The organism is Paraburkholderia unamae (genome assembly GCF_003268775.1).
Taxonomy (GTDB): domain Bacteria; phylum Pseudomonadota; class Gammaproteobacteria; order Burkholderiales; family Burkholderiaceae; genus Paraburkholderia; species Paraburkholderia unamae.
This window is the reverse complement of sequence record NZ_QLSU01000005.1, coordinates 57,672-114,535: the sequence shown is the minus strand read 5'-3', so window position 1 is coordinate 114,535 and position 56,864 is coordinate 57,672. Positions and strand designations below refer to the sequence as shown.

Sequence of the window (56,864 nt, the reverse complement as noted above, 5' to 3'; positions counted from 1 at the left end):
ATCGGTTACCTGTTCGATCGCTTCACGGCGCTGATGGACAAGGCAAAGGCCTAAGCGCAGCGAGCCGGCAGGAATGAGCAGAGCAGGGTGCGCAGCGAGCCGAAGCCGAACACGGCCCACGCGCGCACCCGGGCGGCAAGCAGGTCGCCGCCAGACGTAAAAGACACAGGAATATTTAGCGAGAGCGTTATGCCCAAGCGGACAGACATCAAGAGCATTCTTATCATCGGCGCGGGTCCGATCATCATCGGCCAGGCCTGCGAGTTCGACTACTCGGGCGCACAGGCTTGCAAGGCGCTGCGTGAAGAAGGCTACAAGGTCATCCTCGTCAACAGCAATCCGGCGACGATCATGACCGACCCGAACACGGCCGACGTGACCTACATCGAGCCGATCACGTGGGAAGTGGTGGAGCGCATCATCGAGAAGGAGCGCCCGGACGCGATCCTGCCGACGATGGGCGGCCAGACCGCGCTGAACTGCGCGCTCGACCTGCACCACCACGGCGTGCTGACGAAGTACAACGTCGAGTTGATCGGCGCATCGCCGGAAGCGATCGACAAGGCCGAAGACCGCCAGAAGTTCAAGGACGCGATGACCAAGATCGGTCTCGGTTCGGCGAAGTCGGGCGTCGCGCACTCGATGGAAGAAGCGCTCAAGGTGCAAGTCGAGATCGCCGAAGCCACCGGCACGGGCGGCTACCCGGTCGTGATCCGTCCGTCGTTCACGCTGGGCGGCTCGGGCGGCGGCATCGCGTACAACCGCGAAGAATTCGAAGAGATCTGCAAGCGCGGTCTCGATCTGTCGCCTACGCGCGAACTGCTGATCGAAGAGTCGCTGCTTGGCTGGAAGGAATACGAGATGGAAGTGGTCCGCGACAAGGCGGATAACTGCATCATCGTGTGCTCGATCGAAAACCTGGACCCGATGGGCATCCACACGGGCGACTCGATCACGGTCGCGCCGGCGCAAACGCTCACCGACAAGGAATACCAGATCCTGCGCGACGCCTCGCTGGCGGTGCTGCGCGAAATCGGCGTGGACACGGGCGGTTCGAACGTGCAGTTCTCGATCGACCCGCGCACGGGCCGCATGATCGTGATCGAAATGAACCCGCGCGTGTCGCGCTCGTCGGCGCTGGCGTCGAAGGCCACGGGCTTCCCGATCGCCAAGGTCGCGGCCAAGCTGGCCGTCGGTTACACGCTGGACGAACTGAAGAACGAAATCACGGGCGGTCAGACGCCGGCTTCGTTCGAGCCGACCATCGACTACGTCGTCACGAAGATCCCGCGTTTCGCGTTCGAGAAGTTCCGCGAAGCCGACCCGCGCCTCACCACGCAGATGAAGTCGGTCGGCGAAGTGATGGCCATCGGCCGCACGTTCCAGGAGTCGTTCCAGAAGGCGCTGCGCGGTCTGGAAGTCGGCGTGGACGGTCTGGACGAAAAGACCACGAGCCGCGACGAGATCATCCGCGAGATCGGCGAAGCCGGTCCGGACCGTATCTGGTACGTGGGCGACGCGTTCCGCGTGGGCATGACGCGCGAAGAGATTTTCGAGGAAACCGCAATCGACCCGTGGTTCCTCGCGCAAATCGAAGAAATCATCAAGAAGGAAGAGGCGGCCCGCGGCCGCACGCTCGAAAGCCTCTCGAAGGACGAGCTGCGCTTCCTGAAGCAAAGCGGCTTCTCGGATCGCCGTCTCGCCAGGCTGCTCGGCGCGAATGCCGCCGACGTGCGCCGCCGCCGTATCGAGCTGAACGTGCGCCCGGTCTACAAGCGCGTGGACACCTGCGCGGCCGAGTTCGCCACGAAGACCGCCTACATGTACTCGACCTATGAGGACGAGTGCGAGGCCAACCCGACGAACAACAAGAAGATCATGGTGCTGGGCGGCGGCCCGAACCGGATCGGCCAGGGTATCGAGTTCGACTACTGCTGCGTGCACGCCGCGCTCGCGATGCGCGAAGACGGCTACGAAACGATCATGGTCAACTGCAACCCGGAAACGGTTTCGACCGACTACGACACGTCCGACCGTCTGTACTTCGAGTCGCTCACGCTCGAAGACGTGCTCGAAATCGTCGACCTCGAAAAGCCGGTTGGCGTGATCGTGCAGTACGGCGGCCAGACGCCGCTGAAGCTCGCGCTCGACCTCGAGGCGAATGGCGTGCCCATCGTCGGCACGTCGCCCGACATGATCGACGCCGCTGAAGACCGCGAGCGTTTCCAGAAGCTGCTGCAAGACCTCGGTCTGCGCCAGCCGCCTAACCGCACTGCACGCGCAGAAGACGAAGCGCTCAAGCTCGCCGACGAAATCGGTTACCCGCTCGTCGTGCGTCCGTCGTACGTGCTGGGAGGCCGCGCCATGGAAATCGTCCACGAGCCGCGCGACCTCGAACGCTACATGCGCGAGGCTGTGAAGGTGTCGAACGATTCGCCGGTGCTGCTCGACCGCTTCCTGAACGACGCGATCGAATGCGACGTCGACTGCATCTCCGACGGCACGGACGTGTTCATCGGCGGCGTGATGGAGCACATCGAGCAGGCTGGCGTGCACTCGGGCGACTCGGCGTGCTCGCTGCCGCCGTACTCGCTCTCGCAGGAAACGGTTGCCGAACTCAAGCGCCAGACCGGCGCGATGGCCAAGGCCCTGAACGTGGTCGGCCTGATGAACGTGCAGTTCGCGATCCAGCAGGTGCCGCAGGATGACGGTTCGAAGAAGGACATCATCTACGTGCTGGAAGTGAACCCGCGCGCGTCGCGCACCGTGCCGTACGTTTCGAAGGCGACCAGCCTGCCGCTCGCGAAGATCGCGGCGCGCGCGATGGTCGGCCAGAAGCTGGCGCAGCAGGGCGTGACGAAGGAAGTCGTGCCGCCGTACTTCAGCGTGAAGGAAGCGGTGTTCCCGTTCGTGAAGTTCCCGGCCGTCGACCCGGTGCTTGGACCTGAAATGCGTTCCACGGGCGAAGTGATGGGCGTGGGCAAGACCTTCGGTGAAGCGCTTTTCAAGTCGCAGCTGGCCGCGGGTTCGCGCTTGCCGGAATCGGGCACGGTCTTCATCACCGTGATGGATGCGGACAAGCCGAAGGCCGTCGAAGTCGCGCGCATGCTGCACGAACTCGGCTACGGCCTCGTCGCGACGCGCGGCACGGCTGCCGCCATCGAGGCGGCCGGCGTGCCGGTGAAGGTCGTGAACAAGGTGAAGGACGGCCGTCCGCACATCGTCGACATGATCAAGAATGGCGAGATTTCGCTCGTGTTCACGACCGTCGACGAAACGCGTGCCGCGATCGCCGATTCGCGCTCGATTCGCATGAGCGCGCAGGCCAACAAGGTCACGTACTACACGACGATGTCGGGTGCGCGTGCCGCCGTCGAGGGTCTGCGCTATCTGAAGAACCTGGAAGTCTATGATTTACAAGGCCTCCACGCTCGCCTAAACTAAGGCTTCAATTGTCTGTCTAACGTCCAACGAGGCAGGCTAATAAAGCTGAATGTGCCGCGGTTAAGCGGCGTCCCAACAGGGTTTTCAGGCTGCGCCAGACCGCGCAGCCGCCCTCGTGGGATGCACTTAACCGCGGAATTTTTTTTATGGCCGCAACGCGGCGCGCATCGCGCGCGTGGCGCGGCCTTCTTGAGGCCCTGATGGCCCGTACGAGTTGTTTATGAGCACGATTCCCCTGACCAGGCGCGGCGCAGATCAATTGCGCGGAGAGTTGCAGCACCTGAAATCCGTCGAGCGTCCGGCGGTCATCAATTCGATCGCGGAAGCGCGCGCGCAAGGCGATCTGTCGGAAAACGCGGAATACGACGCCGCGAAGGAAAAGCAGGGCTTCATCGAAGGCCGCATCGCCGAGATCGAGTCGAAGCTGGCGGCCGCGCAGATCATCGATCCGGCCACGCTCGAAGCGGACGGCCGGATCGTGTTCGGCTCGACTATCGATCTCGAAGACCTCGAGTCGGGCAAGACGGTGACCTACCAGATCGTCGGCGACGACGAAGCCGATCTCGAGCACGGGCTCATTTCGGTCAGCTCGCCGATCGCGCGCGCGCTGATCGGCAAGTCCGAAGGCGATGTCGCTGAAGTGCAAGCGCCCAGCGGCGTGCGCGAGTACGAGGTCATCGAGGTTCGCTACGTCTGAGGGGCGCGCTGCCGTGAGTACGACAGGTTACGCAAGTTCCGCGACCCCGGTTTCGCTCGTTCCGCACCGGCTCTTCGGGTGGCTGGCCATGCTGTGGGTCGGCAGCCAGTTGACCATCGGCTATATGGTCGCGCCGGTGCTGTTCGCGTCGCTCGACAGGGTGGTGGCGGGCGGAATCGCCGCCCAGCTGTTTCGTCTCGAAGGCATTGTCGGCGTGGTGTGCGGCGTGCTGCTGCTCGGGCTTTCCAACCTGCTCACGCGGCGTGGCGCGGCAGGCTATCGCCGCCTGCGCTGGGTGCTGGCGATCATGCTGCTGTGCGTGCTGATCGGCTATTTCGCGCTGCAACCGTTCATGAATGCGCTGCGCGTGCAGGCCATGAGCGCGGGCATGGATGTCGCCAGTTCGCCGTATGCAAGCCGCTTTGGATTGCTGCACGGCGTGTCCAGCCTTTTCTATCTGGTGCAGAGCCTGCTTGGCGCATGGCTCGTCTGGCTGTTGCCTTCGGCGCGTGCCGCCGGTCTGGTGCAGCGTGCGGAGTCCGCGCCACGCTGACAGCGCGCCGGCCAAAAAAAGCGCGGCTCGGTGGCCGCGCTTCCTTGTTACTTGGCGTTCTGGTGCGTGCGCTTGGAGCTGGTCTGACGCTTCTTCGCGCGCTTGATGTTGCCGCCTTGCGTGACGCGCTCGTTGCCCTTGACGGTGACCTTCTGCGATTTGGGCTTGCGCATGGGATTGTCGCTCGCCTTGACGACCTTCACGACGCGCGGCGACGCACCGCGCTTGCCGGCTTCACGGGCGCTTGGCACGTCGGCAGCGGGGCGCGACACGGTGCCGCGTGCGCCGGCTCGGGCGGTGGAGGTTTTCGCCTTGGCTTCTTCGGGCTTCCAGAGCACGAGCAACTTGCCGATGTGCTGGATGGGCGCGGCGTTCAGGCGGTCGCAGATCTCTTCGTAGATCGCGATGCGCTCTTCGCGCTCGTCGCCAAACACGCGCACCTTGATAAGCTGGTGAGCGTCAAGGTGAACCTTGATTTCCTTGAGGACGGCGTCGGTCAATCCCTCGGCGCCGATGAGCACGACCGGTTTGAGCGCGTGAGCCTGGGAGCGCAGCTCGGAGCGCTGTTCGGCGGAAAGAGAGAGGGCGGGCATGGGAAGTGGCAGACTCGACTAAAATGACGGCGCCGCGCGGGTCGACAGGCATGAACCAGGCCTGGGCAGACGTGAACGCGGTCCGCAGGTAGCGGGCCGCCAGCGGGCAAAGCGCGTCGGAACAACGGAAAACCGTGGAGAACGGCAGGGCGCGGGCACTTACGCCGCCGGAGAAACACACATCCGGTCTGGCGAGCCGCGACGGCCGCACGAATTAAACGCGTATTATCCGCTAAAAGCGCGGAATCACGCAGCAAGAGTTCATCTTTAATGGCAAAAAATCGCTTCAACCACTCGTGGCTGCACGACCACATCAACGACCCTTACGTGAAAATGGCGCAGCGGGAGGGTTACCGCGCCCGCGCCGCGTACAAGCTCAAGGAAATCGACGAGCAGGACAAGCTGATCCGTCCCGGCATGGTGATCGTGGACCTCGGCGCCGCGCCCGGCAGCTGGAGCCAGTACGCGCGCAACAAGCTCGCGCAGAGCACGAAACGCGACGACCAGCGCCAGGGCGGCATCGACGGCACGATCATCGCGCTCGATATCCTGCCGATGGAGCCGATCTCCGACGTGCAGTTCCTGCAAGGCGACTTCCGCGAGGACGACGTGCTCGCGCAACTGGAAGAATTGGTGGGCGGCCGCCCGGTCGATCTTGTAATTTCAGATATGGCGCCCAATCTCTCGGGGGTCGCGTTGGCTGACGCGGCGCGCATCGAGCACGTGTGCGATCTCGCGCTCGAGTTCTCGGAGAATCATCTGAAACCCGATGGGGCCCTTTTAGTCAAATGCTTCCACGGCAGTGGTTACAGCCAGATCGTCGAGAAGTTCAAGCAACAGTTCAAGGTCGTGGCCGCGCGAAAACCGAAAGCTTCGCGCGACAAATCGGCTGAAACGTTTATATTGGGTAAACATCTGAAGCGTTCCCGCTAATTGGGGCATGATTAATGCTCCAAGGTGCGGGCTGACGGTCAAGCAGATGCAAAAGGGCGCAAAACGCGGTCCGGACAAGGCGCTGAGGCTATTCCTGCGGTAGCGAAACGTTATGGCAGGGGTCCTTGTACTGGATTAGAATGCTTTGATGGTGCAGCAAGGCAAATGTAGGCGCCCGTCTATGAGTGAAGGAGTGGTGCTTTGAACAACAACATGTTTTCGAAGGCAGCGGTGTGGCTGGTTATCGCACTGGTGCTGTTTACCGTGTTCAAGCAGTTCGACAAGCCCCGTGTCCAGGAAGGCGTTTCCTATTCGCAGTTCATGGACGACGCGAAGAACGGCAAGGTCAAGACTGTCGTGGTGCAGGGGCGCAACCTCACGGTCACTCCGGCTGATGGCCAGAAATACCAGATCGTCTCCCCGGGCGACATCTGGATGGTCGGCGACCTGATGAAATACGGCGTGCAGGTGAGCGGCAAGGCTGACGAAGAGCCGAACGCGCTGGTTTCCGCGCTGTACTACCTCGGGCCAACCATCCTGATCATCGTGTTCTGGTTCTACATGATGAGGCAGATGCAGGGGGGCGGCAAAGGCGGGGCGTTCTCGTTCGGTAAATCGCGCGCGCGCCTGATCGACGAGAACAACAACGCCGTCAACTTCTCCGACGTCGCGGGCTGCGACGAAGCCAAGGAAGAAGTGTCGGAACTCGTCGACTTCCTGCGCGATCCGCAAAAATTCCAGAAGCTGGGCGGGCGCATCCCGCGCGGCGTGCTGCTGGTCGGCCCTCCGGGTACCGGTAAGACGCTGCTGGCGCGTGCCATTGCCGGCGAAGCGAAGGTGCCGTTCTTCAGCATTTCGGGTTCGGATTTCGTGGAAATGTTCGTCGGCGTGGGCGCGGCCCGCGTGCGCGACATGTTCGAACAGGCGAAGAAGCATGCGCCGTGTATCGTGTTCATCGACGAAATCGACGCGGTCGGCCGTCATCGCGGCGCCGGCATGGGCGGCGGTAACGACGAACGCGAACAAACGTTGAACCAGATGCTGGTCGAGATGGACGGCTTCGAGGCGAACTCGGGCGTTATCGTGATCGCGGCAACCAACCGTTCCGACGTGCTCGACAAGGCGCTGCTGCGTCCGGGCCGTTTCGACCGCCAGGTCTACGTGGGCCTGCCGGACATTCGCGGCCGCGAGCAGATCATGAAGGTGCACCTGCGCAAGGTGCCGATCGCCAACGACGTGGATGCAGCGGTCATCGCGCGCGGCACGCCGGGCTTCTCGGGCGCCGATCTCGCGAACCTCGTGAACGAAGCCGCGCTGTTCGCGGCGCGCCGCGGCAAGCGTATCGTCGAGATGCAGGACTTCGAAGACGCGAAGGACAAGATCTTCATGGGGCCGGAGCGCAAGTCGGCGGTCATCCGTGAAGAGGCGAAGCGCGCCACGGCTTACCACGAGTCCGGCCACGCCGTGATCGCGAAGCTGTTGCCGAAGGCCGATCCGGTGCACAAGGTCACGATCATTCCGCGCGGTCGCGCGCTGGGCGTCACGTGGCAGTTGCCCGAGCATGACAACGAAACGTATTCGAAGGACTATCTGCTGGATCGTCTGGCCATTCTGTTCGGTGGCCGCGTGGCGGAAGAGTTGTTCATGAACCTGATCAGCACGGGTGCCTCGGACGACTTCAACAAGGCGACGCAAACCGCACGCGCCATGGTCACGCGCTTTGGCATGACCGACGCGCTCGGACCGATGGTCTACGCCGACGACGACAACGACGGCGGCGCATTCGGCAAGGGCTTCACGCGCGTGATTTCGGAAGCGACGCAGCAGAAGGTCGACGCGGAAATCCGCCGCGTGCTCGACGAGCAGTACAACCTCGCCAAGCGCCTGCTCGATGAGAACCGCGACAAGGTCGAAGCCATGACCGCCGCGCTCATGGAGTGGGAAACGATCGACGCCGATCAGATCAACGACATCATGGCCGGCCGTCCGCCGCGCTCGCCGAAGAGCACGCCGTCCGCGGGCGACGCGCCTTCATCGGGCGGGAGCACGGGCACTGAGGTCAAGCCCGGTAGCGCCACCGCACCGGCGTGATCCGAATCGAGTAAAGTTGCGGGCCGGTGTGAAGTTCACATCGGCCCGTTTTGCATTTCTGGCGCGCGGCTGGCCGCCGGATGGCCGGTCCGCCGCAGCGCCGCATCTCGTTACACATCTGACGTTTCTTGACGTGCCCAATATCACTTCGCAGGGTAATCTCCCACCTGAACCGCTTGCGTGCGGCCGTTTCACGCTGACGTTCGAGCGTCCGCTCGTCATGGGCATCCTCAACGCCACACCCGATTCGTTTTCCGACGGCGGCAGCTACCTCGCGTTCGGCGACGCGCTGCGCCGCGCCGAGCAGATGATGCTCGACGGCGTGGACATCATCGACATCGGCGGCGAATCGACACGGCCGGGCGCGCCGCCCGTGCCGCTCGACGAAGAACTCGAACGCGTGATTCCGCTCATCGAGAAGCTCAAGGGCGCGAACGTGCCGCTTTCGATCGACACGTACAAGCCCGAAGTCATGCGCGCGGCGCTCGCCGCGGGCGCGGATCTGATCAACGACATCTGGGGCTTCCGGATGCCTGGCGCGATCGAGGCCGTGCGCGGCAGCGATTGCGGTCTGTGTGTGATGCACATGCTCGGCGAGCCGCAAACGATGCAGGTGGGCGAACCCGACTACGTGGACGTTGTGCGCGAGGTGCGCGAGTTTCTCGCGCAGCGGTGTGCGGAACTCGAAGCGGCGGGTGTGGCGAAGCGTCGCATCAGCGTGGATCCGGGCTTCGGCTTCGGCAAGTCGGTGGTCGAGCACAACTACGCGCTGCTCGCGCATCTGCCTGAAACCGCGCCGGCCGTGGCGCCCGGTGTCGCGCCGTATCCGATCCTTGCCGGCATGTCGCGCAAGTCGATGCTCGGCGCACTGGTGAACCGGCCCGCGCCCGAGCGCGTCGCCGCGAGTGTGGCGGCGGCGGTGTGCGCGGCGCAGCGGGGCGCGGCGATCATCCGCGTGCACGATGTCGCGCCTACCGTGGACGCACTGAAGGTCTGGGGCGCGATGCGCGACGCCATGACCGGCGGCGCGACGGCGCCGCGCGCCTGAGCCACGCAGCGCGGGCCAGGCCAAAGACAGGACAAAGGCAGCACCAAACCGAGGGATAGAGAGATGGGACGTCGTTATTTCGGAACTGATGGGGTGCGCGGCAAGGTCGGCGAGGCGCCGATTACGCCCGATTTCGTGTTGCGGCTGGGCTATGCCGCGGGCAAGGTGCTCGCGGGCTCGGCAGCGGCCTCGGGCCCCCGGCCGTCGGTGCTGATCGGCAAGGACACGCGTATTTCGGGCTACATGCTTGAGGCCTCGCTGGAAGCGGGACTGTCGGCGGCAGGCATCGACGTGATGCTGGCCGGGCCGATGACGACGCCCGGCATCGCCTACCTCACGCGCGCGCTGCGGCTCGCCGCGGGCGTCGTGATCAGCGCGTCGCACAACCCGTACTACGACAACGGCATCAAGTTCTTCTCCGCCGACGGCAACAAGCTGCCCGACGAGGTGGAGACGCAGATCGAGGAGCAACTCGAGCAGCCGCTCGCGTGCGCGCCGTCCGAGCAGCTTGGGCGCGCGCGCCGCCTGCACGACGCGGGCGGGCGCTACATCGAGTTCTGCAAGAGCACGTTTCCGCAGGCGTTCAACCTGCGCGGCCTGAAGCTCGTGATCGACTGCGCCAACGGCGCGGGCTACGACATCGCGCCGCACGTGTTCCACGAACTGGGCGCCGACGTCATTCCGATCGGCGTGTCGCCCAACGGCTTCAACATCAACGACGGCGTGGGCGCGACCGCGCCGGACGCACTCGTGCGCGCGGTGCGCGCGAATCACGCCGATCTCGGCATCGCGCTCGACGGCGACGCCGACCGCCTCCAGGTCGTGGACGCACATGGCCGCCTCTACAACGGCGACGAGTTGCTCTACGTGCTCGTGAAGGACCGCATCGCGACCGACGGCAAGGTGGAAGGGGCAGTCGGCACGCTCATGACCAATCTCGCGGTCGAGCAGGCGCTTGAGGGCCTCGGCGTGCAGTTCGTGCGCGCGAACGTGGGCGACCGCTACGTGCTGGAGCAATTGCGCGAGCGCGGCTGGCAGCTCGGCGCTGAAGGTTCGGGCCACATTCTCTCGCTCGATCGTCACACGACCGGCGACGGCATCGTCTCGGCGCTGCTCGTGCTCGCGGCGATGAAGCGCAGCGGGCAGACGCTCGGCGCTTTGCTCGACGGCGTGCAGCTATTCCCGCAGAAGCTCATCAACGTGCGCATCGCGCAGGGCGCCGACTGGAAGGGCAACGCCGCGATCCAGCAGTCGATCGCATCCGCCGAGGCGGAGCTCAAGGGGCGTGGCCGCGTGCTGATCCGCGCCTCGGGTACGGAGCCTGTCCTGCGCGTGATGGTCGAGGCGCGCGAAGAGCGCGACGCCGTTCACTACGCCGAAGCGATCGCCGGGGTGGTCAAGCGCTCGATCGCATGACGACCCGCGTGATGACCCGCCGGGTCACCACGCTCGAAACAAACCGATGCGCACGACGCCGCGACCCGGCGTCGTGCGCATCTTTTTTTGCGTTTTTTTCGTCATCGCGACGGAATCAGGCAAACGTTTAAAACATCGCGTAGCGGTTTCCAAACCGCTGTCGAGGGTTTCCTCGAATCTTTCCGCGTCGGACCCCTCAGAGGCCGCCAAAACCGCGCCAGATGGCCTTTGCGCCTGCGCAGGGCCTTGCAGGCGAGGCCGCCGCCGCGCGCCGCATCCCTCCCGATGCGCATATCCACGTGCCTTTCAGGCAGTAATCGCAGTGTCACGTTGGCTTCATGAATCGTCACGGTACTGTCACAAAGAGCCCCTAAGCTTCGCGGTGTCGTTCATCCGCTCACACACCTGGAGGTCTCATGAAATTGATGCAAACCGCGCTCGCTGGCGTTGCTGGCGCGCTCTTCGCGATCGCAGCCCACGCTGCTGACATCACTGGCGCGGGCAGCACCTTCGCAGCACCGATCTACACGAAATGGGCAGACGCCTATCAGAAGTCGGGTGGCGGCAAGGTCAACTACCAGGGCATCGGCTCGTCGGGCGGCATCAAGCAGATTCAAGCCAAGACCGTCGACTTCGCAGGTTCGGACGCTCCCCTGAAGGACGACGATCTGGCCAAGGAAGGTCTGTTCCAGTTCCCGACGGTGGTCGGCGGCGTTGTGCCGGCGATCAACGTGCCGGGCGTCAAGGCCGGCGAAATCACGCTGTCGGGCCCGGTGCTCGGCGACATCTACCTCGGCAAGATCAAGAAGTGGAATGATCCGGCCATCGTCGCACTGAACCCGAAGGTCAAGCTGCCTGACCTCGACATCGCCGTGGTTCGCCGCGCCGACGGTTCGGGCACCAGCTTCATCTGGACGAACTACCTCTCGAAGGTCAACCCCGAGTGGAAGACCAAGGTCGGCGAAGGCACGACCGTGGCATGGCCGACGGGCACGGGCGGCAAGGGCAACGACGGCGTCGCAGCCTTCGTGCAGCGTCTGCCGGGCGCAATCGGCTACGTCGAGTGGGCCTACGCCAAGCAAAATCACATGGTCTACACTGCCATGAAGAACGAGTCGGGCGCGGTTGTTCAGCCGGATACCGAAACGTTCAAGGCAGCGGCCGCCGGCGCGGACTGGAAGAAGTCGTTCTACCAGATCCTCACGAACGAGCCGGGCAAGGACGCATGGCCGGTCGTCGGCGCGACCTTCGTGCTGCTGCACACGGCACAGGACAAGCCGGACCAGGGCAAGGAAACGCTCAAGTTCTTCGACTGGGCCTTCAAGAATGGCACGCCGGCTGCTGACAGCCTCGACTACATCTCGCTGCCGCAATCGGTCGTGAGCGAAATCAAGGCGCAGTGGAAGGAGAAGGTCAAGGACGCGAGCGGCAAGCCGATCGCCGAATAAGCCAGCGCTCAGGCAACGGTGAACAGGGCCGCCGCGTGACGCGCGCGGCCCTCTCGCTTGTAGCTCGCCTGAAACTGTGCTGCTCAGATGTGCCGCCCGCTCTACGGCTTAACGGCCGGAAAGCGGGCGATCTGTAGTCCCACTGCTGCCTTAACGTCGTGAGCCCCGTGCTCGCGGCAACTGGAACCCAGGTCACCATGTCCGACGTCCCGCTCGTGTCGAACCCGCCCGGCAATGCCGCGCAGCAAAAAGCGCCCAGCCCGGCAGGGGACATCATTTTTGGCGGCCTCGCGCGCCTCGCCGCCATCATCACGTTGCTGCTGCTCGGCGGCATCATCGTGTCGCTGCTCGTCGCCTCGTTGCCGACGATCCAGAAGTTCGGTTTCGCATTCCTCTGGACTGCTGACTGGGATCCCCCCAGCGAGCAGTTCGGCGCGCTCGTGCCCATTTACGGCACGATCGCCACGTCGCTCATTGCGCTCATCATCGCCGTGCCTGTGAGCTTCGGCATCGCACTCTTTCTCACCGAGCTGTCACCCGCGTGGTTGCGCCGGCCGCTCGGCATCGCCATCGAACTGCTCGCCGCGATTCCGTCGATCGTCTACGGCATGTGGGGTCTGCTCGTGTTCGCGCCGATCTTCGCGCAGTGGTTCGAAAAGCCGCTCGGCTCGCTGCTCGGCGGCATGCCGATCATCGGCGCGCTGTTCCAGGGTGCGCCCATCGGCATCGGCATGCTGTGCGCCGGCGTGATTCTCGCCATCATGATCATTCCGTACATCGCCTCCGTCATGCGCGACGTGTTCGAAGTCACGCCCGTGCTGCTCAAGGAGTCGGCCTACGGCATCGGCTGCACCACGTGGGAAGTGATGTGGAAGATCGTGCTGCCGTTCACCAAGACCGGCGTGATCGGCGGCGTGATGCTCGGCCTTGGCCGCGCGCTCGGTGAAACGATGGCCGTCACGTTCGTGATCGGCAATACGAACCTGCTCGACAACGTGTCGCTCTTTTCGCCCGGCAACAGCATCACCTCGGCGCTCGCCAACGAGTTCGCCGAAGCGAGCCCCGGCCTGCACACGGCCGCGCTGATGGAACTGGGCCTGATCCTCTTCGTGATCACGTTCATCGTGCTGTCGATCTCGAAGCTCATGTTGCTGCGCCTTGAAAAAGCGGAGGGTGCGCGATGAGCGAGCCGATGATGAAAATTCCGGGGGCGATTTACGGCCCCGAACTGGATCGCATGCGCGACAAGCTGCAACGCCGTCGCCGTTTGACCAACGCGATCGCGCTCACGCTTTCGCTCGCGGCGATGGGGTTCGGCCTGCTGTGGCTCGTGTGGATTCTCTACACGACGATTTCGCTCGGCATCGGCGGCCTGACGATCGATCTGTTCACGCAGTCCACGCCGCCGCCGAACACCGATGGCGGCGGGCTGGCCAACGCCATTGTCGGCAGCTTGCTGCTCGTTGTGATCGCAACCTTCGTCGGCACGCCGATCGGTGTTCTCGCGGGCATCTATCTCGCTGAGTATGGCCAGAAGGGGTGGCTCGCGAGCGTCACGCGCTTCATCAACGACATTCTGCTGTCGGCGCCGTCGATCGTCGTGGGTCTGTTCGTCTACGCGCTCGTCGTGGCGAAGATGGGCCACTTCAGCGGCTGGGCCGGCGCGATCGCGCTGGCGCTGTTGCAGATTCCGATCGTGATCCGCACGACCGAGAACATGCTCAAGCTCGTGCCGAACAATCTGCGTGAAGCAGCCTTCGCGCTCGGCACGCCGAAGTGGAAGATGGTGCTGTCGATCACGCTGAAGGCGTCGATCGCGGGCATCGTGACGGGCGTGCTGCTCGCCATCGCCCGTATTGCCGGCGAAACCGCGCCACTGCTCTTCACCGCGCTGTCCAACCAGTTCTTCAGCGCGAACATGAATCAACCGATCGCGAACCTGCCGGTCACGATCTTCAAGTTTGCGATGAGCCCGTTTGCGCAATGGCAGTCGCTTGCGTGGGCCGGTGTTTTCCTGATCACGCTGGGTGTGCTGGGTCTGAATATCCTTGCACGCACGGTCTTTTCGAATAAGTAAGGGCGGAGTTCCCGATGAACATGGCAGAGAGTCACCTCAACACCGCTGCGCACGGCAATGCGCCCTCCGCTGGGTTTCAGCCTGCGGACCCCGCCCAGAACGCGCGCCCGCAGGCGCTCGGCAAGCCGAAGATCGAAGTGAATGATCTGAACTTCTTCTACGGCAAGTATCACGCGCTGAAGAACATCAACTTGCAGATTCCCGATGGCAAGGTGACCGCGTTCATCGGCCCGTCGGGCTGCGGCAAGTCCACGCTGCTGCGCACCTTCAACAAGATGTATGCGCTTTACCCGGAGCAGCGCGCCGAGGGCGAGATCCTCATGGACGGCGAGAACCTGCTCACCACGAAGCGCGACATTTCGCTGCTGCGTGCGCGCATCGGCATGGTGTTCCAGAAGCCGACCCCGTTCCCGATGTCGATTTACGACAACATCGCGTTCGGCGTGAAGATGTTCGAAACGCTCTCGCGTCCGGAAATGGACGACCGCGTGGAATGGGCGCTCACCAAGGCGGCGCTCTGGAACGAAGTGAAGGACAAGCTCGGCCAGAGCGGCTACGGCCTCTCGGGCGGCCAGCAGCAGCGTCTGTGTATCGCGCGCGGCATCGCGATCCGTCCCGAAGTGCTGCTGCTCGACGAGCCGTGCTCGGCGCTCGACCCCATTTCGACGGGCCGCATCGAAGAGCTGATCGCGGAACTCAAGAGCGACTACACGGTGGTGATCGTCACCCATAACATGCAACAGGCCGCGCGCTGCTCGGACTACACTGCGTACATGTATCTCGGCGAGCTGATCGAGTTCGGCGACACCGAGAAGATCTTCATCAAGCCGGTCCGCAAGGAAACGGAAGACTACATCACCGGCCGTTTCGGCTGACCGCAGCAGGGAGGAAAACATGTCCGACAAACACCTGTCCAGCCAGTTCGACGCCGATTTGAACCTCATTTCGTCGAAGGTGCTCGAAATGGGCGGCCTCGTCGAATCGCAGATCATCACGGCGATGCAGGCATTGAACGAGTTCGACGGCGAAGCCGCCGAGCGCGTGATCGTCGCCGAAGACCGCCTCAACACGATGGAAGTCGAGATCGACGAGGAGTGCAGCAACATCATCGCGCGCCGCCAGCCGGCCGCGCGCGACCTGCGCCTCGTGCTCGCCATTTCGAAGACCATCACGAACCTCGAGCGCGCCGGCGACGAAGCCGAAAAGATCGCCAAGCGCACCAAGCGCCTGATGGAAGACGGCGCCTCGCGCACCGTCAACATCGCCGAGATCAAGGTTTCGGGCGAGATGGCCGTGTCGATCCTGCGCCGTGCGCTCGACGCGTTCGCGCGCCTCGATACCGTGGCTGCCGCGCAGATCGTGCGCGACGACAAGGCGATCGACGAGGAATTCCGCGCCTTCGTGCGCAAGCTCGTGAGCTACATGATGGAAGATCCGCGCACGATCTCCGTGGGCCTCGACTATCTGTTCATCGCCAAGGCGATCGAGCGGATCGGCGACCACGCGAAGAACATCGCGGAGTTCATCATCTACATCGTGAAGGGTACGGACGTGCGCCACAAGTCGCGCGACGCGCTCGAACGCGAAGCACTCAGCTAATAAATAACTCAACAGGTAACAAGGTCAAGAGGTGCCGATGCCTAGCAGCATTCTCGTCATCGAAGACGAGCCCGCCATTTCCGAGCTGATTTCGGTGAACTTGCAGCACGCAGGTCATTGCCCGATCCGCGCCTACAACGCGGAGCAGGCGCAAAACCTGATCAGCGACGTGCTGCCCGATCTCATCCTGCTCGACTGGATGTTGCCGGGCAAGTCGGGCGTCACGTTCGCGCGCGACCTGCGCAACAACGAGCGCACGAAGCATATTCCGATCATCATGCTGACCGCGCGCGGCGACGAGCAGGACAAGGTGCTTGGCCTCGAGATTGGCGCCGACGACTACGTGACGAAGCCGTTCTCGCCCAAGGAACTGATGGCGCGCATCAAGGCGGTCCTGCGCCGCCGCGCGCCGCAGCTCACCGAGGACGTCGTGGCGATCAACGGCCTGAAGCTCGATCCGGCCACGCACCGCGTAGCGGCCGCCGCCGAAGGCTCGGAGATCAAGCTCGACCTCGGCCCGACTGAGTTTCGCCTGCTGCACTTCTTCATGACGCACCCCGAACGCGTGCACAGCCGCACGCAGTTGCTCGACCAGGTGTGGGGCGATCACGTGTTCGTGGAAGAGCGCACCGTGGACGTGCATATCAAGCGTCTGCGCGCCGCGCTCAAGCCGGCGGGGTGCGATGCTATGATCGAAACGGTGCGCGGCAGCGGCTACCGTCTCGCGAAGAGCGCCTGAGCGCAGGTTTCACGGTAGCGCCGCAGGGTGATTGACCGGGCGGCGCCGCTGCTTCGCCGTCGCCGTTATTCGCGTGATGGCAACACGATGTTGCGTGCCCGCATCCGACTGTACTTTTCTTCGATCGCTGGAACATGAACATCATCTGGGCGCGCTCCCTCGTATCGATCGTGCTGCTCGCGCTCGTCTGCGCCGGTATTGGCGCGGTCCTCGGCGTCAAGGTCGCGCTGGGCGTGGCCGTGTTCGCGCTGCTCGCGCAAATGCTTTTCAGCACCTTCCACAAGCAGCGCCTCTGGCGTTTGCTCGACGCGCCGGTCTACGGCGAAGTGCCGAGCGCTCCCGGCGTCTGGGGCGAAATCTATTACCGTCTGCACAAGCTCGCCAAGCGCTGGCACGCCCAGGTGCGCCAGGTCGAGCAGCAGCACTCCCGTTTCATCCAGGCGATCCAGGCGTCGCCCAACGGCGTCGCGATGCTCGACGACCATGACCAGATCGAGTGGTGCAACGCGATCTCCGAGATTCATTTCGGTCTCGACGCGAAGCGCGACCTGCGCCAGCACATCACGCATCTCGTGCGTCAGCCCGACTTCGTGCGCTACCTCAATTCGCACGATTACCAGGAAATGCTCATCATGCGCGGCATGGGGGCGAAGCGTCAGAACGTGCTCTCGGTGCAGGTGTTTCCGTACGGCGAGAATCGCAAGCTCGTGCTTTCGCAGGACATCACCGAACTGGAGCGCACCGACGCCATGCGGCGCGACTTCGTGGCCAACGTCTCGCATGAACTGAAAACGCCGATCACGGTGCTTTCGGGGTTCCTCGAAACGATGCGCGAGTTGCCGCTTTCCGAGGCCGAGCGCATCCGCTACCTGGAGCTGATGGAGCAGCAGGCTTCGCGCATGCGCCACATCGTCACGGACCTGCTCGTGCTCGCCAAGCTCGAAGGCGAGGGGCGCCAGCCCGGCGACCAGATGGTCGACATGCGCGCGGTGCTCGGGCACGTGCGCGAGGACGCCGAAAGCCTTTCGGGCGGCCATCACCGCGTCACGACCGACTTCGACGACGGGCTGAGCGTGACGGGTTCCGAAACCGAGATCATGAGCGCGCTCGGCAACCTCGCGACCAATGCGGTGCGCTACACGCCGGACGGCGGCACGGTGCACCTGTCCTGGCGCGTGGAGCATGGTAATGCGGTGTTCGCGGTGACCGACTCGGGCCTGGGCATTCCGGCCGCCGACATCCCGCGTCTGACCGAGCGTTTTTACCGCGTGGATCGCAGCCGCTCGCGCGACACGGGCGGCACGGGCCTCGGCCTCGCGATCGTGAAGCACGTATTGCAGCGCCACGACGCGGCGCTCGAAGTGAAGAGCGAGGAAGGGCGGGGCAGCACGTTCACGGTGCGCTTTCCCGTCGCCCGCACGACGAGAAGGCAGCCGGCGCCGGTGTGAGCGTTCGGCGCAGCCAATAAAAAAAGCCGCTTCGTATGAAGCGGCTTTTTTGTGTCCGGCGTTTTCGGGCCTGTTTCCAGGCCCGTTTTTACGTCATCACGGGCAGAACTTCGCCAGCAGACTCAACTGCGCATTGCGCACGGCCTTGCCCGCGCGGCGGCGGCGATAGTGGCCGTCGCTCTGCATGAGCCATGCCGCCTGGTTGTCGCCGAGGAAGGTCGAAAGCCCTTCGGCGATCACGCGGCGCTTGAGGCGGCGGTCGTGAATCGGGAACGCCACTTCGACGCGGCGGAACAGGTTGCGGTCCATCCAGTCGGCGCTCGACAGATAGACGTCTTCCTTGCCGCCCGCATAGAAGTAGTAGATGCGATGATGTTCGAGGAAACGCCCGACGATCGAGCGCACCGTGATGTTCTCGGAGAGCCCCGGCACGCCCGGTTGCAGCGAGCACACGCCGCGAATGATGAGGTCGATCTTTACACCCGCCTGCGACGCTTCGTACAACTCATCGATCACTGTCGGTTCGAGCAGCGCGTTCATCTTCGCGACGATGCGCGCCTTCTTGCCCGCGCGCGCGGCCTCGGCCTCGGCGCGGATCGACTCGACGAGCTTGGGGTGCAGCGTGAAAGGCGACTGCCACAGATCGTGCAACTGCAACTCGCCGCCGATGCCCGTCAACTGCTGGAACACGTGGTGGACGTCCTCGCACATCTTCGGCTCCGAGGTCATGAGGCCGAAGTCGGTGTAGAGGCGCGCCGTGCGAGGATGGTAGTTGCCGGTGCCCAGGTGCACGTAGCGGCGCAGCACCATGCGGCCGTTCACGGGCACGCGGCGCACGATCAGCATCATCTTGGCGTGGCACTTGTGGCCCACCACGCCGTACACCACGTGCGCGCCCACGGCTTCGAGCTGCGAGGCCCAGTTGATGTTGGTCTCTTCGTCGAAGCGCGCGAGCAGCTCCACGACCACCGTGACTTCCTTGCCGTTGCGCGCGGCCTGCATGAGCGCGTCCATGAGCGGCGAGTCGGTGCCGGTGCGGTAGATCGTCTGCTTGATCGCCACCACGTTCGGATCGTTCGCGGCCTGCAACAGCAGTTCGAGCACGGGCTGGAAGCTCTCGTACGGATGATGCAGGAGCACGTCGTCCTGATCGATCACGTCGAACATGTTGCTGTTCGCGGCGATGCGCCGCGGAATGGCGGGCACATGTGGCACGAACTTGAGGTCGGGGCGATCGACCATCTCGGGCAACTGCATGAGACGCACGAGATTCACGGGGCCATCGACGAAATAGCAGTCCTTTTCATTGAGGCCGCTTTCGTCGAGCAGGCGCCGCACCAGATGCGCGGGCGTTTCCGCCGACACTTCGAGGCGCACCGCGTTGCCCAGGTGGCGCGCGGGCAGTTCGCCCTGGAGCGCCACGCGCAGGTTGGTGATTTCGTCTTCGTCGACGAAGAGTTCGCTGTTGCGCGTGATGCGGAACTGATTGCAACTGCGCACCACGAGGCTCGGGAACAACTCGCCCACGAAACGCTGGAGCAGCGAGCCGAGCAGCACGAAACCGTGCTGGAAGCCCGACAATTCCTGCGGCATGCGCACGAGGCGGGGCAGCGCGCGCGGCGCCTGTACGATGCCCATGACGGCCTGGCGCCCGAACGCGTCCTTGCCTTCGAGTTCGACCACGAAGTTCAGGCTCTTGTTGAGCACGCGCGGGAACGGGTGCGCGGGGTCGAGCCCGATGGGCGTGAGCACGGGCAGCAGTTCGTCGAGGAAGTAGTTGCGCGCCCAGGCGGTCTGCGCTTCGTTCCAGGCATCGGTGCCGTGGAAGTAGATGCCTTCCTGTTCGAGCGCGGGCAGCACGGTGTCGTGCAGCATGCGGTACTGACGATGCACGAGACGCTGCGCGCGCTCGACCACGAGGTCGTACACGTGTTGCAGCGACATGCCGTCGGGAGAGAGCGCACCGGGGTTGTCGCGCATCTGCTCCTGAAGGCCGGCCATGCGGACTTCGAAGAATTCGTCGAGGTTGCTGCTGGTGATGCAGATGAAGCGCAGGCGCTCCAGCAAAGGAACAGCGGGATCGGACGCCTGTGCTAGCACGCGCTCATTGAATCCCAGAATGCCCAGTTCGCGATTAAGTAAGGGATAGCGGATGGACATTGGTAGTGAAAACGGAATGTCAGGGAATGATTCGAACGGACGCTCGGAAATTCTCACAGTAATATGACTTTATTGTGACATTCGGTGTGTCATAAATTTTACGCTGCATTTTCACGAAATCGACAAGTCGCGTTGCGAACATGCACGCTGGGTAAAAGTACCCATGGTCATGGCGAATGCGAGGAGCGACATCGTGAAGTCGGCTACGCTTAAAATGACGCATTTGGACAGTGCGGCTGCGGCGCAGCAAGCCCGTATGGCCGCACGGTCGTCTTTGTATGCACGCATGGAGCCTGCCCCCTCGATGGTCACCAATCCCCAACTGCTTGCCGCCGTCGATCTCGGTTCGAACAGTTTTCGTCTGATCGTAGGCCGCGTCGAAGAAACCGACGCCGGCAGCCAGATCTACCCGGTGGATGCGCTGCGCGAACCGGTGCGGCTCGCGGCCGGCCTCTCGAAAGACAAGTTGCTCGATCGCGCCTCGCAGGTGCGCGGCTGGGACGCGCTCAAGCGCTTCGGCGAGCGGCTGCGCGATTTCCACCCCGACCACGTGCGGGCGGTCGCGACCAATACGCTGCGCGTGGCCAAGAACGCGCGCGAATTCCTCACCGAGGCCGAAGCCGCGCTCGGCTTTCCGATCGAAGTGATCGCGGGCCGCGAAGAAGCGCGCCTCATTTACGCGGGCGCCGCGCACTCGGTGCCGGCGAGCGCCGGCAAGCGCTTCGTGGTGGACATCGGCGGCGGCTCGACCGAGTTCATCATCGGCGCGCACTACACGCCGATCCGCATGGAAAGCCTTTATATCGGCTGCGTGAGCCATAGCCGGCAGTTCTTCCCCTCGGGCAACGTCGACGAGTACACCATGCGTCAGGCCGAACTCGCGGCCACGCGCGAAATCCAGATCATTTCGTCCGACTACCGCAAGACCGGCTGGGACCAGGCGATCGGCTCCTCCGGCACGGCGCGCGCGCTCGCCGAACTCGTGGAGGCGAACGGCTTCAACGATACGGGCGTGACGCACGGCATTTCGCGCGGCGGCCTCGAGCGCCTCAAGCGCGCACTCATCAAGGCGGAGAACGTGAACCGCCTGAAGCTCGTCGCGCTCAAGCCCGACCGCGTGCCGGTGCTGGCGGGCGGCCTCTCGATCATGATCGCGGTGTTCGACGAGCTCGGCATTGACTACGTGGACACCACCGACGGCGCGCTGCGCCTGGGCGTGCTCTACGACCTGCTGGGCCGCTCGCAGCACGAAGACATGCGTACGGTCACGGTGGAAGGTTTCATGCGCCGTTACGGCGTGGATCGCGCGCAGGCGGGCCGTATCGGCGAGCTGGCGGTGAAGTTCTACGACCAGTTCGAGGAGCCAGACGAGGAGCGCCGCGAAGAAAACCGCATGTTCCTCGCGTGGGCGGCCTCGCTGCACGAGATCGGGCTCTCGATCTCGCACAGCGCGTACCACAAGCATTCGGCCTACATCGCCAGCAACGCCGACATGCCCGGCTTCTCGCGCACCGACCAGGCGCGCCTCGCCGCGCTGGTGCTCGGCCACGTGGGCAAGCTCGGCAAGCTCTCGCAAACGCGCGACGTGGAATGGCCGCTGCTGTTCTGCCTGCGCCTCGCCGCGCTGCTGTGCCGCCGGCGTGCCGACGTGGGCCTGCCGCACATCACGGTGGAGCAGGAGGGCAATGGTTATGAGGTGCTGCTGCCGAACGCCTGGGTCCAGAACAATCCGCTGACCGATTACAACCTGGTCCAGGAAGCGGCGGAGTGGGGCAAGGTCGGCATTCCGTATCGCGTGGTTTATACGGAAGAGTAAGCGCGGCGGGGCGCGCCATGCGTGCCCCGCCAGGAAAGAAAGCCCGGCTCGACCTGTGCGGTTCAGAGCCGGGCTTTTTTTGTCCGCCGGGCGGCGGACGAGACTTCAGCGGATTTCAGCAGACGTCAGCGTGCGCCGCTCTCGCCGAGGAAGTGACGCGCATAACGCTCGTTGATCTCCGAGAGACGGAAGAGCGTGAGGAAGTCGGCGGTATTGAAATCGGGGTCCCAGGCGGGCGCGCCGCAGATCTTCGCGCCAAGGCGCAGATAGCCCTTGATGAGCGGCGGCGGCGTGACGACGGCGCCGGTGCGCAGTTCGTCGACGGGCAGCGGGGTGTGCGGGAACGCGCGATATTCGGGCGCGGTCAGCGCATTCGCGCCGAGCGAGCAATACAGGTTTGCCGCATAGTGGCCGCCGTCGGCCATGGCGACGCTCGCGCAGCCGAGCATCGTTTCGTAGCCGTTGTGCGTCATGTAGCCGCCCAGACCGCCCCACAGCGACATGATGACCGAGCCGCTGCGATAGTCGGGGTGCACGCACGAGCGGCCCACCTCGACCATTTTCGGGCGCAGATGCGCGAGACGCGAGACGTCGAATTCGCTTTCGGCGTAGAGGCGGCCGATACGCGCGGCCTGGTGCGGCGGCAGCACGCGATAGGTGCCGACGACCTTGAGCGTGTCGAGGTCACGCACGAGCAGATGGTCGCAATAGGCGTCGAAGGCATCGACGTCGAGACCGGCGGGGCCGCTCAGGTGTGCGCCCATTTCCTCGGCGAACACACGGTAGCGCAGGCGCTGCGCCTCGCGCAGTTCCTCGTCGCTGCGAGCCCAGGCCACTTGCAGGCGATGCTGCGGGGTGACCGTCTCTTCGGCGCGCGGCAGACGCCGATTCGACTCGAACAGCGTCGAGGCGAACGGCAGGGTGGGCGTCGGCAGATCTCGCATGGGGCGTCCTGGTCGAAAGGTAAGGGAACTTTTTCGGCCAATGTAGTAAGACCCGGTTACGGTTACATGGCAACGCAATGACGATTCAATGACGTCATGTAAGGCGGGCGGTCGCGCCGGGCCGCATGCGGGCGGTCCGGCAGAGGGCGGCGGGGGGGCTCAGGCGAGGTTAGACGGGGTTAGACGAGGTGATAGGGGTTAGACGAGCTCGGGCGTGATGGCAGCGTGCAGGACGGCCTGATCGCCGCCGTTGCGCTCGCGGCTGGCGAGCCAGAGCACGCCTGCCTTCTTCACGGCCCAGCCGCGCGGGTCGGCGCCGCCCGAGAGCAGGTGCGCCGCCACTTCTCCGAGCGTGGGCTGGTGGCCGACCACGACGACCGTGGACGCAAGGCCTTCGGGCCAGCCGACGGCGCTCAGCACCTGGTCGACGCTCGCGTCCGGTGCGAGTTCGCGCACGACCCGGTACTGGTCGGTGAGCGCCTCGGCGGTCTGGATGGTGCGCGCGGCGGGGCTGGCGAGGATCAGCGTGTCGTCGGGCAGGCGCGCGCGCAGCCAGCGGGCGACGTTCTGCGCCTGCTTGCGGCCGCGCGTGGTGAGCTGGCGGGCGAGGTCGCTCGCCGCCACGTCTTCGGCTTCGGCGTGGCGCCAGAGAATGAGATGCATGGCGTCTCCTATGTCACGGGAATGGGTGCGCGCGCGGCCGGCTGCGTGCCGCGCGGCCTTTTTTGCCATGTTGCCCGCCATGGATACCTGCGGCAAGGTATGGGAAACACGGGATCGGGATCGATTTGCGTAATCTGGATTTGACGGGGGAGGCGCAGAACCGATACAATCTCTGATTCGTCGGAGCGTAGCGCAGCCTGGTAGCGCATCTGATTTGGGATCAGAGGGTCGTAGGTTCGAATCCTATCGCTCCGACCACGGAATCAAGGGGTTACACGCCATTGGCCTGTAACCCCTTTTCTTTTTCGCCTGCTTTGCTTGACCCCCAACATTGACCACCGGATAGCGTGCCGCCACTGGGCTTACGACAGATTGCGGGCCGTCACTGCGTGGAGCCGTCGGTGCGGGCCGTCGAGCTTATAAAATACGGATCGGCCACGATTCCCGTGGCGATCGCACCCTGGCAGCCATGTTACGTTTATCCGAAGTCAAACTCCCTCTCGACCACTCCGAAAGCGATCTTGATGCCGCGGTTCGCGAGCGCCTCGCGGACCTCGGCGTAGCGGCGGACGGACTCGTCCGTTACACCGTCTTCCGCCGTGCGCACGATGCGCGCAAGCGTTCGGACATCAAGCTGACCTATATCGTCGACGTCGAAGTCAAGGACGAGGCAGCCGTGCTCAAGCGGATCGCAGGCAAGCCGCATTGCGGGGTGACGCCTGACATGACGTACCGCTTCGTCGCGAAGGCGCCCGAGCACGCGACGCACCCGCGTCCGGTGGTGATCGGCATGGGGCCGTGCGGTCTGTTCGCGGGGCTGATCCTCGCGCAGATGGGGTTCCGCCCCATCATCCTCGAACGCGGCAAAGCCGTGCGCGAGCGCACCAAGGACACCTTTGGGCTGTGGCGCAAGTCCGTGCTCAACCCGGAATCCAACGTCCAGTTCGGCGAGGGCGGGGCCGGGACGTTCTCGGACGGCAAGCTGTACAGCCAGATCAAGGATCCGCACCACTATGGCCGCAAGGTGCTCGAGGAATTCGTCAAGGCGGGCGCACCGGAAGACATCCTGTATCTGAGCCGGCCGCACATCGGCACGTTCCGCCTCGTCAGCATGGTGGAAAAAATGCGTGCCACCATTCACGAACTGGGCGGCGAAGTGCGCTTCGAAACCCGGGTCGAAGACATCGAAATCGATCAGGGCAAGGTGCGCTCGCTCACGCTCTCGAACGGTGAAACGCTGCGCTGCGACCACGTCGTTCTGGCGGTCGGCCATAGCGCCCGCGACACTTTCCAGATGCTGCACGATCGCGGCGTGTTCATGGAAGCCAAGCCGTTTTCGCTGGGCTTTCGCATCGAACATCCGCAGGGACTGATCGACCGCAGCCGCTTCGGCAAGTTTGCGGGCCACAAGGAACTCGGCGCGGCCGACTACAAGGTGGTCCATCACGCCAATAACGGACGGGCGGTCTACAGCTTCTGCATGTGCCCGGGCGGCACGGTGGTCGCCGCGACCTCCGAACCCGGCCGCGTGGTCACCAATGGCATGAGCCAGTATTCGCGTGCCGAGCGCAACGCGAATGCGGGCATCGTGGTCGGCATCACGCCGGATGACTATCCGGGCGGTCCGCTGGCGGGCATCGCATTCCAGCGCAAGTGGGAAGAGCGGGCGTTCGAACTCGGCGGCGGCAATTACCAGGCACCGGGTCAACTGGTCGGTGATTTCATTGCCGGCCGGCCGTCGACATCGCTGGGCTCCGTGGTGCCGTCGTACAAGCCGGGCGTGCACCCCACCGATCTCAGCACGGCGCTGCCCGACTACGTGATCGAAGCCATCCGTGAAGCCCTTCCCCAGATCGACAAGAAGATCGCGGGCTTCGCGATGCACGATGCGGTGCTCACGGGTGTCGAGACGCGCACGTCGTCACCGCTGCGCATTCGTCGCAAGGACGATTACCAGAGCGTGAACGTCGAAGGCCTGTATCCGGCCGGCGAAGGCGCCGGGTATGCCGGCGGCATCTATTCGGCGGCCATCGACGGCATCGAAGTGGCGCAGGCGGTGGCGCTCAATCTAACGTCGGCGCACGTGTCCTGATCCTGGACAGGCGGGAAACGGCGGGCGAGATACGTCGGCGCACCCTCAGCGTGTGCGCGACTCGCCCGTCTGCGTGATCTGCAATGGATCGCAAAATGACCCTTCCCCCATTTCCCGCCTTCCTCTAATCCCATAAAATACTGTATAAATATACAGGTGGAGGCGAATCGACCTCCTTCCTGCCGATGCCCCATTTGCTTGCCGGGCAGGGCGGAGCGTTCCCATCAACCAGGCCACGACATGGCAGCAGCCCTCCAGATCACTGCGCAGCTCGCCGCGCACTTGCCCCCCCGGCTGCAAAGCCGCGTGTGGCAGGGCGACCAGCTTGCCCACGCCAGCGAGCGCGCGGTGCCGAGCGGCCACGCGCCGCTCGACGCCCAGCTTCCCGGCGCCGGCTGGCCCGCGGGCAGCCTGACCGAGCTGCTCGTGGAGCAGGGCGGCGTGGGCGAGATGCGGCTTGTCGCGCCGGCGCTGCGCGCGCTCACCGCGCAAGCCGGGCGGCACGTGCTGCTCGTCGCGCCGCCGTGGCGTCCGTACGCCTGCGCGCTCAAGGCGTGGGGGCTCGCGCTCGAACGTGTGATCTGGGTGCGCGCGGCCGAGGACGAAGCCGCCTGGGTGGCCGAGCAGGCGCTCAAGCAGGAGGGCATCGGCGCCGTGCTGCTCTGGCAGGCGAAGGCGCGCGCCGACGCGTTGCGCCGCTTGCAGGTTGCCGCCCAGGATTCGCAGGCGCTCGCGTTTCTCGTGCGGCCGCTCGCCGCTCGCAACCAGTCGTCGCCGGCGCCGCTGCGCATGACCTGCTCGCCGGTGCCGCCGCCCGCCGACGCGACGCTGAACCGGCGGCAATGGATGCAGCTCGCCGCGCTCTCCGTCGATATCTTCAAGCGCCGCGGGCCGCCGCCCGCTCAACCACTTGTCATTACATTGCCGTTGCAGGACGCGGTGCTGCCCCAGCCGGATGCAGCTTCGCTCGCCATGCCGTGGCCCGGGGTCAATCATGCTGTGGATCGCCGTCACCTTGCCGCTGTTGCCGCTGGAGGCCGTCAGACCGCTGATGCCGCCGGCGGCATCAACGTCGTTCCCATCGGCTCCGTTTGAGGCCGATGCAGAGGCCAATGCTGAGGTTGATGCGGGCGATGTCGATGGCCGCGCCGCGCCGCGCTGCTACGCGCTCGCCGACCACACGCGCATCCTGATCGCCGATCTCGACGCGCTGCGCTCGGGCGTCGAGCCCGGCAGCACGCGCTCGCATGCGCTCGCCCTCGCGCCGGGGCTCGTGCTGCTCGAACCCGACGCGGCGCACGAGACCCGTGCGTTCGAGTCGCTTGCCCTCGCGCTGCTCGCCTATACGCCCAAGGTTTCGCTCGCGCAGTCGCATACGCTGCTGCTCGAAGTCGGCTCGGGCTTGCGTCTTTTCGGCGGCGTGCGCGCGCTGCTCGCCAGGGTCGCGACGACGGTGGCCGGTTGCGGACACGTCGCGCGCATCGCCTGCGCACCCACCGCGTGGGGCGCGTGGACGCTCGCGCAGGCGCGCGCCACGCGGGCCTCGCACCGCTGGCATGTGCTCAAGGAAACGACGCTCGAACGCGTGCTCGACGCGCTGCCGGTCACGCTCGCGCCGTTCGCCGCGCAGCACGACCACGCGCTCACGCAGATCGGCTGCGCGACGCTCGGCGACTTGCGGCGGCTGCCGCGTGACGGCATCGTGCGGCGTTTCGGCGACGGCGTGCTCGGCTGGCTCGCACAGGCGCGCGGCGAGGCGCCCGATCCGCGCGTCTGGTTCGCAGCGCCCCCGTCGTTTCACGCATCGCTCGAATTGCAGGCGCGCGTGGAGAGCGCCGAGGCGCTGCTCTTCGCCGCGCGCCGGCTCGTGATGCAACTGGCCGGCTGGCTCGCGGCCCAGCACGCGGCGCTGAGCGGCTTCGAGCTGCGTCTGGAGCACGAGCTGGCCTCGCGCCACGCGCCGCGCACGTCGAGCCTCACGATCGCCTGGGCGGCGCCTTCGCGCGACGCCGAGCATCTGCTGTGGCTGCTGCGCGAGCGCCTGAACCAGACCGAGCTCGCCGCACCCGTGATCGGTCTTGCGCTCGTCGCCTCGCAGGTGAGCGAATATGCGGCGCCCACCGACACGCTCTTTCCGATGGCCGAGGCCGCCGAGGCGTCGCTCGGGCAACTCTTCGAGCGCATTGGCGCGCGGCTCGGCGAGCAGAACGTGCTGCAACTCTTCACCGAGGACGATCACCGGCCGGAGCTGGCGATGTCGGCGCGGCCTTATCGCGAGAGCGGCGCGAAGCGTGCGCGCAAGCCGCGCAAGGCAGCCAGACCGCAGGAAGCGTCCGGAGCGGACGCACCCGTGCAGAGCGTCTTCGATCTGCCGGAGGTGCCGCTGCCCACGCAGCCGCGCCCCGCGTGGCTGCTCGAAAAGCCGCTCAAGCTGGCGATGCGCGGTGACCGGCCCGTTTATCGACGGCCGCTCAAGACGATCACGCGCACCGAGCGCATCGAATCGGGCTGGTGGGACGGCGAGGGCGTCGGGCGCGACTACTATGTCGCCGCCGACGACCAGGGCCGCATGTTCTGGCTGTATCGCGAGCGCATTGGCGGACAGTGGTATCTGCAAGGGCTTTTCGGCTAGCGCTCGTTTTTCGGCTCGTTTGTCGTTTACCGGTTTCAGGAATCATGTCGAACAGCGGGACGGGCGCATCGTTGCCCGCGCAACCTTATTCGGGCACGCAGCTTCCTGACTATGCGGAGCTGCACTGCCTCACCAACTTCACCTTCCTGCACGGCGCGTCGCGCCCGGGCGAGCTGGTGGAGCAGGCGATCCGTCACGGCTACCGCGCGCTCGCGATCACCGACGAATGCTCGTTTGCGGGCGTCGTGCGGGCCTGGAGCGCGCTCAACGAGTACGACGAGGCGCGCAAAAAGGCGCACGACGAAGCCGTGCGCGAGGCCCGCGGGCACGGCGGCGAGGCGGCTGCTGCGGCCTTGGGCGCGTTCGAGCCGTCGCTGCATTTGCTGATCGGCAGCGAACTCAATCTCGTCGATGCGCAGGGCGCGCCGTTCTGCACGCTCGTCGCGCTCGCGATGAACCGCGAAGGCTACGGCAATCTGTGCGAGTTGATCACGCTGGCGCGCTCGCGTGCGACGAAGGGCAGCTATCGCTTGCATCCCGCCGATTTCACCGATCCCGCGCCGGATTTCGCGCATCTGAAACATTTGCGCGATTGCGCGCTGCTGCTCGTGCCGCAACGCACGGCCACGCTCGCGCAGACCTTGCGCGCCGCGCACTGGCTCGCGGGTTTCGCGGCGGAGCGCGCGTGGCTCGCGCTCGAACTCTGGCAAACGGGCGGCGACGACACGCAGATCGAAGTGCTGCGCCATGTTTCGCAGGAAAGCGGCCTGCCGCTCGTGGCGGCGGGCGGCGTGCTGATGCACGCGCGCTCGCGCAAGCCCTTGCAGGACACGCTGAGCGCGATCCGCATCGGCAAGCCGCTCGCCGTGTGCGGTCGCGCGCTGGAGCCGAACGCCGAGCGTCATTTGCGCTCGCGCGTGCGGCTTGGCACGATTTATCCGCGCGAGGCGCTCGACGCGACGCTCGACGTCGCGCGCCGCTGCACGTTCTCGCTCGGCGAGCTGGCTTATGAATATCCCGAGGAGCTGGTGCCGCCTGGCGAGACGCCTCAGACGTGGTTGCGCAAGCTCGTGATGCAGGGCGCGGACGAGCGCTGGCCCGACGGCCTGAACGACAAGCGCCGGGGGCAAATCGAACAGGAGCTCGCGCTCATCGAGGAGCTGAAGTACGAGAAGTACTTCCTGACCGTGCACGACATCGTCCGCTACGCGCGCGGCCAGAAGATTCTGTGCCAGGGGCGCGGCTCGGCGGCGAACTCGGTGGTCTGCTACTGCCTGATGATCACGGAAATCGATCCGGTGCAGATGAACATGCTCGTCGCGCGCTTCTTGTCCCGCGCGCGCAACGAGCCGCCCGACATCGATGTTTATCACACCCTTAAACATCCCGATTTGTCAGCGATGTCCAGTCGACGGGCGGCTTCGGGCGATACGCGGCGGTATATATACCGATAGAATTAGGAGAATCAGGACAATCAACGGGGGCAATCGTCCCGTGGAATCTGGCCGCCTGCGGGCCGGATAGCGCGTCGAGCAATCGGTTGGGGACGAGAGCACGGCCCGAAGGAAAATTCAGATCGGGCCGGGCGCGCAGTGTGCGCGGCCGAATGGCAAGGCCGCGTTTGCACCGTTACTGCTTCCGTAATGCCTAAGCGGAAAGGACCCTTCAGCGCCAGATCTTCCACCAGGCAGTGGGGCGAATGTAGGTTAACGAAAGTGTGCCGTGACGGTGGGTTTCCGTGAAATAGTCGCCGTCGAGTCGCATTTTCTCGGCGTCGAGTCGCAGCACGGAGACTCCCCTGTAGCGAGCTCCGCTCCCCGCGACGCCTTCCTTCCGCTGATTCATATAGACGTAATACAGCCGGTAGCGCGCAAAATCAGCGTTTCTCTCGGCATGGACAACCAACGTCTCGGACGTAGACTCGGCGCTCTCAAGTAGTAGTCGAAGTCCAACCAGGGTGTGCTTCACAAGGAGCTGAATCGGGATCGTTGCTTTGCCTCCCGGGCTGTCATAGGTCAGCGTTCCTTCCCAGTCACCGCCAAGATATGGAAAGATCCAATTTTGAATCTGCGGGATCCATCGCCACGCGGCGTAGCCGAGAAGCACTATTGCCGTTGCCCCGCCTGCTGACCACCGGGCAAACAGAGTCGCCGTGTGAACGAGATCTTGATTTGCGAAGAAGCCGGCTCCGGTCAACAAAAAAACGGCAAGTGCGACCAGCACAAACACAAGTCGCATAACGGACCGAAGTGGAAGAAGATGGAGCATGGTGCGAGGATTATTTAATTGATATTAGATAGAATAGATCGAATTTTTGTGGAGTTGCGCGGTCGCGCCGATCCGCAAGCGCCTGTGATCGTCTGCCTGTGTACTGGTGTGGGGCTTCCCGATGGGTGCAGCGCGATGCTACGCGATCCAAGCCCATCCGTCGGTATGCTACTGACTGATGATTTCGTCAGCCTGCGCGAGCGAGCGATCAATCTTAACGCGGCGGTGCATGATGGCGCTATCCTCGTCTGTCGCCGCGATACGGCCGACACTTATCGGATATCTGGGTGGTCGTATCGGCTTCACCCACGTGCACAGCCTATTCCTCAAGTCGTAAATCGCGGCTCGGCCTTTAACAGCTGCATGGCGATGAGTTGCGTGCAAGGCGTTGACCGAGTCTATTTGGCGACCAAGTTGGAGCTGTTTAAGTTTCGAAGCGGGAAAGTCACCCGTATTTTGTGAGGCGGAGGAGTACGGTTCGATGTCTCGATCCAGATAGCCAGGAATTTTCGTCAAGGTTTCTTTTAAAGCGTATAAAAATGCGCGACTTAAAGCGGGCATCGCAAGTATCGATGCCATCTGCATAAATCAGGCTCAGGGCGCCTAAGTGGCGTGAAACCGGGGACGCAAGATGGAACACGAGTATTCAATTGTCGGCGGCCTGAACCGTGCGAAGATCGGTCACACCATCGGGGGGCTAGCTGCCGCTATCTCGTCAGTTGTTGTCACTGCCTTCCTCGCGCTGGTCAAACTTGCCCACTCGTTGGGTATTCTGAAAGACGTCCCATCAGTGGTTCTCTGGCCGGTCACTGCCGGAGTCGTATACGGAGCGCTTTACTGGCTTTTCGACCGTAAGGTCTGGAAGCTTCCCTATCTTGCCCGACTCCTGCGCGTTCCCGATCTTAGCGGGAAATGGCAGTGTGTCGGGCAGTCTATTCAAGCAGACGGCACGCCCGGCACTCGATGGAGCGCAGACGTGGTCATCGTGCAGAGTTGGGATCGCGTTCGAATCAGGCTTAAAACTTTCCAGTCGGTGTCGAACAGCGTGACTGCTGCAATTGTGTATGACGAAGCCGATGGCTTTCGGCTTATGTATAACTACAAAAACGAACCGAACATCGGGGAAGGGCAACTTTCCGCACATAGAGGGTTTGCTGAGCTCCTATTCACTCACGATTTGAGCTCAGCTGCCGGCGAATATTTCAATGGTCACGGCCGCTTCACCTACGGAACCATGACCCTCACGAGGGGAAGCTAATATGGCGCGGACCATCAAGGATCGAATTGCTCGGCTGGATTCCCGGCGTAGCGGGATCGATCGTCTTACAGCTGTGGCGCAAGATAGCCAATTGGAGGTGTTGGCGAAGAGCCTTGTGCAGGAGGGTTATAAGAACAGGGCAAAAGAGCAGCCCTACACGGAGTACACCCTCGGCTCAATGCAAGAAGTCGATGCAAATTACACAAGGATAAGTCTCGAAGAAGCGGATCGAATCGCAAAACAGCTCACGAGCGGGTTAAATAACGAAGACATCGTTGTTGATTTTCGTATCCAGGGTTCTGTTGCCGCTAACATCCATATCCGCGGCGTGAGTGACGTCGATCTTCTTGTCTTGGACGCTGGCTTTTTCACGTACGACGCGGCTGGCCGTCAGAGCAGAGCAGGACACTACAACAGCCCGATCAGCTTCACGCCGTTGTCAGCGCTAAATACTTTGCGCACTCGTTCCGAAGCGATTTTGAAGAACAAGTTTCCTGCGGCAACCGTGGACGTCAGCGGCGCGAAGGCGATCAAGATTTCTGGCGGATCGCTGAGACGGCCGGTCGACGTTGTTCCATCTCACTGGCATAACACCGCGGCGTACCAGGAATCGTTCTCTGAGCGAGATCGTGGGGTCTACATACTTGACCGCAAGAAGCAGCAGACCATCCTGAACATGCCGTTCAAGCATATCGATGAGTTGAATCAGCGAGATGCCATGACGCTGGCAGGTCTGAAAAAATCGATTCGTCTTTGCAAGCACGTAAAGGCCGATAGTGATAGTAATCTGGTCAATGGGCTGCCCAGTTTCGATATCGCGGCAACGATGTGGCATGCAGAGATTGGTGGGCTTGCCAGCGGCTATTTTCACGAGCTCGCCATCTTGGCAGAGACACAACGCCACCTTGACTATCTAGCTAGAAATCACGAGTTTGCAAAAACGCTGTCGGTTCCCGATGGATCCAGACGAATTTTTGATAGTGCGGCGAAGCTCAATGGGCTGAATCAGCTATCGATAGAGATGGATGACCTCGCGACGCAGGTCGCGAAAGAGCAGAATTTGTTGCTTAAGATCTATCAACCAACATGGCGTGACATTCTCGAAACACTGAGGACAGTAAGTCTACCTGCCGCGTGAGGTTTGCCCTCTGATTGCGGCTGTTAAGGATTCCGTTTGTTCACTAAAAGCGGCAGTCGGATTCCTAATTGCTGATAACTCTAAAGTTCCGTTGCAAACGACCGATATGAAAATTACGTCCCGAGCGAATGGAGCGGTTTTTGAGCTACGCACACGAATTTGCAGCAGCAGTTACGCGGTCCAAAGAGTTTGGGCTGCTCGCACCCCAATTCGAACTGGAGACCACGCGTCGCTGGTTTGACGCAAATCGACTGGCACGCTTCCCTTACGTTATGCGAGACGGACTGGGAGAGCTGGGTATTGAAGATTTAATGTCGCAGTGCATGTCAATTCACTATCGCATGCGCTCCGTCGTTCAAGACTGGCTTGATTGCCCGGTGATGTACACCCTTGGCTGGATTGATGATGGCACGGCGCACGGCATGTTCAAATTCGACGATGCGTTTATCACCAAAATGTTACGGATTGGGCACAATGGCGGCACCGTGAACCTTCACGCTTGGCTCACCCTCCCGAGCATGGAAATCATCGATGTCTCGCTCGCCACGACAATGGGCATTGCCCAGAAGCGGCCTGAGATGCTTGGCCTCACGATTATCCGCCCGGCGGATGAGCTAACGGGCATGGCCTACAAGCCGATGCTTGTAGGCGACGACTTTCTTCGTAAAACCGGCTTACTGATCGAGTGGTAATTCTGCATGTTCAATTTCCTTCGTGACATGCTGTGTCCAGCTGACCCTTTGACTACCACGTGGCTGGAGAAAAACGCGACTCCTTACAAGCGAGCCGCCTTTGAACTCGACGCGAAAACGCAAGGCGTGGTCCCAATCTTTCACGTTACGGACCTGAGTTCCGCGCAAGCCATATATCTCTCGAAGACGATGTTCGGCATTGATGTGGTTAGTGCCGCGCACTTTCATCACACGCCGCAAGGTGCCGGTGCCCAGGCAATCGCAGACGGAGTTTTGCTCGGTTTCACGTGGAAAGGGAGAATCGTCAACGTCGATCTGTCGGATGACCGTTCTTCTCACAAGGATCGACGGGCCAACATTCTCTTTGATGTGCCTATCTCGGAATACAGACGGGACACGTGGGAGCTAAGGCTGTATCCTGGTACCTCAAGCGGGCTAAAACTCGAGTTTATCGAATACGCTCAGTGTGGATTTCTTTTGAGCAACCAGCGAGAAGTTTCGATTGTGCACGCCGAGTAGACGTGGCAGTTGGGTTGTCGTGCACAACACCTTGCAGAGGTGAGTTTTCTGAAAGTCGTTCGGGCTGATGAGTGTCATCGCTGAAACCGGGTCGTGAAGGTTGATATCGGGCTAATAAAACTCGTCCGTTGCACGATGCGACGGCTCCTTCTCCTTCGGACGTTGTATAAAGCCGACACCGGATTGCGTTCAACATGTCGGAGTGGCTTCGTCTTTAGACGAGAGAACTCTTATTGCTCCCGTTTCAATATTTACGAACACGTAGTGGAGTCCCGTCTTAGGCATCGGCTCATACGTTGGGGATACCGCATCGTCGTTGACAAGAAGAAGCCGGTGCGTGGCGTCTGCGTTCTTCAGCTTTTCAACCGAACTCCACCTCTTCCCGGTGAAATACGACGGAGCCACGTTGAATGCCTCACCGATGATCGTGTGACCGAGTGCACTCTCGCCCCGTATATCAAAGCCGTTCTTGTTCTCGTTACCAAACTCGACAAGATATGTGTCGATGCCAAACATTCCGGCACGAAGTAGACCAGCAACGCCACGAAGTATCACAAGGTCAGACATGATCCGGTTGGCTGCCTCGAAAAGCGTGACGTGGGGGTAAGGCCCGTGTCCCAACGCTGTTCTCTTTAGCGCAGTGAAGAGTGCTATGCCACGAAGCCCGTGGATGGATTCGCCGATCTCTGAAATCGAATTGACGAATTCGTTTGTTATCTGCTCGACGTTCCCCAACGTCAGGCTTCGTACCTGCTGTTGCATGGTCTGCTTCCTCTTTATGTTTTTCAGCCGGTAAATCGCCTGGCTAATGTCGGCATCGGGGCTGCGCGCGACTCGCGATACTTGCTATCGCTACCTTGATCGATTGCATTGCTCGATGCGCTGAGCAAATCGCCGCGGCATTTTCGGGAGATTTTAGCAAGTGGAGGAATTTCGCTCGCTATTGCAGTCCACTTCGTGTTGCGACGAATTTGCCATGCCTGCGTGCTCTTTGGTCAGTTTCGGACGAAAAATCATTCCTCGCTCGCTCAGGCATCCTTAGCCCTTCACGCGGCGGATGGCGCTCCGGATATTGCTGACTGCAGCTGTGGGCTAAGGACCTCAGCCGTTCGCTCCATGTATGGATAACGGTCGAGAGTAAGGAGGATAGACTTCACTTCAAGTGCGTCATCCTCGTTGAACACCTGTCTTGAAAGACACAACCCGACAACGCTTGTCCGCAGGCGCTTTGACCAGAGCGACGTGGTCTGCCCTCGGGTTCCGATGAATGACTTCACAGAACGGGCCCATATAAGGTTTGCCTCGTAGATGTTCACATTTCGAGTAGCGCTCTTCGCAGATCGAACAGTCCAATCGATTTGACACGAAACCTGCGCTCAAGAACGACTGCGGGGGAAATATCGTAGTTTCCAGCGTCTCTAGGTCTTTAAGGCGTTGCTCGCAGTGCGAAAGCCGGTGTGTGCGCGGGTCGCGTCTAGGCATGCAATCTGCGCCGCAACGAGCCGATTCCACGCCTCATTCGGCATATCGCGCTTCAGCAGAAGCCACATCTGCAACTCCGACCGAACTGCACCAATGGCACACTCAAACCCCAAGAAGAGGTTCGCGTGGTTCTCGCTATCCCGGCGAATTGCATCGCGCTTGACCTGCGTCGCGTTGTACATCAGCAAATCCAAGGCAAGACACTGTTCCAATTGGAGCTTGCTCGAGCGCGGGGGGGAGCGAAGGACTTCGGCCTCCTCGATACCGGCGTTGAAGTATTTGACGACTTGATCCAAGCTCATCTTCGCTGGCTGCTCGGTGCCCGTCATGATCGTTACTCCCCCTCGAGATGCTTCACAATTTCCGCGATATTGCCTAATCCTTCAGGCGGTCCGCTATAGTGGATTTTCTTGCAGGAGCCATCCTTCTTCTGAAAGATCACGTCCAGCGTGGCTTTTCCATGCTTGGCACCTTTGAAGACGTCATACAGGTAGTTTGTGATGATTCCCAAAGTGACGGATAAGAGATTGGGATCCGTCGAGAGCAGGCCGGCCGTCACAAACAGGCTCGGGCCGAACCATTCAAAGCTATACCGTTGCAAATACGGAGGCTAATGGTCTTCGTCGAAGATCTCGCCATAGGCGATTTCGTTCGCTTTCAGCAGAGTTCGTACCGTGTCGGCTTCAACTTGTTGTCGAAGCTCATCGATAGATGTCGCCGCGGCAAGGTTGTCCGGCGGTATTGCTAGGCCGTTCGGAGGAGTAACTCCAAAGCTCTTCAGCTTTTGGGATACCGAAACGTATTCCTGAAATTCAGTGGTCACTTGGATGGCCCTCTAGCATGTTTGTTTGAGTCGCCGACACAGCACGACGCCCTAACAGTTTTGGATTAAGCGTTAATTTGAGCATATTCGCGAATGAGCGTGCTTGAGTTTTCTTTGCTCATCGCTGCAACCGTGCGTCCGGCATGAAACGGTACGGCGAACGGATCGGGCAAGGGCGCTGTTTGAAGCGTGGCCACGTGATCACGCGGTTCGCGGCGCATCAGCGTGTGAGCTGACACAGTTGTTTGTTCGCTGGCGTGGAGGCCGCCGCGGCTCTTTATAAGCCCGCGTTCTTGAGAAGCGTCGACGGGGAAATGCCGAGTGCGTCGGCGATCCGAATCAGATTAAGAACGGATAGGTTGCGCTGACCGCGCTCAATGCGCCCCATGTGGCTGCGGTCAATTCCAGTCAGGTGCGCAAGTGCTTCCTGGGAAACACCAAACTCCTGTCGGTGAGCGCGAACCGTCGCGCCTATTGCGGTGAGATGTCCTGCGTCGTCCAGTTTGACCGATACCCTTTGCATCCTACGATGGTCGCGATATGATGCCGTCTTGGCCACGGCATTTACGACTCATTTGTAAGCGCAGAGTGGCTTTTTGGGATTTTTACGTATGTTTGTGGTTGAACCTGAGAATGTCCTTCCGATCCAATCTGCGGTGTACGGGGCCGACGTTTATGCAGTAGCGGAGCAGTGCACTCCGGGTGAGTTGCTGGTCCTTCGCGTGTCGCAGGTTGGCGAGCGAAGGATGCCGAGCGTAATCTGGATGGATTTGACATCCGGTGCCGGCTCGCTGGACCAGTTCGTAGATGGCGACACTGCTGTACGTGGGGCAGCAGTGGTTAATACGCGGCTTTCTCGACCAGTTGACCAGTGGAGTCTTGAGCCGCTCAGCGAGATCCGCATCGGGGCCACGGAATTCAGTGAGCGGGATAACAAGCTGTTCTCGGTGACGCAGTTCACGACGACAGCAGGGCGCAAGTTCTCCGTCCCGTATGGAATCGCTTCACGCCCGGCGCGCGGCAGGCGAGTCTGGCGCGCGAAAGAGCCTGCAGAATCCTGATGGACTCGCATCCTTGTGTCGGGGCTGGCGCGGTTGATGAGCTTGACATCCGGCCGCGTGTGCGGGGCGGCGTCGTGCTCTATCTCGATTTTGACGGGGTTCTGCATCCGGAAGATGTGTGGCGCCGCCCGGGCACTGGGCCGTATGTTGCGAGCCCTCCGGGACACACGCTCTTCGAGCATACGGAACTTCTCTCCCGGTGCCTTGAGCCGTACCCTGAGTTGCGTATCGTGCTATCCACCAGTTGGGTGCGAGTGTTTCGTAGTGTGCGCAAAGTGGCCGGACGCTTGCCGCTGGCACTACGTATGCGCGTGGTGGGCGCGACCTTCCACCGCGCGATGAATCCGGCGTGGTTCAGGTCCGTGCCGCGCGGCATGCAGGTCTGGGGCGACGTGTGCCGACGCCAGCCAGCAGCATGGATTGCGCTCGACGACGATGAGGTCAGTTGGCCGACGGTGTGTCGATCTCAACTCATCCACACCCATCCAATATTAGGTATCAGCGCGCCGGCGGTACTTGCAGAACTGGAGGCTCGCCTGGCTTGGATGCATCGGCCTGAAGCGGACCATTCGTAACGAACGTTTTATCGTCGCGGGAGGGGTTTGAAAAGCCTTGCCGCTCTCGACAGAGCACGTCAAAGTGCCGATCCCAGACACGCGTTCTGAGAAACCTAAGCGCCATTGCGGGCTCAGCTGCAATGCTTCGCTGTTGCCGCGCGCAATCCCGTTTCCGGAACACCCGACCGTGCGCGCGGCGCGAAACCCGACGGGCCGCCGGATGATTACGGCGCATCCTTCGAAGAACCTTGATGCGCGGGCGATGAGCCGCGCAAGCGCTCGTTCAGAAACTCATTCCGTCGCGGCAAGGAAGAAAGAACGATGACAGATACCAACTTTCATGGCGCGCGCAGCTGGCCGCTACCTGATGAGCGCGAGCATAGCGGATGGAGTAATCGCTATTTCATCGACATGGAGTTCACCGACTTCTCCCGATGCGAACTGATCGGTCTCGCGATCGTGGGAGAGAACGGCTATGAGTTTTACGGCGAGCGCGCTGATTTCGACTGGGCATTGCGCAGTGACTTCGCGCGCGCAACCGCTCTTCCGCAACTGGGCCGGTTCGAGACGCGCGCGATGCCGCTCGTGCTTCTGCGTGAAGCGCTACGCGAGTGGATCGGTGGCGCTCCGGAGCTTTCCGGCCCGGTGCTGTGCTATGACTATGAGACGGATCTGAACCTGTGCCGGTTTCTGCTCGGAGGTCCATTGCCGAATGGCGGGCGTGCTGAAAACATCGCCAGCCGGTGAAACCCCGCGCGGCTTGCAGCTTATTACGCCCAACACGGTGGCGAGCACCACGCGCTGCATGATGCTCGTGCCAACGCGTACCCGTCGCGTTTTCACGGAATTTGCACCGTACGAAGCGGCGACATTGCCAACTTCGAAGCGATTGGCCAATGACTGCGCAGCGTCAGATAGCACTATCGTATAGGGCGTGTTTCCGAGTATCTGATATTGCGGGTCGCGTGACTTTATTAGACTGTTTCCGACATCTCTTCACGCCATGATTTCGGAGCACGCTATGGATCGCACTTTGCACGCTATGTCGGTGTTTAGCCACGTCGCACGTACAGGTAGCTTTACAGCCGCAGCAGAAACTCTCGGGATCAGTGCGGCGTCCGCCAGTACGCTCATACGGCAGCTGGAAGGGCATCTCGGCGTGACCCTGCTCCAGCGCTCGACGCGTTGCGTACGCACGACGACCGAAGGCGGTGAGTATCAGGAACACTGTGAGCGAATTCTGGGCGAGATCGAAGAGATGGCGCAGCACCTCAACGGAGCCGGAAAGGTCGCACGGGGGCGGCTAGCGGTTGACGTTGATCAGGAAGTTGCCGACAGTATCCTGCCTCTCATGCCCACATTCCGATCGGCCTATCCAGAGGTCGGGCTGCGGGTGGATGTTGGCGGTGAAGCAGAGGGTTTGATTGCGAATGGAGTCGATTGTGCAGTAGTGGTCGGGAATCTTTCCGATTCGTCGCTGCGTAGCCGGCGAGTGGGGGAGTTTCGTGCCATAACGGTCGCGAGTCCAGCATACCTGGCTACGGTCCCGTTTCCGGCCCAACCTGAGGATCTTCAGCACCTCGAGGTTATCCACTACAGCCCTCGTCGCTTCGGCCCTGCCCGCGAGTTTCGATACTCGCTAGACGGCGCTGAAACCAGAATCCGGTTGTCCGAGAAGATATCGGTTGCGGATGCGCGCTCAGCTGTGAGGTATGCCGTGGAGGGCTTCGGAATCGCGCAAGTTTGCGAGAGGATGGTCGCAGAGGATCTCGCGGCGGGCCGACTTGTAAGCATTCTCGATGACTATGCCCCATCGCCGTTGCCCATTTCAGTGCTGTATGCCGACAGGCGACAAGTCCCGATGTCGATTCGCGCGTTCATTGACTGGATCCAGGGAAAGCTTCAACAGCGACCGGAAGCTGACGCGCGTGTCGCGTCCGTAGTGGACGCATCGGGTATGGGCAGCCGTACTGGGGCGCAAAAGGGCACCTTGTCCCACTACGAGTTCCGTCGAGAGCACGGGAGCGCGTCAGCACGTTCGTCGCGAATTCTTGAGCCTGGCGCATTGCCCAAACCTGACTCGCAGCATAGGTGTGCCTATACACAAGTATAGTTTTCGCACGCACGTCGGGGGCATAGGATCGCGCTCGGGCCTCGACCTTGCACGCGCTCATGTTTGATACCCAATGGACTATTGGTCAAGGACCGTGTTGTATGCCTAACTCAGGTGTTGTTTCGATTGTCGACGATGACCGATCATTGCGTAACGCAATGAGAAGCTTGCTCAGATCGTTGGGGTGGGAGGTGCGGGTCTACGAATCCGGAGAGGCATTTCTGAACGCCAACATGGTCGTGGACGTTGCTTGCATTGTTTCAGATGTGCAAATGGGGGGCATTACGGGGCTGGAGATGTATGAAATCCTACTCCAGCGCGGTCCCGCCCCACCCATCATCTTCATAACGGCGTTTCCATCCGAGGCGACGTTTAGACAGGCCCAAAAACTCGGCGCGATCTGCGTGTTCAGCAAGCCGATAGACCCAGCCAAGATTCAACAGCGTTTGGACGAACTCGTTTTGGACGACCACTGATGAATTGATGAACCAATTCGCCCTATTACCAGGTTAGCCTATGGATGATGATCGTCAGCGGAGCCGTCAGCGCACACTGCAAGCCGATGCTAATAAAACGCAGTCCAACTGTGCCGATGATGGTCGCGTCAAGTCCGTGAGCGAAACTGAGCGAGCGGTGATGAAACGGCAGCGGTTGATTCATTCCATCGCAATCGTGCTAGGAGTCTTGGTGTTTGCGACCGACGTGATGACGCCCGTTAATGTCGCGGTCGCCGTCCTGTATGTGGTCGTTGTATTGTTGGTTGCATCGGTGGCTTCACAGTTGTTGACGGTCGCTGCGGCTTGGACATGCGTCTCGCTCACGGTACTTGGGTTTCTGCTGGCGCAAAGCGACCAAACCTCGCCAGCATCGCTCGCGCGGTGTGTGGTCAGTGTGCTTGCGATCATCACAGTGTCAGCTCTCGCGCTGCGCAATCAAAGCAGCAAGGGTACGTTGCAAAAGCAGATTGATCTTTTGAACCTCACTCATGATGCGATCGTCGCCTGTGACCTTGACGGTCGCATTGCATTCTGGAGTCAAGGTGCGCAGCGCCTGTATGGGTGGCATGAAACGGAAGTGTTGGGAAAGGATATCCATGAGCTGACACAGACCGACGCTGCGCTTCCAATTGCGGAACTCATGAAGGGCGCTCTGGAAAGTAGTGGCTGGAAAGGTGAGCTAACCAGGAGAGCGAGAGATGGACGCTCCGTCGTGGTATCGAGCCGCTGGAACGTATCGCGTGACAAATGGGGGCAACCTGTTGCGATACTCTCAACGGACAGCGACATTACTCAGGCAAAGTCTCTTGATAGTGAATTGAGGCATCAGAAGGAAGAGCTCGCTTCGATAGTCGATGCGATTCCTGCAATGGTCTGGAGTGCGTCCGATGCCGGCCGGCTTTTTTATCGCAATCAGCGATGGACCGACTGTGGCGTGGACGTCGGTGATGGCGGGACTGCATGGCGCGACATTTTGCATCCGGAAGATTTCGACGCCTTCGAGATCGAGTGGCGAAATGCGCTGGCGACTGGTGCGAGTTTCGAGGTCAGCGCGAGGGTGCAGCTCATTAGCGGTGAGTATCGCTACATGATTATTGGCGCGGCGCCGCTGCGAGATGCCGCTGGGCGGATTCTGAGATGGTACGGCGTAAACACGGATATCGAAGAGCGTCGTCGCGCCGAACTCGCCTTGGAGAAATCTAGAGCCGAACTAGCCCACGTTACACGCATCACAATGCTTGGGGAGTTGGCTGCGTCCATCGCCCATGAGGTTACGCAGCCGCTGGCCGCAATCGTTACCGCAGGCGAAGCAGGCCTGCGATGGCTGAATCGCGAGGTGCCCGATCTCGAAGAGGTGCGCTATGGCATAGAGCAGATGACTCACGACGCGAGGCGCGCGACGGAAATTATTCGACAGATCAGGAGCATGGCAAAACGGCGCGACCCGGACGCCGTCGTACTTGATCTCAACGCAGTGGTTGAACAATCCGTCGGTCTTGTACGTCGTGAACTTCAGAGCCACAGCATCGAGGTGTCTCAATCGTACGCGACAGCGTTGCCTGTCCGCGGAGATCGCGTGCAGCTGCAGCAGGTCATTATCAATCTCCTGATGAACGCGATTCAGGCGATGTCCAATGTGGCCAGCAGCGAGCGACGGCTGGTCGTGTCAACACAGTTGCTGGATGATTGCATGGCTCAGGTAAGTATTGAGGACTCGGGCCATGGAATTCCTGACGAACATGCCGCGTCGTTGTTTGCGCCGTTCTTTACGACAAAGAAAGAAGGGATGGGAATGGGGCTTTCGATTTGTCGCTCGATTGTTGAGACTCATAGAGGTCGAATCTGGGCCCTATCACATGAAGGACGAGGTGCTTTGATGCAGTTCGTACTACCCCTGCAAGAGGAGGCGGACAAATGATCCAGCGTACAGATTACAGTGCAGGGAGCACGATCGTTTATGTGGTTGACGACGACGATTCCATTCGGGCCGCACTTGCAATGCTGTTCCGATCTGTCGGTCAGAGGGTAGAACTCTTTGCGTCAACGCAAGAGTTTTTGGACTTCGAACGCCCTGATGTGCCGAGCTGCCTGATTCTTGATGTTCGACTCAAAGGGCAAAGCGGGCTTGCCCTACAGGAGCAGATAATCGCTGCTGACGTCGAGCTGCCAATCATTTTCATAACGGCTCACGGCGATATAGCGATGTCAGTAAAGGCGATGAAAAACGGCGCTTTTGATTTCCTCGCGAAGCCATTCCGTGACCAGGACATGCTGGACGCCATACAAAGCGCATTGTTGAGAAACGAGGCAATGCGTAAATCTCATAGCAGAACGGCAGATATTCTACGTCGCTACCAAACGCTCACGCCCCGTGAACAAGAGGTCATGAAATACGTGGTCTGTGGACTATTGAACAAGCAGATCGCAGCCGAGATGGGATTAAGCGAGATCACGGTAAAGATTCATCGTGGTCAAGCCATGCGAAAAATGGAAGCGCGCTCTCTTCCTGAACTCGTGCTTAGTGCGAATGCCCTTGGGCTACATCCCCGGGAGGAATAGTCGGGCACCTTCGTTGTGGAGTCATAGCAGGGAGCTGGTGCCATGATTGCGGCACCTGACCGTTGCGGACGCAGCTTGTTTCGTTACCGATTGACGAGGTGCTTCGGCAACAGCAACGTGAGGCAGAGGCCGGAGAGCAGGCAGGCGATCATGCACGAGACAGGAAGCGCAAAGCCGCCTGACGATTGCTTGAGAATCCCGACGACGTATGGACCGAAAAAACCTCCAATGTTTCCGATGGCACTAATCCATGCAATCCCACTCGCAGCCGTACTCGGTCCAAGGACGGCGGTCGGCATTCCCCAGAAGACCGGGGGCATGGAAAGCAGCCCCGCATTCGCGATGCACAGTGCCATAACTGTCAGCCAGAGGTTGTCGCGCCAAACCAGTGACAGTGCGAGGCCAGCGGCGGCGATCAGGAGCAGAGCAGCCGTATGCAGTCGTCTTTCCCGACGGCGATCTGCATTGCGTCCCACCGCAACCATCACGACGACCGCTACCGCATTTGGCAGTGCGGCGATAAGGCCAATCATGAAATCGCCATGCACACCAAGAGATTTGATGATGGTCGGTGCCCAGAGTGTGTAGCCGTAGATCCCAAACACATCAAGAAAATAGATCAGCCCGAAGGTCCAGAAGACCCAGCTTGCGAACATCTCATTGTGATTCGTGGTGGCCGCAATCGCGCGATCCTCGGCAAGCGTTTTGGCCAGATATGCCCTGTCTGCGTCCGTCTGGTGGCGACTTGCCGTTACGTCATCCTCCAGATATGTCCAGCAAAGCCACGCGGCACCGAATGCCGGCAGCGCTTCGGCGACGAGCATCCACTTCCAGCCAGGCAGTGCAGCCACACCGTCCAGATACTCCATGATGAACCCGCTTAACGGGGAGCCGATTAACCCCGCTAGAGGTAGCGCGGCGTAAAAGGCGGATAGCGTTCTCGCGCGATGAAATCGGGGAAACGACTGTGAAATATAGTAAACAATTCCGGGGACTAGGCCGGCCTCTGCTACGCCCAGCAGGTACCGCATGACATAGAATTGCTTCGGTGTCTGAATGAATGTGGTTAAGACGGAAACGATTGCCCACGACAGGATAATGCGCGTCAGCCACCGCTTGGCGCCAACCCGTTGTAGGATCATGTTGCTGGGAACTTCAAACACCACATAGCCCAGCGCAAAGGTGCCCGCCCCGAAGCCGAACACAGCATCTGTGAAACCCAGATCGAGGCTCATCTGGAGCTTCGCGAAGCTCACGTTGATGCGATCGACGTACGCTGCCACATACGCAAACATGAAGATGGGGAGGATCCGAAGTGCAAGATGCTTGGAGATACGCTCTTCCCGAATCCCGTCCTCCATTCTCACCGTCTCTATGGAGGCGGTTGATCTCGTAGCGTTCAAATCCAAAGCGTTTCCCCGATCATTGAAACAAAGAAAAGTGTTCCCGTTTGTGCAAATATGTTGAAACAGTTTTTGTGATAATTTTATTGTTGTCGACGTGCCTGGAAACGTCTCAATCATACCGACCGCGCTGCTGACTACCTGGCGATCAACTCTCTGGCATGACGGGCAACTGGATGTCAAGGGCCCCAGTTTTTCTCACGAGATCGGCGAGGGAAGACGCATTCATTTTTTTCATGACAGCTGCGCGGTGCAACTTCACTGTAATTACGCTGACGCCCAGCCATGCCGCAATTTGCTTGTTCAGTGCTCCACTTACAACGTATGCGAGTACCTCCCGCTCACGGCGGGTCAATTGCTCATACGCGCGTGTGAGCACGGTTTGAGTCTGCATCCGCTCACGCCGTCTCTGATCGATGACGAGTGCGCCATTGACAGCATCGATGACATCCTGGTCAGAGAATGGCTTCACCAGAAAATCGAACGCACCGCCTTTCATTGCCCGTTTGCAGATATCAACATCGGCAAAGCCGGTAATGAAAATAATAGGAATATCCTGTCGATCGGTGACTTGTTGTTGAAATGCCAGGCCGCTCTCTCCGCGTAGCCGGATGTCCAGCAATAGACAACAGGGAGCATCGGCCAATGGAGCCGACCGGAACTCCGCAGTGCTCGCAAATGACTGCACGTTTAGGCCGACAGAGGGAAGAAGATGTGAAAGCGAGCGTCGAATACCTTCTTCATCGTCAACGATATAAACGGTAGAGACGAATTCCAACCTTCCTGGACCGGATGACATTGCACAAACTCCACAGACGCATTCTTTGAAGATCGCGGAACGCGGGCGAGAGACATTACGCAAGCACGGTGTGGTCCTGAGAAAGCGATTGAAACGTGCCAGCTCGACGGCCAGTTGATGGTACACGAATCAACATGTAGCCGGACTGTAATCCAGGCACAATTGCACGACGAAAAGCGTCATGTTTTCGGACGGGATACGCAGAGAGACCATGAGTGGCACGATAGTGCGATGGCACTTAGATCAATCGATCTTCGGGAAATCGATCGCTGTGTCGTTGACGCGGTTTACCAGGTTGGTAAAGGTGATCGAAGTAATGACCAGGATAATCTCTATGACCTGGCGTTCGCTGTAGCCGGCTACACGTAGGGCTTCCAGAACGTTCGCAGGGACGGTATTGCGACTCGTGACTACCGTCCGTACGAATACAAGCAGCGCGTCGCGACGAGCGTCTTCTACCGCCTGGCCAGCGCGGATTCTCTTCATGAGATCGGGCGTGAGGCCAGCCATTTTGCCAAGCATCGTATGTGCTGCAAGGCAATAGTCGCATCCGGACAGGGCACTCACGGCAAGGCGGATCGCTTCCACGTCCGCAGCCTCAAGTGAGCTAGCTGAAATCACAGCGTCGACGTTCAGCATCGCCGAAAGTCCTTGCGGGCTGTGCGTGCCGATGGTGGCGTATGCGTTGGGGACCTTTCCGAGCGCGGCCTTGATCTGGCTGAATATCGTCGCGGCTTCACCGGTAGCCTCGCCAGGCTTAAGCGTTGTCAATCGTGTCATGAAAATCTCTCCTTGGTGTTGGATGCTGGCCAGGATGGCCAGCTGAGGAGCGAGCGGCGGCGACGTTGACGTCGCCGCAGTGACGCTCGCGCTACTTGTGAAGTTCTCGGCGCAGCATCGCGTTGGCTTGGCCAATCGCTGCGCGCGCGGCTGGTGTATTTGACAGCGCGTTGAGCATCACGAAGTCGTGAATGCTGCCGAGGTAACGCACCGCAGTAACGTCCACGCCGGCCTGCATGAGCTTGTGCGCGTAGGCCTCGCCTTCATCTCTCAGGACGTCGTTTTCGTCAGTAATCACGAGTGCGGGCGGCAGACCCTGAAGATCTGCAATCGTTGCCTGCAGCGGAGACGCCGTGATTTCGTTGCGCTTGGACGCATCGGGCAGATATGCGTCCCAGAACCACTTCATCGCGTTCTTGGTGAGCCAGGGACCGTGGGAAAACTCCTGGTACGACCCGTCCTCGAAGTTCGCATCGGTGACCGGGTAGAACAAAACCTGGAACCGGAACTTCGGGCCATGGCGTTGCTTGGCAAGAATGCTCACTGCTGCCACCATGTTGCCGCCGACGCTGTCGCCCGCGAGTGCCATGCGCTGAGGATCGACGTCCAGCTCTTTTCCGTGTTGCGCAACGTAAGCAGTTGCCGCGTACGCTTGCTCAATGGCGGTGGGGTAGCGAGCTTCTGGCGAGCGCTCATAGTCGACGAAGACCACTGCCGCGTCCGAGCCGTTAGCGATTTCGCGCACCAGCCTGTCATGCGTTGCTGCATCACCCAACACCCAGCCGCCACCATGAAAGTACATCACAACGGGCAACGTACCAGCGGATTTCTTCGCCGGCTTGATGATGCGGACCTTCACGTCACCGGTAGGTCCTACAGGAAAGATGCGATCTTCAATATGGGCCGGGAGCTTGGAAACGGGGGCGCTTTGCGCGCCCAGTAGAACGGTACGCGCATCACTTGGCGACAACGTATAAATCGGCGGACCGCCCTTGGCCGTCAACGTATCGACAAATTCGCGAGTTCCCTGTTCCAGGGCTGGATCGGCCCATGCCGCGGTGACGGAGATTGAGCCGGCGAGTGCCAGAGCAAATGATAAAGCAGAAATGATTCGATTCATGTATTTTTCGTTCGTTTTACTAAAGTTTTAAAATCGATGTTATGGATTGTTGATAAGAGGATAAATTGACCTCCCCTAAAAACTGATTTTGCTAGCGAGTATCATTCGATCCCAGTTCGCAGGCAAAGAGTTCCGTTTCACCCGAGGGCGAAACACCTCGTCGCCCTTTAAAATTTCGGTGCCTGTCAAAGCACAGAGAGCATCCCGCTTTGCGAAAACAAGCCGCCATGTTTGCTCGCCGTAATGCCCGGAGCATGCGTCACTCCAAAGCACCGTCAGTGCGTGAGAAGAGGGTCTATCGAGTACAGTTACACGGCACGGCGGCGTCTGGGTTGGCCCGACGTCGACTAGTCGTGACGAAACCCCGCGCCGACGCACATGTATCCTGAGTTCACGCTCATAGGCATCGTTGGATACTGTGATGGCTGACGGCAACAGCAGGCTCACTAGTGCCCGCTGGACAATGTGTTCGTGTGTTTCCAGCACCGTGTGCTCCTAAAAAGAGGCGACAACTTCGCGGTGTTATGTCAGGCTGCAATTTCAGTTGCTGCCGCGAAAGACGATAGGCTGGCCGGCTGATCTGCTGATGTTATGTGACACGTCGGCCGTTGAGGTTTGTTAAGGCTAAACTCGGGCGACGCAGTATTGCGCCGATGCGTGTGAGATTTGAGGCTAGCGGCGGTCCAGTCCATGAACGCGTGTAGCGCCATCGAAACATGTCGCTGATTTGCATAGACACAGGAAATCGGCGATGCCATTGGACGATGATGGACGAGCACTTCTTCTAGTCGCCCCGAGCGCAGGTGCGGTAGCGCAATCGGCTCGGAGATCTGCGCGAGTCCCGCGCCGCCAAGCACGCATTGCAGGACGGCCACGGCATCATTCAGGCAGAGTCGTTCAGACGCCTTGACCGTCACATCGCTTCTATCTCCCGCAAACCGGAGAGGTCTGGGATTGCCAAAACGGCGAGGCGAGTAATGCACGACATCGTGATCTCCAAGCGCCTCTGGGCTGTTTGGGATAGCGCGTCGTGCGAGGTAAGCAGGGCTGGCAACGGTCAGTGTCCGCACGACGCCCACGTGGCGACATTTGAACGATGAGTCAGAAAGGTTGCCCACGACGATTGCACAGTCGACTCCGTTGCTAATCAATCCATCGGGCTCCCCTCCAACGGCGATCTTTAATTCAACATCGGGATAGGCTGCGCTGAATTTGGATATTTCGGGGAGCAGCACGCAAGCTACCTCTTGATCAATGTCGACGCAGAGACGCCCTTGCGCGATATGGCGGGTGCTTCTTAGTGCTAGGGTCATGTCGTCAATCTCAGCGAGGACCCTTACGCAATGTTCGTAGTAGTGTGCGCCCTCGGCCGTAACGCGCATCGCACGAGTTGAGCGGTGCAGCAAAGCGACGTCGAGATACGATTCGAGCTGACGGACCACTGTGCTTACAGACCCGGTGGCGACACCGAGCGCTTCCGCGGCAGAAGTGAAGCTACCCAAGCGGGCGACGTGCACAAAGACCGACATCGCGTGTAGGAAACGATCCATTTTCTCACTCCGCCGAAGATCAACCTGAATTTGGTTCGTTCATTCTATTTGGCAGAGTTTTTGAATTCCATCGAACCGATGGCAATGTCAGCCTATACCTTCGTATAAATATATCGACCGTCAAAGGTTGGGTTCACCTTGATGTGAAAATTGAAAATGAGATGTGATATTGGAGATATGATATGGTTTTGTGAACCTATCTCAATATATCGACAACAAGGGCGACGAGGTCATCGGGATCTATCGGCTTTTCGAGGAGCGCCACGGAGTATCGGGCTGCAATCAAACGTTCATGCGCTGTTAGGTTGCCAGATACGAAAATGAAGGGCGTGCGTGCCCCTGCCATGCGTAACAGTGTGAGTAGGGCGGTGCCGGACATTCCGCGCATCTGCACGTCGCATACGATGCAGTCGGCGCGATGCTGGATCTCAGAGGCCAGGAAGGTTTCGGCGGAGTCAAAGGCGTGCGCATCGTGACCAAGCGAGCGTACTAGCGCCGCGGTCGACAGCCGGATTGAGGTCTCGTCATCAATCACGCAAACGTTTTTTGGAGGCACGATTTTTCTCGCAAACGCCCGCCTCAGAATCGAGGGTTTCATTAGGCGTGGCTTCATATAGCGCAGCCTAACTTGTGGCCGAGCGGGAAGGCACCATCCTAAGGTATAGTGAGAGCTGTGCTTTGGTGCGGAGTATTCGTTTTCCCGACTGGGAAATTACGTGCGCCGATATCAATTCATTCCATAGCCTGATATCTTCTTACCGGACGCCCAAGATGAATTTCTCTCTCCCCCACGATGATGAACGATTTGAGGAAGGGAGAGCGCTGCAATTCGATCTGTCCAACTATCAGCTCTTCCTTTCGGCACCCATTCCGATTATGGTTGAAGACTGGTCGCGTGTTTATCAGGCGATCATGGATTTACGCCACAGCGGCATAGCGGATCTCGATGTGTGGTTCGGCTCACATCCACAGGCCGTGGCTGACTTGAGGGCACTACATTCTTTTGTCGAGGCCAATGATGCCGTTGTGGAGCTATTCGAAGCGGGAACGAAAGCTGCTTTTTTCGAACGCGCAAAGCAACTGCTTCCTGCTGATCGCACTAGCAACATCGCCGTTTATCGGGCCATGTTCGAGGGGCGTGATGCGTGTCAAGGCGAACGCACGCTGGTGACGTTTTCTGGCAAGCGGGTGCCGATCGTATGGCGATGCTCCCTTCCCAAGCATGAGGACGGTTATCGTCGTCTCTGTTTCTATGGGTTTGACGTGACCGCACAAAAGGAGAGCAACGATCGCATGCAAGCAATGCGAGCGGAAATGGCGCGATCAGCGCGCGTCTCTCTGTTCGGCGAAGTAGCGGCCTCAATCCTGCACGAAATCAGCCAACCGCTTTCGGCCACACGGACCTCGGCAGACGCCGCGCTGCGATGGCTTCAAGACGACTCACCAAATATCGGGCAGGCTACCGAAGCTATCCGGGATTCAGCACGTTGGGCGCGAGATGCGACGGAAATCTGTAAAAAGATCCGTGGCTTCCTCGGCAAGGTTCCAGTTCATTCTGTTTTGTCATCAGCAAGTGGCGTCGTCGAAGCGGCGACTTTTTTGATTTCATCGGAGGCAAAATCAAAAGCGGTCTTTATCGACAGACGCCTGGACGCAGATCTCTCGATCTTCGCGGATCCTCTCCAGATTCAGCAGGTTCTCGCGAATCTGCTGTTGAACGGAGTTCATGCGATCGACTCGGCGGAGGGCGGAGAACGGCGACTTACTGTCGCCGCGAGCAGGACCAGTTCGGATGAGGCGCTGTTTGAAGTGAGAGATTCGGGAACTGGCATGACTGAGGAAACGCTTTCGTCGCTCTTCCAGCCATTCTTCACAACCAAGTCGTCGGGCATGGGAATGGGGCTTGTCGTTGCGCGCTCTATCGTCGAAGCCCATGGAGGCCGCATCTGGGTAGAGAGCAAGCTTGGTTTCGGGACCAGCTTCTTCTTTTCACTGCCCATATCCGAATCGCTTGGCGCGACCCGTTAGCTGTCGGGTTACCCGCGCGCACGCGATAGGTCAGGGACGTTACCTTCTGCCATCGCATCTCGTGATCGGGTGCGCGTTGAAGATATTGTTGCGCACTCAGCGCGACGACCGATGCAAAGATCATATACCAGGCCGTCTTTGCAGCAAATCCTGCTACACGCACGATGGCGGACGCAGCCAGCGGGGTTGTACCTCCGAATATTGCGACGCCATTCGCATACGAGAAGGCGAGACCCGCCGCCCTGTTCTGAGCGGGCAATTTCCGAAGGTAAATGCGAGGGTCGGGACGCCGCCTAGTGCAGACAAGGCCGCGACAGTTGAAATGGCGATCACGCTGATCATCGGGGAGTTATGTCCCGAAAGTAGTGCGAAAACAGGATAGACGGTGATTGCTGTGGCTGTCCGCGCGATGACAATCATCATGCCCGTGCCAATCTTGTCTGCGAGCGCGGCGCCGATCAGCGGCGCCAGCGAGGTCGCAGCACCGATGGCAGATGCCATCGCGAACGAGGATGACGAAGAAGGCGACGTTCCTGAAAGCCCAAAAGCCGCGATGTAAATTACAACATAGGTCGGGACGGTGCCGCCAAAGACCATTCCAACGGAGCATAGCGAGTGCTTGATCCAACTCCGCGTTTCGCTTGTAGCTGATCGCTTATCTGACTCATGCGACGGCATGACTTCCTCTATCGACCGTCGCAGATAAAACTGTACTGGTAGAAGGTCTGCATGCGAACGCAAACGGTAATCGCCAGCCCCGCGCATGGAGATCGGCTGCGGCAAGACATTCCACAAGTGCCATGCCTGAAATTCCGGCAAGAATCTGTGCTGCCGCTTGGGCTGCCACCTGGTATCCGGCCCACATAGCGAGGGGCGACCTGTTGGTCCGCGCTCGACCGGGAGTCGCAACGACCGCACCAAGTTCCCCACCAATTGCGGATCCCCGGATCATCCGGCAAAGCAGCACGACCAACGACGCTGGCAGACCCACCGCGTCGAAGGGATGGCATTACCGCAATCGCGAGGCTACGACGGGTCATAAGGCTCCCTCTAACTAACGCCGTTTTTCGGGTCCGCGACGTTCAGCGCAGCGGCCTAAGGTGAGCGCGCCAAGAGGGCGCGATAGATGACCAGCGGCAAATGCGGCCAGTGAAAACTGCAAGCCGTCGAAGAGCGTCCCTTACGGGAAGAACACGCGGTCGATATATCCTGCGAACATCGCATAGACAGCGAAGTCGAAAAACTCAACGGTGTTTGCCATGACGAGACCGACGATGTTCGCCGAGGTGAGGCGTGATTCACGCTGCTTGATTGCGCTGTGAGAGTTAGGTCGGTCTGAGGCAGGTAAGTACTCGTGCTTTGCGCTTCGGGAGCGCTTAGTCAGTGGAGGTTGGTGACGCTTCCGGGTTCTGGACGCGGTACCGGAATGATAAAGGCCAATTTCACGATAAGCGAGCTCGGATTTTCAAAAAACTACGAAAGCAGTTTCTTTGAGATCGGCATTCTCAACATCTGGCCCAAGTGGGTAGCATGCGAAGTTTCTTGGGGGCGTGTACACACTCACACACGCGACGCCCCCGACATCAACAGCCTTTAGTGTCCCGCTTCTCCCGGCACGAGATTGTTTGTCACCGAAGTCACGCCTGCGATCTGCGTCGCGGTATTGCCTGCAAGTTGGACCTGTTCGGTGTCCGGTACATATCCGGACAAACTGATGACACCATGCCGAGCCAGAACAGTGATGTTGATGGTTTGCAGTCCCTTGGTTTTCGTCAGTGCAGTGCGAACCTGTTTGGCAAGGGCGCGATCGGCGGCGCGCTGAGCCTTCTTTTGGCTCTTCGCGCTGTCTTGGTGCGCGACATGCGTCGCAACCGGCGGCGAGTAATTCTCTTCGGCAGCATGAGCCGGGATGGCGAACGCGAGATAGGTCACATACATGATGGAAGCAAGCGACTTCTTCATTTGAGACTCCGATGTTTGAGGTATGAATCTGGAAAGGCAGAGGGTGTTGATGCCCGGGGAAATGGTACGCATGTTGATAACCACGCTCAATGGCCTAGAGCCGAATACAGCATTCAGAGATTTCGAGGTATAGAATATAAACGCCGTCTTTTCAACCCATCGACAGTTCTGCGGGGCCTCACAAGATCTCACGCGTAGGTCTTCGATTTCTCATGAACACGGTTCATTTTTGTGTTTGACGTCTCTCCATATTTTTCCAATATCGGTTGAATCTTCGGGGAGACTGAATTCTCTTTATGCTCGCGACCCGTTGATCCGCGCCGTCATTGGCCAATAAACTTCGACGCATCAGATAACACAGATCCGGCCACTGCGTCTTCTATGTCCAGTGTTCGCCCCGTTGCGGTCCAGCGCATCTAAACTTCATGGAGAAAAAACATGCCACACGCACAACCGGGTACCGCGCTGATCACGGGCGCATCGTCAGGCATCGGCGCTGTTTATGCAGCGCGTCTCGCCCAACGCGGCTACGACCTCATTCTGGTTGCACGCAATCGCGACAGGCTAGACCTGCTTGCACGAGACATTGGCAATGAAACTGGGCGAACGATCCAGACTATCGTGGCTGACCTCGGTGATCGAAGCGCACTCGCGCGTGTCGAGACGAAGCTCAAAGAAGACACGAACATCAACCTGCTCGTGAACAATGCTGGCGTTGGCACACATAAGACCCTGCTCGACAGCGACGCCGATGCTATGACGAAGCTGATCGAGCTCAACGTGATGGCGTTGACGCGTCTGACTTACGCGGCCGGCCCGCAGTTCGCGGCGCGTGGCAACGGCGCGATCATCAACATTGCATCTATTGCCGCAATTACCCCCGAACTGCTTAATGGCGTCTACGGCGGTAGCAAGGCGTTTGTTCTTGCGCTGAGCCAATCGCTGCATCACGAGCTGGCCGACAAAGGGGTGCGGGTTCAGGCCGTGTTACCTGGCGCAACCGCAACCGAATTTTGGGAGATCGGCGGGCTTCCGCTGGAACACCTTCCCAAGGAAATTGTTATGTCCGCTTCCGATATGGTGGACGCTGCATTGAAGGGTTTCGATCTCGGCGAACTTGTGACGATTCCCTCCTTGCATGCGATCGCTGCATGGGACCAGTTCGAGACATCTCGCGGCGCATTGGCAGCCCAACTTTCCAACAATACGCCGGCTCCACGATACGTGGTCGGCACTAACGCTTGTTGATCTTCTTCCTCCGAGTGGTTTGTCTCCCGTGCGCCGCATGATCGGCGCGGAGCGGATGGCTGGGCAGCATGCTTGTGCATGAAGAAGGCTGGCAGGCGCGCTCACACAGCGGGTGCATAGAGCACGCACGAGCATCGTGAGTTGCGACCATTTCAGGCAGGGCCGTTCGGGAGTCTCCAGGAACGGTCTCGTGGGGTATCTCATTCGCGCAGAGGAGATTGGGGGACGTGAGTCAAAATCGGTTCGTTGGAAGCAGCATGTCGCAAGCGCTGCTCGAAGAGCTGGGGCGCCTCTTCATGGCTGTGAAGCGCAAGGCGCCCGGGCGAGTTGCTCCGGACGTCGACACTTTCACGCTTAAAGTCCGCGCGCCCATGGATTGGTTGGACGGACCTGAGGTTGAGGTTCGGGTCCATCGCCGCGGCAAGGGCAAGCCGGCGTTGCTTGTACACGGCTGGCAAAGTCAGGCTGCAGAGTTGGATGCTCTGTCGGGCGCTCTTGTAAGCGCGGGTTTCGAAGTCTGGATGCCGGACTTGCCCGGACACGGATATTCGAGCGGCGCTCATCTGAGTCTGCCTCTTGCCGCGTCTACGCTCACCGCGGTTCAGGCGCTTGCCGGACCGTTTTCTTACGCGGTTGGGCATTCATATGGTGGCGCCAGTGTCGTGCATGCACTGGGACAACAACTTAAGGTCGACCGCTTCGCCGCACTGGCGCCGCCAATGCATTACGGCCATTTTGCGCGGCGTTTCGCGGTCAAGGCCGGACTACCGGCGTCATCAGTTGCCCAATGGCTTGACCAGCTCTTCACGATGACTGGAACGCATCCTGATGAAATCAGCTTTGAGCGACAAGTCGCTGAACTTTCGCAGCCCGCGCTTCTCCTGCACGGCACTGATGATCAAATTATTCCAAGTACCCAATCCGAGGCCGTGGCTTCTGTCTGGCCGACGGTGGTCTGGATCCCGCTCTCTGGTGTTGGGCATTTCGATTTACCCGGCGATCCGAAAGCACTCGAATATTTGATCGGCTTCGGACTCGGGAAGCCTCTCAATTTTACGGAATAACGCGCACAGTCGCGCACACCAGGGGAATTCTGGTTCGCAGGCCCTACAAATGCAAAGTCGGAAAACAATGATGGATAAGACACTTACCAATGCTGCCGGCGCTCCGGTAGTCGACAACCAGAACTCGCAGACCGCAGGGCCACGGGGCCCTGTGATGCTCCAGGATGTGTGGCTGCTTGAAAAGCTTGCTCACTTCGACCGTGAAGTCATCCCGGAGCGCAGGGTACACGCGAAGGGGTCGGGAGCATTCGGAACCCTGAAGATCACACACAACGTTTCGCAATTCACGAAGGCCAAGGTCTTCAGCGAGGTAGGCAAGGAGACGCCGATCTTCATGCGCTTCTCGACGGTTGCGGGCGAGCGCGGCGCCGCCGACGCCGAGCGCGACGTGCGCGGCTTCTCGATCAAGTTCTACACGGAAGAAGGCAACTGGGACATCGTCGGCAACAACACGCCGGTGTTCTTTATCCGCGATCCGCTCAAGTTCCCGGACTTCATTCACACGCAAAAACGCGATCCGCGCACCAACATGCGCAGCAACGTGGCGGCGTGGGACTTCTGGTCGCGCCATCCGGAGTCGCTCCATCAGGTGACGATCCTCATGAGCGACCGCGGTATTCCAAAGAACTATCGCCAGCAGCACGGCTTCGGTTCGCACACGTTCTCGTTCATCAACGTGAACGACGATCGCTTCTACGTGAAGTTCCACTTCAAGTCGGCGCAGGGCGTGGAGAACTACACCGACGCCGAGGCCGCGCAGGTGGTGGCGCAGGACCGGGAATCGGCACAGCGTGATCTCTACAACGAGATCGAGAAGGGCAATTTTCCGAAGTGGCATTTCCGCGTGCAGGTGATGCCGGAAGCTGACGCCGCGAAGGTACCGTACAACCCGTTCGACATCACGAAGGTGTGGCCGCACAAGGATTACCCGCTGATCGACGTGGGCACGATCGAGCTGAACCGCAATCCGGAGAACTATTTCGCCGACGTGGAGCAGGCCGCGTTCACGCCCGCGAATGTGGTGCCGGGTATCAGCTTCTCGCCCGATCGTCTGTTGCAGGGCCGCCTGTTCTCGTACGGCGATACGCAGCGTTACCGTCTCGGCGTGAACCATCACCAGATTCCCGTGAACGCGCCGCGCTGCCCGTTCCATTCGTATCACCGTGACGGCGCGATGCGTACCGACGGCAATCTTGGTGGCAACGTGAACTACGAGCCGAGCCGCTTCGGCGATTTTGTTCAACGTCCCGATGCCGGCGAGCCGCCGCTCTCAGTGGGCACCGTTGATCACTATGATCATCGCGAGGACGACGATTACTACAGTCAGCCTCGCGCGCTGTTCCGGTTGTTCGACGCAGGCCAGCGCACGCGCCTCTTCGGCAACATTGTGCGCGCGATGGGCGGCGTTCCACAAGACATCGTTGATCGAGTTGTGGCGCAGTTCGAGGAGATTGATCCAGCTTACGGCGCCGGTGTACGGAGCGCGTTGACGGGTGACTGACACCCGGTCCATTCCAGGTAGATAGCGCGAGCGTCCTATCAGCGGTGCG

General features: G+C 60.7%; 54 protein-coding genes, 1 tRNA gene and 1 pseudogene (1 of these 56 only partly in view). 37 read left to right on the top strand and 19 right to left on the bottom strand.

Annotation, left to right across the window (positions count from 1 at the left end; genetic code table 11):
- The 4 genes from carA to C7401_RS09945 all read left to right on the top strand — a co-directional run.
- On the top strand, positions 1-54 hold the end of the coding sequence (carA, locus tag C7401_RS09960) for a glutamine-hydrolyzing carbamoyl-phosphate synthase small subunit (protein ID WP_112171224.1). Its footprint begins 1,083 nt before the window's first position; 54 of the gene's 1,137 nt are visible here — the last part of the coding sequence; its start codon lies beyond the left edge, outside the window; its stop codon occupies positions 52-54.
- A 135-nt stretch (positions 55-189) separates the two neighbouring features.
- On the top strand, positions 190-3,444 hold the full coding sequence (carB, locus tag C7401_RS09955; RefSeq protein WP_112171223.1) for a carbamoyl-phosphate synthase large subunit: 3,255 nt from the start codon (positions 190-192) through the stop codon (positions 3,442-3,444).
- A gap of 220 nt (positions 3,445-3,664) precedes the next feature.
- Positions 3,665-4,141, top strand: coding sequence for a transcription elongation factor GreA (greA, locus tag C7401_RS09950; protein ID WP_112171222.1), 477 nt, complete (start codon positions 3,665-3,667; stop codon positions 4,139-4,141).
- Positions 4,142-4,229: 88 nt separating this feature from the next.
- Positions 4,230-4,694, top strand: coding sequence for a DUF4149 domain-containing protein (locus C7401_RS09945; RefSeq protein WP_244314859.1), 465 nt, complete (start codon positions 4,230-4,232; stop codon positions 4,692-4,694).
- Positions 4,695-4,741: 47 nt separating this feature from the next.
- Here C7401_RS09945 and C7401_RS09940 read toward each other — a convergent pair whose 3' ends face one another.
- Positions 4,742-5,287 (bottom strand): YhbY family RNA-binding protein, encoded by a 546-nt coding sequence (locus tag C7401_RS09940; protein ID WP_112171220.1) that lies wholly within the window; start codon positions 5,285-5,287, stop codon positions 4,742-4,744.
- A 270-nt stretch (positions 5,288-5,557) separates the two neighbouring features.
- Here C7401_RS09940 and C7401_RS09935 point away from each other — a divergent pair, with 270 nt between their 5' ends.
- The 11 genes from C7401_RS09935 to phoR all read left to right on the top strand — a co-directional run bounded on the left by C7401_RS09935 (position 5,558) and on the right by phoR (position 18,086).
- Positions 5,558-6,220, top strand: coding sequence for an RlmE family RNA methyltransferase (locus C7401_RS09935; RefSeq protein ID WP_112171219.1), 663 nt, complete (start codon positions 5,558-5,560; stop codon positions 6,218-6,220).
- A gap of 201 nt (positions 6,221-6,421) precedes the next feature.
- Entirely contained in the window at positions 6,422-8,311 is a 1,890-nt protein-coding gene (ftsH, locus tag C7401_RS09930; protein ID WP_112171218.1) for an ATP-dependent zinc metalloprotease FtsH, read from the top strand.
- Between the two features lie 220 nt (positions 8,312-8,531).
- Positions 8,532-9,359 carry a dihydropteroate synthase gene (gene folP / locus C7401_RS09925; RefSeq protein ID WP_112171463.1) on the top strand — a complete coding sequence of 276 codons (828 nt, stop codon included), beginning with the start codon at positions 8,532-8,534 and terminating at the stop codon, positions 9,357-9,359.
- A gap of 63 nt (positions 9,360-9,422) precedes the next feature.
- Positions 9,423-10,775: a phosphoglucosamine mutase gene (gene glmM / locus C7401_RS09920; RefSeq protein ID WP_112171217.1), complete on the top strand. Its 1,353-nt coding sequence runs from the start codon at positions 9,423-9,425 to the stop codon at positions 10,773-10,775.
- Positions 10,776-11,191: 416 nt separating this feature from the next.
- Positions 11,192-12,223, top strand: a complete 1,032-nt coding sequence (gene pstS, locus C7401_RS09915) for a phosphate ABC transporter substrate-binding protein PstS (RefSeq protein ID WP_112171216.1) — start codon at positions 11,192-11,194, stop codon at positions 12,221-12,223.
- Between the two features lie 197 nt (positions 12,224-12,420).
- Positions 12,421-13,407 carry a phosphate ABC transporter permease PstC gene (pstC, locus tag C7401_RS09910; RefSeq protein ID WP_112171215.1) on the top strand — a complete coding sequence of 329 codons (987 nt, stop codon included), beginning with the start codon at positions 12,421-12,423 and terminating at the stop codon, positions 13,405-13,407.
- Positions 13,404-14,300, top strand: coding sequence for a phosphate ABC transporter permease PstA (gene pstA / locus C7401_RS09905; protein WP_112171214.1), 897 nt, complete (start codon positions 13,404-13,406; stop codon positions 14,298-14,300). The genes pstC and pstA overlap by 4 nt, the downstream gene beginning before the upstream one ends.
- Positions 14,301-14,314: 14 nt before the next feature.
- Positions 14,315-15,175, top strand: coding sequence for a phosphate ABC transporter ATP-binding protein PstB (pstB, locus tag C7401_RS09900; protein ID WP_112171213.1), 861 nt, complete (start codon positions 14,315-14,317; stop codon positions 15,173-15,175).
- 19 nt (positions 15,176-15,194) lie between these two features.
- Complete coding sequence (phoU, locus tag C7401_RS09895) at positions 15,195-15,899, top strand: phosphate signaling complex protein PhoU (RefSeq protein WP_112171212.1); 705 nt, start codon at positions 15,195-15,197, stop codon at positions 15,897-15,899.
- Positions 15,900-15,936: 37 nt separating this feature from the next.
- Entirely contained in the window at positions 15,937-16,638 is a 702-nt protein-coding gene (gene phoB, locus C7401_RS09890) for a phosphate regulon transcriptional regulator PhoB (protein WP_112171211.1), read from the top strand.
- A 134-nt stretch (positions 16,639-16,772) separates the two neighbouring features.
- Positions 16,773-18,086, top strand: coding sequence for a phosphate regulon sensor histidine kinase PhoR (gene phoR / locus C7401_RS09885; protein ID WP_112171210.1), 1,314 nt, complete (start codon positions 16,773-16,775; stop codon positions 18,084-18,086).
- 96 nt (positions 18,087-18,182) lie between these two features.
- Here phoR and ppk1 read toward each other — a convergent pair whose 3' ends face one another.
- Positions 18,183-20,246 carry a polyphosphate kinase 1 gene (gene ppk1 / locus C7401_RS09880; RefSeq protein WP_112171209.1) on the bottom strand — a complete coding sequence of 688 codons (2,064 nt, stop codon included), beginning with the start codon at positions 20,244-20,246 and terminating at the stop codon, positions 18,183-18,185.
- A 214-nt stretch (positions 20,247-20,460) separates the two neighbouring features.
- On the opposite strand from ppk1, the gene ppx reads away from it, so the two are divergent.
- Positions 20,461-22,062, top strand: a complete 1,602-nt coding sequence (ppx, locus tag C7401_RS09875; protein WP_372460443.1) for an exopolyphosphatase — start codon at positions 20,461-20,463, stop codon at positions 22,060-22,062.
- 125 nt (positions 22,063-22,187) lie between these two features.
- On the opposite strand, the gene C7401_RS09870 is transcribed toward ppx, so the two are convergent.
- Positions 22,188-23,006, bottom strand: coding sequence for a GNAT family N-acetyltransferase (locus C7401_RS09870; protein ID WP_112171208.1), 819 nt, complete (start codon positions 23,004-23,006; stop codon positions 22,188-22,190).
- A gap of 198 nt (positions 23,007-23,204) precedes the next feature.
- Positions 23,205-23,669, bottom strand: coding sequence for a phosphohistidine phosphatase SixA (sixA, locus tag C7401_RS09865; protein ID WP_112171207.1), 465 nt, complete (start codon positions 23,667-23,669; stop codon positions 23,205-23,207).
- Between the two features lie 181 nt (positions 23,670-23,850).
- Between sixA and C7401_RS09860 the strand changes: the two genes are divergently transcribed.
- The 5 genes and pseudogenes from C7401_RS09860 to C7401_RS09840 form a co-directional block, all read left to right on the top strand.
- Positions 23,851-23,927: transfer RNA gene (locus C7401_RS09860), tRNA-Pro, on the top strand.
- A gap of 211 nt (positions 23,928-24,138) precedes the next feature.
- Positions 24,139-25,761, top strand: a complete 1,623-nt coding sequence (locus C7401_RS09855) for an NAD(P)/FAD-dependent oxidoreductase (protein WP_112171206.1) — start codon at positions 24,139-24,141, stop codon at positions 25,759-25,761.
- Between the two features lie 240 nt (positions 25,762-26,001).
- Entirely contained in the window at positions 26,002-26,856 is an 855-nt protein-coding gene (gene imuA / locus C7401_RS09850) for a translesion DNA synthesis-associated protein ImuA (protein ID WP_112171205.1), read from the top strand.
- The gene (locus tag C7401_RS09845; protein WP_112171204.1) at positions 26,756-28,393 is read left to right on the top strand and encodes a Y-family DNA polymerase; all 1,638 of its coding nucleotides are present in this window, start codon (positions 26,756-26,758) and stop codon (positions 28,391-28,393) included. Before imuA ends, C7401_RS09845 begins: the two co-directional genes overlap by 101 nt.
- A 44-nt stretch (positions 28,394-28,437) precedes the next feature.
- A pseudogene (locus C7401_RS09840) lies at positions 28,438-29,760 on the top strand (PHP domain-containing protein); the annotation flags it as partial.
- Positions 29,761-30,058: 298 nt separating this feature from the next.
- On the opposite strand, the gene C7401_RS09835 reads toward C7401_RS09840, so the two are convergent.
- Both C7401_RS09835 and C7401_RS44320 read right to left on the bottom strand, forming a co-directional pair.
- Positions 30,059-30,661: a Cap15 family cyclic dinucleotide receptor domain-containing protein gene (locus C7401_RS09835; RefSeq protein WP_146757899.1), complete on the bottom strand. Its 603-nt coding sequence runs from the start codon at positions 30,659-30,661 to the stop codon at positions 30,059-30,061.
- Between the two features lie 168 nt (positions 30,662-30,829).
- Positions 30,830-31,246, bottom strand: a complete 417-nt coding sequence (locus C7401_RS44320; protein ID WP_146757898.1) for a hypothetical protein — start codon at positions 31,244-31,246, stop codon at positions 30,830-30,832.
- A gap of 46 nt (positions 31,247-31,292) precedes the next feature.
- Between C7401_RS44320 and C7401_RS09830 the strand changes: the two genes are divergently transcribed.
- The 4 genes from C7401_RS09830 to C7401_RS09815 all read left to right on the top strand — a co-directional run bounded on the left by C7401_RS09830 (position 31,293) and on the right by C7401_RS09815 (position 34,268).
- Positions 31,293-31,919 carry a Cap15 family cyclic dinucleotide receptor domain-containing protein gene (locus tag C7401_RS09830; protein ID WP_112171201.1) on the top strand — a complete coding sequence of 209 codons (627 nt, stop codon included), beginning with the start codon at positions 31,293-31,295 and terminating at the stop codon, positions 31,917-31,919.
- Between the two features lies 1 nt (position 31,920).
- Positions 31,921-33,057 carry a nucleotidyltransferase family protein gene (locus C7401_RS09825; protein WP_112171200.1) on the top strand — a complete coding sequence of 379 codons (1,137 nt, stop codon included), beginning with the start codon at positions 31,921-31,923 and terminating at the stop codon, positions 33,055-33,057.
- Between the two features lie 140 nt (positions 33,058-33,197).
- On the top strand, positions 33,198-33,749 hold the full coding sequence (locus C7401_RS09820) for a hypothetical protein (protein ID WP_165841893.1): 552 nt from the start codon (positions 33,198-33,200) through the stop codon (positions 33,747-33,749).
- 6 nt (positions 33,750-33,755) lie between these two features.
- Positions 33,756-34,268 (top strand): hypothetical protein, encoded by a 513-nt coding sequence (locus C7401_RS09815; RefSeq protein ID WP_112171199.1) that lies wholly within the window; start codon positions 33,756-33,758, stop codon positions 34,266-34,268.
- 189 nt (positions 34,269-34,457) lie between these two features.
- Here the strand turns inward: C7401_RS09815 and C7401_RS09810 are convergent, their stop codons facing one another.
- From C7401_RS09810 to C7401_RS09795, 5 genes are all read right to left on the bottom strand, one after another.
- Positions 34,458-35,030, bottom strand: coding sequence for a hypothetical protein (locus C7401_RS09810; RefSeq protein ID WP_112171198.1), 573 nt, complete (start codon positions 35,028-35,030; stop codon positions 34,458-34,460).
- A 656-nt stretch (positions 35,031-35,686) separates the two neighbouring features.
- A complete protein-coding gene (locus C7401_RS09805) occupies positions 35,687-36,079 on the bottom strand; it encodes a hypothetical protein (protein WP_112171197.1) in 393 nt (130 codons plus the stop codon).
- Positions 36,080-36,084: 5 nt separating this feature from the next.
- Positions 36,085-36,309, bottom strand: coding sequence for a hypothetical protein (locus C7401_RS09800; protein ID WP_146757897.1), 225 nt, complete (start codon positions 36,307-36,309; stop codon positions 36,085-36,087).
- Positions 36,310-36,360: 51 nt separating this feature from the next.
- On the bottom strand, positions 36,361-36,573 hold the full coding sequence (locus C7401_RS44315) for a hypothetical protein (protein ID WP_133254491.1): 213 nt from the start codon (positions 36,571-36,573) through the stop codon (positions 36,361-36,363).
- A 277-nt stretch (positions 36,574-36,850) separates the two neighbouring features.
- Complete coding sequence (locus C7401_RS09795) at positions 36,851-37,096, bottom strand: helix-turn-helix domain-containing protein (RefSeq protein ID WP_112171195.1); 246 nt, start codon at positions 37,094-37,096, stop codon at positions 36,851-36,853.
- 241 nt (positions 37,097-37,337) lie between these two features.
- On the opposite strand from C7401_RS09795, the gene C7401_RS09790 reads away from it, so the two are divergent.
- From C7401_RS09790 to C7401_RS09760, 7 genes are all read left to right on the top strand, one after another.
- Positions 37,338-37,634 (top strand): hypothetical protein, encoded by a 297-nt coding sequence (locus tag C7401_RS09790; protein ID WP_244314851.1) that lies wholly within the window; start codon positions 37,338-37,340, stop codon positions 37,632-37,634.
- Entirely contained in the window at positions 37,634-38,209 is a 576-nt protein-coding gene (locus C7401_RS09785) for an HAD domain-containing protein (RefSeq protein ID WP_165841891.1), read from the top strand. The genes C7401_RS09790 and C7401_RS09785 overlap by 1 nt, the downstream gene beginning before the upstream one ends.
- A gap of 303 nt (positions 38,210-38,512) precedes the next feature.
- Positions 38,513-38,938: a hypothetical protein gene (locus tag C7401_RS09780; protein WP_258396962.1), complete on the top strand. Its 426-nt coding sequence runs from the start codon at positions 38,513-38,515 to the stop codon at positions 38,936-38,938.
- A gap of 274 nt (positions 38,939-39,212) precedes the next feature.
- Positions 39,213-40,304, top strand: a complete 1,092-nt coding sequence (locus C7401_RS09775) for a LysR family transcriptional regulator (protein WP_112171193.1) — start codon at positions 39,213-39,215, stop codon at positions 40,302-40,304.
- A gap of 101 nt (positions 40,305-40,405) precedes the next feature.
- Positions 40,406-40,780, top strand: a complete 375-nt coding sequence (locus C7401_RS09770; protein WP_112171192.1) for a response regulator transcription factor — start codon at positions 40,406-40,408, stop codon at positions 40,778-40,780.
- Between the two features lie 40 nt (positions 40,781-40,820).
- Complete coding sequence (locus C7401_RS09765; protein ID WP_112171191.1) at positions 40,821-42,719, top strand: PAS domain-containing sensor histidine kinase; 1,899 nt, start codon at positions 40,821-40,823, stop codon at positions 42,717-42,719.
- Entirely contained in the window at positions 42,716-43,360 is a 645-nt protein-coding gene (locus tag C7401_RS09760) for a response regulator transcription factor (RefSeq protein WP_112171190.1), read from the top strand. The genes C7401_RS09765 and C7401_RS09760 overlap by 4 nt, the downstream gene beginning before the upstream one ends.
- Positions 43,361-43,443: 83 nt before the next feature.
- Here C7401_RS09760 and C7401_RS09755 read toward each other — a convergent pair whose 3' ends face one another.
- The 7 genes from C7401_RS09755 to C7401_RS09725 all read right to left on the bottom strand — a co-directional run bounded on the left by C7401_RS09755 (position 43,444) and on the right by C7401_RS09725 (position 49,610).
- Positions 43,444-44,769, bottom strand: coding sequence for an MFS transporter (locus C7401_RS09755; protein ID WP_112171189.1), 1,326 nt, complete (start codon positions 44,767-44,769; stop codon positions 43,444-43,446).
- A gap of 142 nt (positions 44,770-44,911) precedes the next feature.
- On the bottom strand, positions 44,912-45,562 hold the full coding sequence (locus C7401_RS09750; protein ID WP_112171188.1) for a response regulator transcription factor: 651 nt from the start codon (positions 45,560-45,562) through the stop codon (positions 44,912-44,914).
- A 243-nt stretch (positions 45,563-45,805) separates the two neighbouring features.
- Positions 45,806-46,342, bottom strand: a complete 537-nt coding sequence (locus C7401_RS09745) for a carboxymuconolactone decarboxylase family protein (protein ID WP_112171187.1) — start codon at positions 46,340-46,342, stop codon at positions 45,806-45,808.
- Between the two features lie 91 nt (positions 46,343-46,433).
- Positions 46,434-47,462, bottom strand: coding sequence for an alpha/beta hydrolase (locus C7401_RS09740; protein WP_112171186.1), 1,029 nt, complete (start codon positions 47,460-47,462; stop codon positions 46,434-46,436).
- A gap of 75 nt (positions 47,463-47,537) precedes the next feature.
- Positions 47,538-47,840, bottom strand: a complete 303-nt coding sequence (locus tag C7401_RS46080) for a DUF3331 domain-containing protein (RefSeq protein WP_373864432.1) — start codon at positions 47,838-47,840, stop codon at positions 47,538-47,540.
- A gap of 149 nt (positions 47,841-47,989) precedes the next feature.
- Complete coding sequence (locus C7401_RS09730; RefSeq protein ID WP_112171184.1) at positions 47,990-49,012, bottom strand: LysR family transcriptional regulator; 1,023 nt, start codon at positions 49,010-49,012, stop codon at positions 47,990-47,992.
- Between the two features lie 196 nt (positions 49,013-49,208).
- Entirely contained in the window at positions 49,209-49,610 is a 402-nt protein-coding gene (locus tag C7401_RS09725; protein ID WP_165841890.1) for a response regulator, read from the bottom strand.
- A 173-nt stretch (positions 49,611-49,783) separates the two neighbouring features.
- Between C7401_RS09725 and C7401_RS09720 the strand changes: the two genes are divergently transcribed.
- Positions 49,784-51,040, top strand: a complete 1,257-nt coding sequence (locus C7401_RS09720) for a sensor histidine kinase (RefSeq protein ID WP_112171182.1) — start codon at positions 49,784-49,786, stop codon at positions 51,038-51,040.
- A gap of 385 nt (positions 51,041-51,425) precedes the next feature.
- A complete protein-coding gene (locus C7401_RS44915; RefSeq protein ID WP_165841889.1) occupies positions 51,426-51,599 on the top strand; it encodes a hypothetical protein in 174 nt (57 codons plus the stop codon).
- Positions 51,600-52,633: 1,034 nt separating this feature from the next.
- Here C7401_RS44915 and C7401_RS09715 read toward each other — a convergent pair.
- The gene (locus C7401_RS09715) at positions 52,634-53,002 is read right to left on the bottom strand and encodes a BON domain-containing protein (RefSeq protein WP_112171181.1); all 369 of its coding nucleotides are present in this window, start codon (positions 53,000-53,002) and stop codon (positions 52,634-52,636) included.
- Between the two features lie 438 nt (positions 53,003-53,440).
- Here C7401_RS09715 and C7401_RS09710 point away from each other — a divergent pair, with 438 nt between their 5' ends.
- From C7401_RS09710 to C7401_RS09700, 3 genes are all read left to right on the top strand, one after another.
- Positions 53,441-54,250: an SDR family NAD(P)-dependent oxidoreductase gene (locus C7401_RS09710; protein ID WP_112171180.1), complete on the top strand. Its 810-nt coding sequence runs from the start codon at positions 53,441-53,443 to the stop codon at positions 54,248-54,250.
- 257 nt (positions 54,251-54,507) lie between these two features.
- Positions 54,508-55,314, top strand: coding sequence for an alpha/beta fold hydrolase (locus tag C7401_RS09705; RefSeq protein WP_112171179.1), 807 nt, complete (start codon positions 54,508-54,510; stop codon positions 55,312-55,314).
- A 67-nt stretch (positions 55,315-55,381) separates the two neighbouring features.
- Positions 55,382-56,815, top strand: a complete 1,434-nt coding sequence (locus C7401_RS09700; RefSeq protein ID WP_112171178.1) for a catalase — start codon at positions 55,382-55,384, stop codon at positions 56,813-56,815.
- The last annotated feature ends 49 nt before the right edge of the window (positions 56,816-56,864 follow it).

Excerpts from the sequence above, each read along its gene's own strand:
- carB (WP_112171223.1), top strand. The coding sequence starts at position 190 with ATGCCCAAGCGGACAGACATCAAGAGCATTCTTATCATCGGCGCGGGT.
- greA (WP_112171222.1), top strand. The coding sequence starts at position 3,665 with ATGAGCACGATTCCCCTGACCAGGCGCGGCGCAGATCAATTGCGCGGA.
- C7401_RS09945 (WP_244314859.1), top strand. The coding sequence starts at position 4,230 with ATGCTGTGGGTCGGCAGCCAGTTGACCATCGGCTATATGGTCGCGCCG.
- C7401_RS09940 (WP_112171220.1), bottom strand. The coding sequence starts at position 5,287 with ATGCCCGCCCTCTCTCTTTCCGCCGAACAGCGCTCCGAGCTGCGCTCC.
- C7401_RS09935 (WP_112171219.1), top strand. The coding sequence starts at position 5,558 with ATGGCAAAAAATCGCTTCAACCACTCGTGGCTGCACGACCACATCAAC.
- folP (WP_112171463.1), top strand. The coding sequence starts at position 8,532 with ATGGGCATCCTCAACGCCACACCCGATTCGTTTTCCGACGGCGGCAGC.
- glmM (WP_112171217.1), top strand. The coding sequence starts at position 9,423 with ATGGGACGTCGTTATTTCGGAACTGATGGGGTGCGCGGCAAGGTCGGC.
- pstS (WP_112171216.1), top strand. The coding sequence starts at position 11,192 with ATGAAATTGATGCAAACCGCGCTCGCTGGCGTTGCTGGCGCGCTCTTC.
- pstC (WP_112171215.1), top strand. The coding sequence starts at position 12,421 with ATGTCCGACGTCCCGCTCGTGTCGAACCCGCCCGGCAATGCCGCGCAG.
- pstA (WP_112171214.1), top strand. The coding sequence starts at position 13,404 with ATGAGCGAGCCGATGATGAAAATTCCGGGGGCGATTTACGGCCCCGAA.
- pstB (WP_112171213.1), top strand. The coding sequence starts at position 14,315 with ATGAACATGGCAGAGAGTCACCTCAACACCGCTGCGCACGGCAATGCG.
- phoU (WP_112171212.1), top strand. The coding sequence starts at position 15,195 with ATGTCCGACAAACACCTGTCCAGCCAGTTCGACGCCGATTTGAACCTC.
- phoB (WP_112171211.1), top strand. The coding sequence starts at position 15,937 with ATGCCTAGCAGCATTCTCGTCATCGAAGACGAGCCCGCCATTTCCGAG.
- phoR (WP_112171210.1), top strand. The coding sequence starts at position 16,773 with ATGAACATCATCTGGGCGCGCTCCCTCGTATCGATCGTGCTGCTCGCG.
- ppk1 (WP_112171209.1), bottom strand. The coding sequence starts at position 20,246 with ATGTCCATCCGCTATCCCTTACTTAATCGCGAACTGGGCATTCTGGGA.
- ppx (WP_372460443.1), top strand. The coding sequence starts at position 20,461 with ATGACGCATTTGGACAGTGCGGCTGCGGCGCAGCAAGCCCGTATGGCC.
- C7401_RS09870 (WP_112171208.1), bottom strand. The coding sequence starts at position 23,006 with ATGCGAGATCTGCCGACGCCCACCCTGCCGTTCGCCTCGACGCTGTTC.
- sixA (WP_112171207.1), bottom strand. The coding sequence starts at position 23,669 with ATGCATCTCATTCTCTGGCGCCACGCCGAAGCCGAAGACGTGGCGGCG.
- C7401_RS09855 (WP_112171206.1), top strand. The coding sequence starts at position 24,139 with ATGTTACGTTTATCCGAAGTCAAACTCCCTCTCGACCACTCCGAAAGC.
- imuA (WP_112171205.1), top strand. The coding sequence starts at position 26,002 with ATGGCAGCAGCCCTCCAGATCACTGCGCAGCTCGCCGCGCACTTGCCC.
- C7401_RS09845 (WP_112171204.1), top strand. The coding sequence starts at position 26,756 with ATGCTGTGGATCGCCGTCACCTTGCCGCTGTTGCCGCTGGAGGCCGTC.
- C7401_RS09835 (WP_146757899.1), bottom strand. The coding sequence starts at position 30,661 with ATGCTCCATCTTCTTCCACTTCGGTCCGTTATGCGACTTGTGTTTGTG.
- C7401_RS44320 (WP_146757898.1), bottom strand. The coding sequence starts at position 31,246 with ATGCAGATGGCATCGATACTTGCGATGCCCGCTTTAAGTCGCGCATTT.
- C7401_RS09830 (WP_112171201.1), top strand. The coding sequence starts at position 31,293 with ATGGAACACGAGTATTCAATTGTCGGCGGCCTGAACCGTGCGAAGATC.
- C7401_RS09825 (WP_112171200.1), top strand. The coding sequence starts at position 31,921 with ATGGCGCGGACCATCAAGGATCGAATTGCTCGGCTGGATTCCCGGCGT.
- C7401_RS09815 (WP_112171199.1), top strand. The coding sequence starts at position 33,756 with ATGTTCAATTTCCTTCGTGACATGCTGTGTCCAGCTGACCCTTTGACT.
- C7401_RS09810 (WP_112171198.1), bottom strand. The coding sequence starts at position 35,030 with ATGCAACAGCAGGTACGAAGCCTGACGTTGGGGAACGTCGAGCAGATA.
- C7401_RS09805 (WP_112171197.1), bottom strand. The coding sequence starts at position 36,079 with ATGACGGGCACCGAGCAGCCAGCGAAGATGAGCTTGGATCAAGTCGTC.
- C7401_RS09795 (WP_112171195.1), bottom strand. The coding sequence starts at position 37,096 with ATGCAAAGGGTATCGGTCAAACTGGACGACGCAGGACATCTCACCGCA.
- C7401_RS09790 (WP_244314851.1), top strand. The coding sequence starts at position 37,338 with ATGGATTTGACATCCGGTGCCGGCTCGCTGGACCAGTTCGTAGATGGC.
- C7401_RS09785 (WP_165841891.1), top strand. The coding sequence starts at position 37,634 with ATGGACTCGCATCCTTGTGTCGGGGCTGGCGCGGTTGATGAGCTTGAC.
- C7401_RS09780 (WP_258396962.1), top strand. The coding sequence starts at position 38,513 with ATGACAGATACCAACTTTCATGGCGCGCGCAGCTGGCCGCTACCTGAT.
- C7401_RS09775 (WP_112171193.1), top strand. The coding sequence starts at position 39,213 with ATGGATCGCACTTTGCACGCTATGTCGGTGTTTAGCCACGTCGCACGT.
- C7401_RS09770 (WP_112171192.1), top strand. The coding sequence starts at position 40,406 with ATGCCTAACTCAGGTGTTGTTTCGATTGTCGACGATGACCGATCATTG.
- C7401_RS09765 (WP_112171191.1), top strand. The coding sequence starts at position 40,821 with ATGGATGATGATCGTCAGCGGAGCCGTCAGCGCACACTGCAAGCCGAT.
- C7401_RS09760 (WP_112171190.1), top strand. The coding sequence starts at position 42,716 with ATGATCCAGCGTACAGATTACAGTGCAGGGAGCACGATCGTTTATGTG.
- C7401_RS09750 (WP_112171188.1), bottom strand. The coding sequence starts at position 45,562 with ATGTCATCCGGTCCAGGAAGGTTGGAATTCGTCTCTACCGTTTATATC.
- C7401_RS09745 (WP_112171187.1), bottom strand. The coding sequence starts at position 46,342 with ATGACACGATTGACAACGCTTAAGCCTGGCGAGGCTACCGGTGAAGCC.
- C7401_RS09740 (WP_112171186.1), bottom strand. The coding sequence starts at position 47,462 with ATGAATCGAATCATTTCTGCTTTATCATTTGCTCTGGCACTCGCCGGC.
- C7401_RS09730 (WP_112171184.1), bottom strand. The coding sequence starts at position 49,012 with ATGGATCGTTTCCTACACGCGATGTCGGTCTTTGTGCACGTCGCCCGC.
- C7401_RS09725 (WP_165841890.1), bottom strand. The coding sequence starts at position 49,610 with ATGAAACCCTCGATTCTGAGGCGGGCGTTTGCGAGAAAAATCGTGCCT.
- C7401_RS09720 (WP_112171182.1), top strand. The coding sequence starts at position 49,784 with ATGAATTTCTCTCTCCCCCACGATGATGAACGATTTGAGGAAGGGAGA.
- C7401_RS09715 (WP_112171181.1), bottom strand. The coding sequence starts at position 53,002 with ATGAAGAAGTCGCTTGCTTCCATCATGTATGTGACCTATCTCGCGTTC.
- C7401_RS09710 (WP_112171180.1), top strand. The coding sequence starts at position 53,441 with ATGCCACACGCACAACCGGGTACCGCGCTGATCACGGGCGCATCGTCA.
- C7401_RS09705 (WP_112171179.1), top strand. The coding sequence starts at position 54,508 with ATGTCGCAAGCGCTGCTCGAAGAGCTGGGGCGCCTCTTCATGGCTGTG.
- C7401_RS09700 (WP_112171178.1), top strand. The coding sequence starts at position 55,382 with ATGATGGATAAGACACTTACCAATGCTGCCGGCGCTCCGGTAGTCGAC.